The sequence below is a fragment of the Streptomyces sp. NPDC049687 genome (genome assembly GCF_044465285.1).
Lineage (GTDB): Bacteria > Actinomycetota > Actinomycetes > Streptomycetales > Streptomycetaceae > Streptomyces.
On sequence record NZ_JBITLN010000010.1, the window covers coordinates 286,818 to 343,748 of the forward strand.

The 56,931-nt window shown below is 71.4% G+C and carries 48 protein-coding genes (2 of these 48 running past the window's edge); 19 read left to right on the forward strand and 29 right to left on the reverse strand.

Translation table 11 applies throughout. The features are described from left to right. Together ACIBVL_RS29735 and nrdR are read right to left on the reverse strand one after the other, a co-directional pair. A protein-coding gene (locus tag ACIBVL_RS29735) for a vitamin B12-dependent ribonucleotide reductase (protein ID WP_399101714.1) crosses the window boundary here: on the reverse strand, positions 1-2,882 show its 5' portion. It extends 13 nt beyond the left edge of the window; only the first 2,882 of its 2,895 coding nucleotides appear in the window; its start codon is at positions 2,880-2,882; the stop codon falls past the left edge of the window. Positions 2,883-3,046: 164 nt separating this feature from the next. Continuing rightward, positions 3,047-3,616 (reverse strand): transcriptional regulator NrdR, encoded by a 570-nt coding sequence (gene nrdR / locus ACIBVL_RS29740; RefSeq protein WP_399101716.1) that lies wholly within the window; start codon positions 3,614-3,616, stop codon positions 3,047-3,049. A 586-nt stretch (positions 3,617-4,202) separates the two neighbouring features. Here nrdR and lexA point away from each other — a divergent pair. Beyond that, a complete protein-coding gene (lexA, locus tag ACIBVL_RS29745) occupies positions 4,203-4,982 on the forward strand; it encodes a transcriptional repressor LexA (protein ID WP_059198553.1) in 780 nt (259 codons plus the stop codon). A 161-nt stretch (positions 4,983-5,143) separates the two neighbouring features. Here the strand turns inward: lexA and ACIBVL_RS29750 are convergent, their stop codons facing one another. The 4 genes from ACIBVL_RS29750 to ACIBVL_RS29765 form a co-directional block, all read right to left on the reverse strand. Then, positions 5,144-7,120, reverse strand: coding sequence for an ATP-dependent DNA helicase (locus ACIBVL_RS29750; protein ID WP_399101718.1), 1,977 nt, complete (start codon positions 7,118-7,120; stop codon positions 5,144-5,146). 268 nt (positions 7,121-7,388) lie between these two features. Continuing rightward, positions 7,389-8,027 (reverse strand): GNAT family N-acetyltransferase, encoded by a 639-nt coding sequence (locus ACIBVL_RS29755; RefSeq protein WP_399101836.1) that lies wholly within the window; start codon positions 8,025-8,027, stop codon positions 7,389-7,391. Between the two features lie 86 nt (positions 8,028-8,113). Then, positions 8,114-10,021 (reverse strand): IucA/IucC family protein, encoded by a 1,908-nt coding sequence (locus tag ACIBVL_RS29760; RefSeq protein WP_399101838.1) that lies wholly within the window; start codon positions 10,019-10,021, stop codon positions 8,114-8,116. Between the two features lie 227 nt (positions 10,022-10,248). Further along, positions 10,249-12,018 carry a diaminobutyrate--2-oxoglutarate transaminase family protein gene (locus ACIBVL_RS29765; protein ID WP_399101840.1) on the reverse strand — a complete coding sequence of 590 codons (1,770 nt, stop codon included), beginning with the start codon at positions 12,016-12,018 and terminating at the stop codon, positions 10,249-10,251. Between the two features lie 423 nt (positions 12,019-12,441). Between ACIBVL_RS29765 and ACIBVL_RS29770 the strand changes: the two genes are divergently transcribed. Further along, positions 12,442-13,665: a trypsin-like serine peptidase gene (locus ACIBVL_RS29770; RefSeq protein WP_399101720.1), complete on the forward strand. Its 1,224-nt coding sequence runs from the start codon at positions 12,442-12,444 to the stop codon at positions 13,663-13,665. 192 nt (positions 13,666-13,857) lie between these two features. Here ACIBVL_RS29770 and hflX read toward each other — a convergent pair whose 3' ends face one another. The 6 genes from hflX to miaA all read right to left on the reverse strand — a co-directional run bounded on the left by hflX (position 13,858) and on the right by miaA (position 22,213). Beyond that, entirely contained in the window at positions 13,858-15,351 is a 1,494-nt protein-coding gene (gene hflX / locus ACIBVL_RS29775) for a GTPase HflX (protein WP_399101722.1), read from the reverse strand. A 139-nt stretch (positions 15,352-15,490) separates the two neighbouring features. Next, positions 15,491-17,014: a M1 family metallopeptidase gene (locus ACIBVL_RS29780; protein ID WP_399101724.1), complete on the reverse strand. Its 1,524-nt coding sequence runs from the start codon at positions 17,012-17,014 to the stop codon at positions 15,491-15,493. Between the two features lie 104 nt (positions 17,015-17,118). Next, positions 17,119-19,308, reverse strand: a complete 2,190-nt coding sequence (locus ACIBVL_RS29785; RefSeq protein WP_399101726.1) for a RelA/SpoT family protein — start codon at positions 19,306-19,308, stop codon at positions 17,119-17,121. Between the two features lie 298 nt (positions 19,309-19,606). After that, positions 19,607-20,476, reverse strand: coding sequence for a diaminopimelate epimerase (gene dapF, locus ACIBVL_RS29790; RefSeq protein WP_399101728.1), 870 nt, complete (start codon positions 20,474-20,476; stop codon positions 19,607-19,609). Between the two features lie 157 nt (positions 20,477-20,633). Continuing rightward, a complete protein-coding gene (locus ACIBVL_RS29795; protein WP_399101842.1) occupies positions 20,634-21,167 on the reverse strand; it encodes a hypothetical protein in 534 nt (177 codons plus the stop codon). Between the two features lie 107 nt (positions 21,168-21,274). Beyond that, on the reverse strand, positions 21,275-22,213 hold the full coding sequence (gene miaA, locus ACIBVL_RS29800; RefSeq protein ID WP_399101730.1) for a tRNA (adenosine(37)-N6)-dimethylallyltransferase MiaA: 939 nt from the start codon (positions 22,211-22,213) through the stop codon (positions 21,275-21,277). Positions 22,214-22,394: 181 nt separating this feature from the next. Between miaA and ACIBVL_RS29805 the strand changes: the two genes are divergently transcribed. Continuing rightward, the gene (locus tag ACIBVL_RS29805) at positions 22,395-22,781 is read left to right on the forward strand and encodes a hypothetical protein (RefSeq protein WP_399101732.1); all 387 of its coding nucleotides are present in this window, start codon (positions 22,395-22,397) and stop codon (positions 22,779-22,781) included. 24 nt (positions 22,782-22,805) lie between these two features. Continuing rightward, a complete protein-coding gene (locus tag ACIBVL_RS29810; protein WP_399101734.1) occupies positions 22,806-23,078 on the forward strand; it encodes an Rv0909 family putative TA system antitoxin in 273 nt (90 codons plus the stop codon). A gap of 83 nt (positions 23,079-23,161) precedes the next feature. Here ACIBVL_RS29810 and ACIBVL_RS29815 read toward each other — a convergent pair whose 3' ends face one another. The 8 genes from ACIBVL_RS29815 to ACIBVL_RS29850 all read right to left on the reverse strand — a co-directional run bounded on the left by ACIBVL_RS29815 (position 23,162) and on the right by ACIBVL_RS29850 (position 29,597). Next, complete coding sequence (locus ACIBVL_RS29815; RefSeq protein WP_399101736.1) at positions 23,162-23,878, reverse strand: class III extradiol dioxygenase subunit B-like domain-containing protein; 717 nt, start codon at positions 23,876-23,878, stop codon at positions 23,162-23,164. 171 nt (positions 23,879-24,049) lie between these two features. After that, on the reverse strand, positions 24,050-25,579 hold the full coding sequence (miaB, locus tag ACIBVL_RS29820) for a tRNA (N6-isopentenyl adenosine(37)-C2)-methylthiotransferase MiaB (protein ID WP_399101738.1): 1,530 nt from the start codon (positions 25,577-25,579) through the stop codon (positions 24,050-24,052). A gap of 79 nt (positions 25,580-25,658) precedes the next feature. Beyond that, positions 25,659-25,937, reverse strand: a complete 279-nt coding sequence (locus ACIBVL_RS29825) for a hypothetical protein (RefSeq protein WP_399101740.1) — start codon at positions 25,935-25,937, stop codon at positions 25,659-25,661. Positions 25,938-25,961: 24 nt separating this feature from the next. Continuing rightward, complete coding sequence (locus ACIBVL_RS29830) at positions 25,962-26,336, reverse strand: VOC family protein (RefSeq protein WP_399101741.1); 375 nt, start codon at positions 26,334-26,336, stop codon at positions 25,962-25,964. A 29-nt stretch (positions 26,337-26,365) separates the two neighbouring features. Continuing rightward, the gene (locus ACIBVL_RS29835) at positions 26,366-27,151 is read right to left on the reverse strand and encodes a PP2C family protein-serine/threonine phosphatase (RefSeq protein WP_399101743.1); all 786 of its coding nucleotides are present in this window, start codon (positions 27,149-27,151) and stop codon (positions 26,366-26,368) included. 76 nt (positions 27,152-27,227) lie between these two features. Next, positions 27,228-28,220, reverse strand: a complete 993-nt coding sequence (locus tag ACIBVL_RS29840; protein WP_399101745.1) for an aldo/keto reductase — start codon at positions 28,218-28,220, stop codon at positions 27,228-27,230. A 128-nt stretch (positions 28,221-28,348) separates the two neighbouring features. Further along, positions 28,349-29,236, reverse strand: a complete 888-nt coding sequence (locus ACIBVL_RS29845) for a hypothetical protein (protein WP_399101747.1) — start codon at positions 29,234-29,236, stop codon at positions 28,349-28,351. Between the two features lie 4 nt (positions 29,237-29,240). Further along, positions 29,241-29,597, reverse strand: coding sequence for a hypothetical protein (locus ACIBVL_RS29850; protein WP_399101749.1), 357 nt, complete (start codon positions 29,595-29,597; stop codon positions 29,241-29,243). Positions 29,598-29,636: 39 nt separating this feature from the next. Here ACIBVL_RS29850 and ACIBVL_RS29855 point away from each other — a divergent pair, with 39 nt between their 5' ends. Genes ACIBVL_RS29855 through ACIBVL_RS29865 form a run of 3 tightly spaced genes read left to right on the forward strand, consistent with a single transcriptional unit; the run spans position 29,637 to position 33,666 of the window. Then, a complete protein-coding gene (locus tag ACIBVL_RS29855) occupies positions 29,637-30,173 on the forward strand; it encodes a hypothetical protein (protein ID WP_399101751.1) in 537 nt (178 codons plus the stop codon). A gap of 26 nt (positions 30,174-30,199) precedes the next feature. After that, on the forward strand, positions 30,200-30,520 hold the full coding sequence (locus tag ACIBVL_RS29860; RefSeq protein WP_399101753.1) for a hypothetical protein: 321 nt from the start codon (positions 30,200-30,202) through the stop codon (positions 30,518-30,520). A gap of 5 nt (positions 30,521-30,525) precedes the next feature. Continuing rightward, a complete protein-coding gene (locus ACIBVL_RS29865) occupies positions 30,526-33,666 on the forward strand; it encodes a CHAT domain-containing protein (protein WP_399101755.1) in 3,141 nt (1,046 codons plus the stop codon). 24 nt (positions 33,667-33,690) lie between these two features. Here the strand turns inward: ACIBVL_RS29865 and rutA are convergent, their stop codons facing one another. Then, positions 33,691-34,773: a pyrimidine utilization protein A gene (gene rutA / locus ACIBVL_RS29870; RefSeq protein WP_399101757.1), complete on the reverse strand. Its 1,083-nt coding sequence runs from the start codon at positions 34,771-34,773 to the stop codon at positions 33,691-33,693. Between the two features lie 168 nt (positions 34,774-34,941). On the opposite strand from rutA, the gene ACIBVL_RS29875 reads away from it, so the two are divergent. Continuing rightward, a complete protein-coding gene (locus tag ACIBVL_RS29875) occupies positions 34,942-37,851 on the forward strand; it encodes a SpoIIE family protein phosphatase (protein WP_399101759.1) in 2,910 nt (969 codons plus the stop codon). A gap of 215 nt (positions 37,852-38,066) precedes the next feature. Here the strand turns inward: ACIBVL_RS29875 and ACIBVL_RS29880 are convergent, their stop codons facing one another. Next, the gene (locus ACIBVL_RS29880) at positions 38,067-38,483 is read right to left on the reverse strand and encodes a MazG nucleotide pyrophosphohydrolase domain-containing protein (RefSeq protein ID WP_399101761.1); all 417 of its coding nucleotides are present in this window, start codon (positions 38,481-38,483) and stop codon (positions 38,067-38,069) included. Between the two features lie 118 nt (positions 38,484-38,601). On the opposite strand from ACIBVL_RS29880, the gene ACIBVL_RS29885 reads away from it, so the two are divergent. After that, positions 38,602-39,600 (forward strand): TAXI family TRAP transporter solute-binding subunit, encoded by a 999-nt coding sequence (locus ACIBVL_RS29885; RefSeq protein WP_399101764.1) that lies wholly within the window; start codon positions 38,602-38,604, stop codon positions 39,598-39,600. Here ACIBVL_RS29885 and ACIBVL_RS29890 read toward each other — a convergent pair. Continuing rightward, positions 39,590-41,002, reverse strand: coding sequence for an ATP-binding protein (locus ACIBVL_RS29890; RefSeq protein ID WP_399101766.1), 1,413 nt, complete (start codon positions 41,000-41,002; stop codon positions 39,590-39,592). The genes ACIBVL_RS29885 and ACIBVL_RS29890 overlap by 11 nt on opposite strands. 9 nt (positions 41,003-41,011) lie before the next feature. Further along, positions 41,012-41,698, reverse strand: coding sequence for a response regulator transcription factor (locus ACIBVL_RS29895; RefSeq protein ID WP_399101768.1), 687 nt, complete (start codon positions 41,696-41,698; stop codon positions 41,012-41,014). Between the two features lie 290 nt (positions 41,699-41,988). Here ACIBVL_RS29895 and ACIBVL_RS29900 point away from each other — a divergent pair, with 290 nt between their 5' ends. From ACIBVL_RS29900 to ACIBVL_RS29935, 8 genes are all read left to right on the forward strand, one after another. Beyond that, the gene (locus tag ACIBVL_RS29900) at positions 41,989-42,765 is read left to right on the forward strand and encodes an amino acid ABC transporter ATP-binding protein (RefSeq protein ID WP_399101770.1); all 777 of its coding nucleotides are present in this window, start codon (positions 41,989-41,991) and stop codon (positions 42,763-42,765) included. Positions 42,766-42,848: 83 nt separating this feature from the next. Beyond that, entirely contained in the window at positions 42,849-43,709 is an 861-nt protein-coding gene (locus ACIBVL_RS29905) for a glutamate ABC transporter substrate-binding protein (RefSeq protein WP_399101772.1), read from the forward strand. Between the two features lie 111 nt (positions 43,710-43,820). Beyond that, entirely contained in the window at positions 43,821-44,486 is a 666-nt protein-coding gene (locus ACIBVL_RS29910) for an amino acid ABC transporter permease (protein WP_399101774.1), read from the forward strand. Beyond that, positions 44,483-45,394, forward strand: coding sequence for an amino acid ABC transporter permease (locus tag ACIBVL_RS29915; protein WP_399101776.1), 912 nt, complete (start codon positions 44,483-44,485; stop codon positions 45,392-45,394). Before ACIBVL_RS29910 ends, ACIBVL_RS29915 begins: the two co-directional genes overlap by 4 nt. Positions 45,395-45,568: 174 nt before the next feature. Further along, positions 45,569-47,182, forward strand: coding sequence for an FAD-dependent monooxygenase (locus tag ACIBVL_RS29920; RefSeq protein ID WP_399101844.1), 1,614 nt, complete (start codon positions 45,569-45,571; stop codon positions 47,180-47,182). Between the two features lie 118 nt (positions 47,183-47,300). After that, positions 47,301-47,372 carry a putative leader peptide gene (locus ACIBVL_RS29925; protein WP_309544753.1) on the forward strand — a complete coding sequence of 24 codons (72 nt, stop codon included), beginning with the start codon at positions 47,301-47,303 and terminating at the stop codon, positions 47,370-47,372. A 91-nt stretch (positions 47,373-47,463) separates the two neighbouring features. Then, entirely contained in the window at positions 47,464-47,991 is a 528-nt protein-coding gene (locus ACIBVL_RS29930) for a cysteine dioxygenase (RefSeq protein ID WP_399101778.1), read from the forward strand. Next, the gene (locus ACIBVL_RS29935) at positions 47,988-48,383 is read left to right on the forward strand and encodes a rhodanese-like domain-containing protein (protein ID WP_399101781.1); all 396 of its coding nucleotides are present in this window, start codon (positions 47,988-47,990) and stop codon (positions 48,381-48,383) included. The genes ACIBVL_RS29930 and ACIBVL_RS29935 overlap by 4 nt, the downstream gene beginning before the upstream one ends. 15 nt (positions 48,384-48,398) lie before the next feature. Here the strand turns inward: ACIBVL_RS29935 and ACIBVL_RS29940 are convergent, their stop codons facing one another. From ACIBVL_RS29940 to recA, 3 genes are all read right to left on the reverse strand, one after another. Then, a complete protein-coding gene (locus ACIBVL_RS29940) occupies positions 48,399-50,936 on the reverse strand; it encodes an FtsX-like permease family protein (protein ID WP_399101783.1) in 2,538 nt (845 codons plus the stop codon). A 429-nt stretch (positions 50,937-51,365) separates the two neighbouring features. After that, positions 51,366-52,190, reverse strand: coding sequence for a recombination regulator RecX (recX, locus tag ACIBVL_RS29945; RefSeq protein WP_399101786.1), 825 nt, complete (start codon positions 52,188-52,190; stop codon positions 51,366-51,368). A 3-nt stretch (positions 52,191-52,193) separates the two neighbouring features. Further along, positions 52,194-53,321 (reverse strand): recombinase RecA, encoded by a 1,128-nt coding sequence (gene recA / locus ACIBVL_RS29950; protein ID WP_399101787.1) that lies wholly within the window; start codon positions 53,319-53,321, stop codon positions 52,194-52,196. Between the two features lie 303 nt (positions 53,322-53,624). Between recA and ACIBVL_RS29955 the strand changes: the two genes are divergently transcribed. Then, entirely contained in the window at positions 53,625-54,422 is a 798-nt protein-coding gene (locus ACIBVL_RS29955; RefSeq protein WP_399101789.1) for a hypothetical protein, read from the forward strand. Between the two features lie 8 nt (positions 54,423-54,430). Here ACIBVL_RS29955 and ACIBVL_RS29960 read toward each other — a convergent pair whose 3' ends face one another. Together ACIBVL_RS29960 and ACIBVL_RS29965 are read right to left on the reverse strand one after the other, a co-directional pair. Beyond that, a complete protein-coding gene (locus tag ACIBVL_RS29960; protein ID WP_399101791.1) occupies positions 54,431-55,690 on the reverse strand; it encodes an AI-2E family transporter in 1,260 nt (419 codons plus the stop codon). A 59-nt stretch (positions 55,691-55,749) separates the two neighbouring features. Continuing rightward, entirely contained in the window at positions 55,750-55,944 is a 195-nt protein-coding gene (locus ACIBVL_RS29965) for a DUF3046 domain-containing protein (protein WP_399101793.1), read from the reverse strand. Between the two features lie 79 nt (positions 55,945-56,023). On the opposite strand from ACIBVL_RS29965, the gene ACIBVL_RS29970 reads away from it, so the two are divergent. Continuing rightward, positions 56,024-56,931: the 5' portion of a hypothetical protein gene (locus ACIBVL_RS29970; RefSeq protein ID WP_399101795.1), read on the forward strand. 37 nt of this gene lie beyond the right edge of the window; the window shows 908 of its 945 coding nt (coding positions 1-908); its start codon is at positions 56,024-56,026; the stop codon falls past the right edge of the window.

Below are 56,931 nucleotides of genomic sequence, written 5' to 3' on the forward strand. Positions count from 1 at the left end.
CTGGTCGAGCCGCAGCCCTCGCAGATGTAGCAGGAACCGGCCCGCTGCATCTTCGTACCGCAGGAGAAGCACAGCGGGGCGTCGGCCTGGATGCCCAGCTGCATCTCCACCAGCTCGGCGCTGGTGTGGGCCTGCTGCGGGGCGGGCTTGGCCACCTCGACGCCGGTCTTCGGGGCGGCGACGGCCTTGAGGTCCGTCGGTCGCGGGGCCGACTGTGCCAGGCCCTCGACGTCGACGTCCTCCTCGGTCGGCTCGTACGAACCGGTCTCCAGGTGGCGCTGGCGCTCCTCGGCAGAGTGGATGCCGAGCGCGGAGCGGGTCTCGAAGGGCAGGAAGTCGAGGGCCAGGCGGCGGAAGATGTAGTCGACGATCGACTGCGCCATCCGCACGTCCGGGTCGTCCGTCATGCCGGCCGGCTCGAAGCGCATGTTGGTGAACTTCGAGACGTACGTCTCCAGCGGAACGCCGTACTGGAGGCCGACGGAGACCGCGATCGAGAACGCGTCCATCATGCCCGCGAGGGTCGAACCCTGCTTCGACATCTTCAGGAAGACCTCGCCGAGACCGTCGTCCGGGTAGGAGTTGGCGGTCATGTAGCCCTCGGCGCCACCGACCGTGAACGAGGTCGTGATGCCGGGACGGCCCTTGGGGAGACGCTTGCGGACCGGACGGTACTCGACGACCTTCTCGACCGCGGTACGGATCGTGTCCTCGGCCTTCTCGGTGATCTCGGCCTTCTCCTTCTCCTTGGTCTTGGCGGAGAGGGGCTGGCCGACCTTGCAGTTGTCGCGGTAGATCGCGAGCGCCTTGACGCCGAGCTTCCAGGCCTCGAAGTAGATCTCCTCGACCTCCTCGACGGTCGCCGTCTCCGGCATGTTGACCGTCTTGGAGATGGCGCCGGAGATCCAGGGCTGGATCGCCGCCATCATGCGGACGTGGCCCATCGGGGAGATGGCGCGCTCGCCCATGGCGCAGTCGAACACCTCGTAGTGCTCGTGCTTGAGGCCGGGGGCGTCGATCACGTTGCCGTTGTCGGCGATGTGGGCGACGATCGCCTCGATCTGCTCCTCCTGGTAGCCCAGGCGGCGCAGGGCCTGCGGGACGGTGCCGTTGACGATCTGCATCGAACCGCCGCCGACCAGCTTCTTGAACTTGACCAGGGCGAGGTCGGGCTCGACACCGGTGGTGTCGCAGGACATCGCGAGGCCGATGGTGCCGGTCGGGGCGAGCACGGACGCCTGCGCGTTACGGAAACCGTTCTTCTCGCCGAGGCGCAGCACGTCCTGCCAGGCCTCGGTGGCGGCGGCCCAGACGGGAGTGTCCAGGTCGTCCATGCGGACGGCCGTGCCGTTGGCGTCGGCGTGCTGCTTCATGACGCGGTTGTGGGCGTCGGCGTTGCGGGCGTAGCCGTCGTACGGGCCGACGACCGAGGCCAGCTCGGCGGAGCGGCGGTAGGCCGTGCCGGTCATCAGGGAGGTGATGGCGCCGGCCAGGGCGCGGCCACCGTCTGAGTCGTACGCGTGGCCGGTGGCCATCAGCAGGGCGCCGAGGTTGGCGTAGCCGATGCCGAGCTGACGGAACGCGCGCGTGTTCTCACCGATCTTCTGGGTCGGGAAGTCGGCGAAGCAGATGGAGATGTCCATCGCGGTGATGACGAGCTCGACGACCTTCTGGAAGCGGTCTGCCTCGAAGGACTGGTTGCCCTTGCTGTCGTCCTTGAGGAACTTCATCAGGTTCAGCGAGGCGAGGTTGCAGGACGTGTTGTCCAGGTGCATGTACTCGCTGCACGGGTTCGACGCGGTGATCCGGCCCGACTCGGGGCAGGTGTGCCAGTTGTTGATGACACCGTCGTACTGGATGCCGGGGTCGGCGCAGGCCCAGGCGGCCTCGGCGATCTTGCGGAAGAGGTCCTTGGCGTCGACCTCCTCGATCACCTCGCCGGTCATGCGGGCGCGCAGGCCGAACTTGCCGCCCTGCTCGACGGCCTGCATGAACTCGTCGTTCACACGGACCGAGTTGTTGGCGTTCTGGTACTGGACGGATGTGATGTCGTCACCGCCCAGGTCCATGTCGAAGCCCGCGTCGCGCAGGACACGGATCTTCTCCTCTTCCTTGACCTTGGTCTCGATGAAGTCCTCGATGTCGGGGTGGTCCACGTCGAGGACGACCATCTTGGCGGCACGGCGGGTGGCGCCACCGGACTTGATGGTGCCGGCGGAGGCGTCGGCGCCACGCATGAAGGAGACCGGGCCGGAGGCGTTGCCGCCGGAGGACAGCAGTTCCTTGGAGGAACGGATGCGGGAGAGGTTCAGGCCGGCGCCGGAGCCGCCCTTGAAGATCATGCCCTCTTCCTTGTACCAGTCGAGGATCGACTCCATGGAGTCGTCGACGGCCAGGATGAAGCAGGCGGAGACCTGCTGGGGCTGCGGGGTGCCGACGTTGAACCAGACAGGGCTGTTGAAGCTGAAGATCTGGTGCAGCAGTGCGTAGGCCAGCTCGTGCTCGAAGATCTCGGCGTCGGCGGGCGAGGCGAAGTACTTGTGGTCCTCGCCGGCCTTCCGATAGGTCCTCACGATGCGGTCGATCAGCTGCTTGAGGCTGACCTCGCGCTGGGGGGTGCCGACGGCACCGCGGAAGTACTTGCTGGTGACGATGTTGACCGCGTTCACCGACCAGAAGTCGGGGAACTCGACGCCACGCTGCTCGAAGTTGACCGAGCCGTCGCGCCAGTTGGTCATGACGACGTCACGGCGCTCCCAGACCACCTCGTCGTACGGGTGTACGCCAGGGGTCGTGTGGATGCGCTCGATACGCAGGCCCTTGGTGATCCTGGCGCCCTTCGCTCGGGAACCTCGTGCCGGACCGCTCGCCGTCTCTGTCATGCCGCCTCCCTGTACAGGCAAAAACGCCCTGAAATGCCACGATGTTCCCGTGGCACGGTGTTGTGTCTGGTGCTGCGGACACCAATCTCCTGGCCCGCAACAAGTCTTGGTCCGCCGCCCACCTGACCGGATCCGGGGTCTCCGCCCGGTTCCGGTCCGCCGGCTCAGTCGGCGGCGTGGGCGGGCTGGGGAACCTGCGCGGTCCCGCCGCGCCCGCCGTCGTTCTCCCGGCCCCCCGCGACGGCGCCCGGGCCGTCTTCGCGGTCGTCGTCGTCCGCGGCGGGGGGTCCCTTCTGGTCCCTGAGTTCCGCGATCGCGGCCTCGAAGTCCTCGAGCGAATCGAACGCCCGGTAGACGGAGGCGAATCGCAGATAGGCGACGAGGTCGAGTTCCTGCAACGGGCCGAGTATGGCCAGCCCCACGTCATGGGTGGTCAGCTCGGCGCTTCCGGTGGCCCGTACCGCCTCCTCGACCCGTTGGCCGAGCTGGGCGAGAGCGTCCTCGGTGACAGGCCGACCCTGACAGGCCTTGCGCACGCCGTTGATGACCTTGGTGCGGCTGAACGGCTCGGTCACTCCGGACCGCTTCACCACCATGAGCGAGCACGTCTCCACGGTGGTGAAACGACGGGAGCAGTCAGGGCACTGACGGCGCCTGCGGATCGACGTGCCGTCGTCCGTCGTACGGCTGTCGACGACACGGCTGTCGGGGTGCCTGCAGAAGGGGCAGTGCATGGAACTCCCAACCCTCCTCACAGCAGACTCAATAGCCTCGCAGGCCTCATGGGCCCCTCGAAGCAGCCCCAAGCATAGGCGATCCATGAGCATCCGAAGACCCGGGGGACCACAACTTCTGGGCTGCTGATGACATCCAAGCACTAGATATAGGGCTTGGCTCATACACCCAGGCCATATCGCGTGTCGCAGTCGGACCTCTCACCCCATGCGATTCCGCGGTCACTTTCAGCGCTCGAAAACGCCCGCCCGCGCGCGTGTACAACCGTTTCGACAGGGCACTTACGGCGATATCGTGGGCGCCACAGGGAGGACCGGTGGGACTCTCGCACGGAATGGGCCCAGCACCCGGTTGGCCGGAAGCCGGATGGCAGACTGGAGCGGCACCCCGCAAGGGGCGGCGATCCCGGCGGTGAAGAGTACAACAACGAACCCTCGGGTCCGCCGGAAAGCGCGTCAGCCATACACCCAGAGACGTGGTCAAGTCAGGCGATCCACGCTTTTTCACTCGAACGTGTGTTTGGCGCAACCTTTCGAAAGCAACTACCGTTGTGCAGCAGGGAGACAATCGAGAGGGGCCGACGACGTGACCACCACCGCAGACAGTGCCACCATCACCGCCCAGGACCGCTCCCAGGGCCGACTCGAGCCGGTGCATGCGATGAACGAAGCCGTGAATCCCGAGGGGCACAAGCGCTCCCTGCCGGGTCGACCTCCAGGCATCCGGGCGGACAGCTCGGGGCTCACCGACCGGCAGCGGCGGGTGATCGAGGTCATCCGGGACTCCGTGCAGCGGCGAGGCTACCCGCCGTCGATGCGGGAGATCGGCCAGGCGGTCGGTCTGTCCAGCACTTCCTCGGTGGCGCATCAGTTGATGGCACTGGAGCGGAAGGGCTTCCTGCGCCGCGACCCGCACCGCCCGCGCGCGTACGAGGTAAGGGGCTCCGACCAGGCCGCCTCCGTTCAGCCCACGGACACCGCCGGCAAGCCCGCCGCCTCATACGTCCCCCTGGTGGGTCGTATCGCCGCCGGTGGGCCGATCCTCGCCGAGGAGTCCGTCGAGGACGTCTTTCCGCTGCCGAGGCAGCTTGTCGGCGACGGCGAGCTGTTCGTACTGAAGGTCGTCGGTGACTCGATGATCGAGGCCGCGATCTGCGACGGCGACTGGGTCACCGTCCGCCGCCAGCCCGTCGCCGAGAACGGCGACATCGTGGCCGCCATGCTCGACGGCGAGGCCACCGTGAAGCGCTTCAAGCGCGAGGACGGCCATGTGTGGCTCCTTCCGCACAACGCGGCGTACGAGCCGATCCCCGGTGACGACGCGACCATCCTCGGCAAGGTGGTGGCCGTACTGCGCCGCGTCTGAGCAGGGCGGGCGGGCTCACCTCCTCCGCCCCCTGACTGGGCCCCGGGATCCCTGCGCCGGTTCCGGGGCCCTGTGCTGCGCCCACGCCCTTCAGCGTCCGGGCGCCTCCTGCCCGCACCGGCCTCGTGGCCCGTCCCTGCCGCGGGACGGGCCACCCGCGCTCACTCGGCCTCGGCCTGCTGGGCCGCCACGTCGATCGCCGCGAGCGACTTGCGGACCTGATTGCGGTCCGTGGTGTACCAGAAGTCCGGCAGGGACGCCTTGAGGTAGCTCCCGTAGCGGGCCGTCGCCAGCCGCTGGTCCAGCACGGCTACCACGCCCCGGTCACCCGAGGCGCGGACCAGGCGGCCCGCGCCCTGTGCCATGAGCAGGGCCGCGTGGGTAGCGGCGACGGCCATGAAGCCATTGCCACCGGCGTCCTCCACCGCCTTCTGCCGGGCGCTCATCAGCGGGTCGTCCGGACGTGGGAACGGGATCTTGTCCATGACCACGAGCTGACAGCTGGGACCGGGCACGTCCACACCCTGCCAGAGCGACAGCGTCCCGAAGAGGCATGCCTTCGGGTCCGCCGCGAAGTTCTTGATCAGTTCACCGAGGGTCTCCTCGCCCTGGAGGAGGATCGGGAACTCGGGGATCCGCGTGCGCAGTTCCTCGGCGGCGAGCTGGGCGCCGCGCATCGAGGAGAAGAGGCCGAGGGTGCGTCCGCCGGCCGCCTGGATCAGTTCGGTGAGCTCGTCCAGCATGTCCGCGCGGTCGCCGTCCCGCGCGGGGCGCGACAGGTGCTTGGCGACGTACAGGATGCCCTGCTTGCGGTAGTCGAAGGGGGAGCCGACGTCGATCCCCTTCCACTGGGGGAGATCCTCGCCCTCCGTGCCCTCGGGAGCGAGTCCCAGGGAGGCGCCCACGCCGTTGAAGTCGCCGCCGAGCTTCAGCGTCGCCGAGGCCAGGGTGACGGAACGGTCGGCGAAGAGCTTCTCCCGCAGCAGGCCCGACACGGACATGGGGGCGACACGCAGGGAGGCACCGAAGCGGTCGTGTCGTTCGTACCAGACGACGTCGTACTCGGAGCCGTTCACGATCCGCTCCGCGACGTCGTGCACGCTCTCGACGGACGCGAGCGCCTGCTTGCGGACCGCGTCCTCGTCCTGGACGGACTTGTCGCGGGTCGCTCCGATCGCGGAGATCACCGTGCGTGCGGCGTCGCGCAGGGCCATGAGGGCGTAGCCGAGATCCTCCGGGATCTCCTCCAAGCGGCCCGGCAGCGCCAGTTCCATCAGCCGCTCGAAGCCCTCGGCGGCGGTCTGGAGCTGGTCGGCGGCCTTCTCATTGACCAGCTTGGCCGCGCGGCGCACCGCGCGGTTGACCTGGCCCGGGGTGAGCTCGCCCGTGGCGACACCGGTGACCCGTCCGACCAGTTCGTGCGCCTCGTCGACGATCAGCACCTCATGCTGCGGGAGGACGGGGGCGCCCTCGATGGCGTCGATGGCCAGCAGCGCGTGATTGGTGACGACGACATCGGACAGCTTGGCGCGCTCGCGGGCCATCTCGGCGAAGCACTCGGCCCCGTACGCGCACTTGCTGGCCCCCAGGCACTCCCGGGAGGAGACCGAGACCTGGCCCCAGGCCCGGTCGGACACGCCGGGCGTGAGGTCGTCGCGGTCACCGGACTCGGTCTCGTCGGCCCAGTCACGCAGTCGCAGCAGGTCCTGGCCGAGTTTGCTGGTGGGGGCGGCCGCCTCGAACTGGTCGAAGAGGCCCTCCTCCTCGTCCTGCGGGACGCCTTCGTGGAGACGGTGCAGGCACAGGTAGTTCGACCGGCCCTTAAGCATCGCGAACTCGGGGCGGCGGCGCAGCAACGGATGCAGCGCCTCGACCGTGCGCGGCAGGTCCCGCTCCACGAGCTGGCGCTGCAGCGCCAGGGTGGCCGTCGCGACCACGACTCGCTCCCCGTGAGCGAGCGCGGGCACCAGGTAACCGAGCGACTTACCGGTTCCGGTGCCGGCCTGGACCAGGAGGTGGGAGCCGTCGTCGATGGCCTCCGCGACGGCTTCGGCCATGGTCACCTGGCCGGGGCGCTCCGTACCGCCGACGGCGGCGACGGCAGCGTGGAGGAGTTCGGGAAGAGAGGGCTTCGTCATAGCGCGACCACCCTACGGCTCGGGACTGACAAACGGGTGATGGAGCAGGTGGTCGACGAGGGCAGCGGTGACGGAGTCAATTGCGGGGCTTCTCGGAATCGGGGCCGGCGGAGGGCCCGGTGGGACAACGACCGAAGGCTGGCAGGGTGAGGAGGTGTGGTGAGCGGGTGTCGTGGTGCGGCCGGAGAAATTTTCGAGGATTCGGGGACGGGCGGGAACCACTTCGGAATCCAGGGCGTTCCATCTGTGACGGCCCGACTGCGGAGCGTCACAGGAGACCGTGCGGGTTTCGGTCTCTGACCATGAGGGCGGCCCGCTTGGCGGGCAGGTCGACCTCGGCGGACAAACGGAAACCTGCGCTGAGGAAAGCGGCGATGGAGGCGGTGTTGCGAAGGTCGGGTTCAGCGATGACGCGCGGGCACGCGGGTCTCCTGTCGAGTACGAGGTCGGCCACGGCTCTCAGTAACAGGCCGCCCAGACCCCGCCCGCGGGCGGCGGGATCGCCGATGAGGACATGGATGCCGGTGTCGTGAGGTCGGGCCGGGTAGTGGCGGGCCAGGGGGTCGAGATCCGCCCGGTAGATCTCCCAGTAACTCATCGGCGTGCCGTCCAGCACACCGAGACAGGGAACGCTGTGGACGTCGTCGGCGAGTTGCCTGCGCAGATGCCGCTCCGTCACGGTCCGGGGACCCGCCAGTTCCCAGAACGCGGCGACCGCCGGCTCGTTCATCCAGCGGCCGATGCGGGGCAGGTCCCGCTCGATACGGACGGGGATGAGGTGGAAGAGACCCGCGGGTGTGACGGTGGGGCCCCATGCGCCGACGGGGTCGAGCGGTGAGCTCAGCGGCGCCTCGTCCCGGCCGAGAACGGTGGTCGTGGCTGGACCGGCGGCGGTGTGGGTGTCGATGGGGGACACGGCGAGGCTCCTCTCGGCAGGCGGAACGGGGCGGGTTCGTCAAGGACGTGGGAAGGGGAGTCGGGAATGCGGACGGTTCACGAGTGCAGGGGGTTGGCGATGGTGACATACACGGACTGGGTGTCCACGGGGCCGACGAGTTCGTCGAGGCCGTGCAGCCGGGTCAGCAGGTTGGCCTTGCAGCGCAGCAGGGGGGAGTCGAGCAGACGGGCGGGCAGCGAGCTGCGCAACCGGTCGGGGCCGGAGGCCGCGGCGGCGAGAAAGCCTCGGAAGGCGGCGAGCAACAGGTGTTCGTCGACGAGACGCTGCGAGCCGAAAGCCCCGATGAGTCCGAACACGTTGTTGATACCCAGGTAGTAGGCCAGGCGCTCGTCGGTGACCGCGTCGGAGACGAACGTGTCGCTGTGCTCTCCGATACCGGGCAGCCGGGCTTCGAGTTCCGTGCGACGGGAGTCGCGGAAGTAGTAGCCCTGGTTGTCGCGGTAGCGGCCGCCCACGGGCCAGCCGTCGTGGTCCAGGAGGAGAAGCGTGTTCTGCTGGTGTGCCTCCAGAGCGATGCCGGCTTCTCCGTCGAGCCACAGCACCGGACGCACGACCTGCTCCAGGTAGCGCAGGAACCACTCGGCGGCGACTGCCCCGCGCGAACGTCCTGTCCGTCCGGCGAGCCGCCTGACGACCTCGGCCAGCCGGGAGCTCTGGGCGGTGACGGTCGTGTCCGGCGCGCGCCCGGCTGCCTCGGCCGACGGAACGTCAGGGGCGGCGACAGCTCGGGCGTACGGCCGGGGTGCGACGAGGCCTGCGACGCAGGAGACGTCGTCCGTCGGGGTGAAGGGGTTGTGACGGATGACGACGTCCAGTCCCGGTACTGGACGGCCGTCAGCCCCGTCGACGGCGAGCCAGGCGGGGTCACGGACGATGTCGAAGCCCGGGTGAGCCGTCTGCCACTGCTTGGACAGGCCGGTCCGCAGCAGACGGTGCACCTCGACGCCGCGGTGGAGTTCCTTGCGGAGGTTCTCGCGGCGGGAGTTGGTGATGCGCAGGCCCAACGACAGTTTGAGCATCGCCGGGCTGCCGGAGCGGTGGACGGTGCGTACGGAGGAGGTGGGGTGCCACGGGGAGCCGTGCGCACCGAGTTCCCGGAGCAGTCCGGCGTCGAGCAGGGCGGCGACCTCGGGGCGGTGCCGGGCCTCGCGCAGCTGCCAGGGGTGCAGCGGCAGGGCGGTGTAGTCGTCGGGCAACGGCAGTCCGGCGCCGGCGAGGCGGGCCGTCAGTCGGTCGGCTGTGACCGGACGGCCGCTTTTCGTCCAGGCGGAGTCGGAGGCGAGCAGGGAGGGAGCGACAGCCAGCCAGTGCAGAGGGAAGGAACCGCGCGATTCGGGTGAGTACAGACGTGCTTCGGCGTCCGAGAGGCCTTCCCGGCTCTTCGGGGTCGGGTGCAGGGGATGGCCGAGGACGAGTGCCTGTTCGGCCGAGAGGAAGAGGTCGTGGCCGTCGGCGGGGCGTTCCCGGCGCTCGCAGATGAAGTCCGCGGTACGGCGGACTGAGTCGGCGACGCGGGCCACCAGGTCGATGCCCTCTCCGGCCGGGCCGTGGGCCCCGGGTGTCTCGCGGGCCAGCAGGGCGGCGACCGTGACCGCGTCCAGGGGCGGGGACTGCTCGGGGGCCCCGGCCAGGCTGGGGAGACCGAACCGGTGCCAGCCGGTCGGGGACCAGTAGAGGACGGGGGTGAGCAGGGCGGTGCCGCTGGCGGGCAGCGGCAGTCGGAGGGTGCCGTCTCCGGGGGCGGGCAGTCCCGCCTCGCGTACCCAGCAGCGCAGCAGGTTCTCCACGGTCGCCGCCTGGGCCGCCGTGCGCGGGTCGGGATGGTCCAGCAGGTCTGCGGGGGCATGGTGCGGCGGTGCGGCGATCGCGGTGTGGCGCTGTTGATGGGGGACGGAAGCGGTTGGTGTGCGGCGGGTTGTCGGTGTGAAGCGGGTCGACTGGATGGAGGAGGTGGACGCTTGTGTGGGGGAAACGGCGAAGGCGAGATCCGGAGAACCGGTGGGCTGTGGGGAGCTGTTCAAGATCGTTCCTTGAGAGGTGGGGCCGATGCGGTCGCCGACGCGACCGGCCGGTGCGGCGGTGGGGGCGCGAGAGTGTGCAGGGAGCGGGCGGTGTCGGCTCGGGCGGTCGCGGGACGCCGTTGGCCGAGCGGCTCGGTCGGCCGGGCGCGTCATCCCGCCCGTTCGGCGTGGTGCCGCCGCTCACGGGCGTGTCCAGGTGGCGGGTTCGGCCGGTCGTCGTCGCCGTCATGGCCCGTGCGGTCGGCGTGGCGGGCCGCCGCCTCGATCGCGTCGGCCAGTCGGTCGAGAACCGCGGCCGCCTGTTCGTCGGTGATCGTCAGAGGCGGAAGCAGTCGGACGACGCTCGCGTGGCGGCCTCCGAGTTCCACGATCAGGCCTCGGCGCAGGCACTCCCGCTGTACGGCGAGCGCCAGTTCGGGGGCGGCGGGGTGGGGCCCCCGAGCCGGGGCAGAGGACTCGGCCGGGCGGGGCAGGCCGTCGGCACCGTCAGGGACACGGAGGCCCTCGCGCACCACACGGCGGCCGGCGCCCCACGCATCACGGCCCCCGCCCAACGCCCCAAGGCCGTCATCCGAGACACCACGGCTGTCACTCGGCCCACTGCGGCGGTCGCCGAGCGCACCGAGGCCGTCGGCCGGACCACCGATCCAGTGGTCCACGCGGTGCGAGCCCAACCCTTCACCCGTCCCGCTGCCCATCGCCGTCTCCGCCCCCGTCCCTGTCCCTGTCCCTGTCCTGGCCCGCATCCCTCTCCCCGTTCCCGACCGCATCCCGGCCCCCGTCCCCGTCACGTCATGTCCGCACCCACTCCCCCGGTCCGGGCCATCCGCGCGCTCCCCCTCCGGATCGACCAGCTCGAGCCCGATCATCAGCCCGCGCCCGCGCACATCACCCATGCAGGGGAAGTGCTCGGCGAGGCCTCGGAGTTGGCCCAGCATGTGGGCTCCCAGGGTGGCCGCGCGTTCGGCGAGGCGGTTCTCGCGGACGTGGGCGAGGGTGGCCGTGCCGGCGGCCATGGCGAGCTGGTTGCCGCGGAAGGTGCCCGCGTGGGCGCCGGGTTCCCAGACGTCGAGGTCGTCGCGGTAGACGATGACGGCCAGGGGCAGGCTGCCGCCGATGGCCTTGGACAGGACCATCACATCGGGGGTGACCCCGCTGTGCTCCACCGCCCAGAAGGCACCGGTGCGGCCGACGCCCGTCTGGACCTCGTCGGCGATGAGGGGGATGGAGCGGTCGGCGGTGATCCGACGCATGCGGCGCATCCAGACGTCCGGCGCGGGGATCACCCCGCCCTCGCCCTGGACGGGTTCGAGGATCATCCCGGCGGGCCGCCGGACACCGGACTTGGGGTCGTCGAGGACGGATTCGGTCCAGCGGGCGGCGAGTTCGGCACCGCGCTCACCGCCGATGCCGAACGGACAGCGGTAGTCCTGCGGATAGGGCAGTCGAGCGACCCGGACGTCGAAGGCGCCGCCGGAGGCTTCGAGGGATCCGGTGGTCATGCCGTGGTAGGCGCCGGTGAAGGCCAGGACGCCGGTGCGGCCGGTGGCGGCGCGGACCAGCTTGAGCGCGGCCTCCACGGCGTCCGTCCCGGCGGGCCCGCAGAACTGCACGCGCGCGCGGTCGGCGAGCCCGGGCGGCAGCGTGCGGAACAGTTCGGTGGTGAAGGCGTCCTTGACGGGGGTGGCGAGGTCGAGGACGTGCAGGGGCGCACCCGAGTCGAGGACCTTGCGGATGGCCTCCAGGACGACGGGATGGTTGTGGCCGAGTGCCAGGGTGCCGGCGCCGGAGAGACAGTCGAGATAGCGGCGGCCGTCGGCGCCCTCGATGGTCAGCCCCCGGGCCCGTACCGGCACGATGGGCAGGGCACGCGCATAGGTGCGTGCCGCCGACTCACGTGCCGACTGGCGCCGCAGGATCCCCTCGTGGGCGGGCCGCGCGCCGACCGCCCTCCCGACGGTGGCGGTCCCGGCAGAGGGAGCTCCGCCAGGCGTCCCGGTGGGGGAAGTCCCGGCGGGTGGCCCCGAGGGGGCCTCCTCGGGCACTGGCTCGGTCACGGCCACGGCTCCCTGTCCTCCCGCAGTTCAGAGGGCCGGGCGCGGGCAGCAGACCCCCCACCACTACCAACCCCGGACGGCTCTCCTGGTTACGGGTCGCCTCAAGATCCTTGCCTCGACGGAACCGGGGCCCTCCCGTCCGGAGTCCCCCACAGCGAACGCATATCGTGTGGGGGCATCGCAGGGCCGTGAGAGCCGCTTGAACTCGGCGTGAGATCACGCTGAGTTCCGCCGCGCGGAAACGGCCGCAGCTACAAGTTCGTTGACAGCAGGGGGAGTCACATCATGCGATCGATACGGCCGTCGTCCACCGCTCTCCGAGGGAGGAACGCGCGCCGCAGAACCTCCCCCGTGTTCGGAGCCGTCGCGCTCGCCTCGGTGCTCGCGCTCACCGCGACCGCCTGTGAGTCGGGTGACACCAACGCGAGCAGCCAGACCAGCGCGTCGGCCACGGCCGGCGGCGACGGAAAGATAACGATCCCGGACGACATCAAGGACCGGCTCAAGGAGCACGGGATCGATCTCGACAAGTGGAAGAACGGCGCCTGGAAGAACTGGGACAAGGACGACTGGCTGCGTGAGGCGCAGGACTACGTCAACCCGATCATCAAGGGTCTGTGGGACCCGGACCGGATGCGGGAGGCCGACGACCCCGACCGGGGCGTCGACGACAACGACCTCTCCGGCGACCAGGGCGTGACCGACCCGACGCCCGAGCCCGTGGACGCGAAGGCGGTACCGACGACGTACCACGCCAACGCCCCCGAGGCGGGCAAGGTGTTCTTCGACTCCCCCGAGGGCACGATGGTCTGCTCGGCGACGGTCGTGGAGGACCCGGCCCACCCCGGCAAGTCCAACCTGGTGTGGACGGCGGGCCACTGTGTGCACGCGGGCAAGGGCGGCGGCTGGTACCGCAACATCGCGTTCGTGCCGTCGTACAACGACCAGGGCATGTCGGACCAGCAGTTGCAGACGGCCACCCGGGAGCAGGTCGCTCCGTACGGCGTCTGGTGGGCCGACTGGTCGAAGACCTCGGACCAGTGGATCGCGCAGGGCGGCCAGACGGGCGGTGACGGGGCGCCGTACGACTTCGCCGTGATGCATGTGACGCCGGAGGAGGGCGGTTCCGGCAAGTCGCTGGAGGAAACGGTCGGTTCGGCGCTTCCGGTGGACTTCAACGCTCCGGCGGTTCCGAAGGTGAGCAGCATCACCGCGACGGGCTATCCGGCGGCGGCGCCGTTCGACGGGGCGGAGCTCTATCAGTGCCAGGACAAGCCGGGGCGGCTGTCGTTCAGCGAGTCGGCCCCGACGATGTACCGCATCGGCTGCACGATGACCGGTGGTTCGTCCGGCGGTGGCTGGGTGGCGGCGGGGTCGGACGGCAAGCCGGCGCTGGTGTCCAACACCTCGGTGGGACCGGTGCGTTCGGGCTGGCTCGCGGGGCCGCGACTGGGTGAGGTGGCCAAGGGTGTGTACGACTCGGTGAGCGACAAGTTCGCCGGTCGGTAGCGTCGGCGGCGGTGTGTTGCACGGGGAACCTTCACCGTCCCACCGCCGTTCGTCCCGGAATCGCCTGGCGGTGCGTAGACCGCCAGGCAGGCTCATGACGTTGCGTGCACGACGGCCGGTGAGCCGTACACGCCGAGGGCCCGTTCCCCGGGGTGACCGGGGAGCGGGCCCTCACGCTGTTCCGAAGGCTGCTCAGGCCACCGGTGCCGGAACATACGGTGCGAGGTCCGCGGCCAGCTCCTCGTGCACCCGCACCTTGAGCAGCGTGCCCTCCGCCGTGTGCTCCGCGGAGATCACCTCGCCCTCGGTGTGGGCGCGGGCGACCAGCTTGCCGTGGGTGTACGGCACGAGCGCCTCGATCTCGACCGAGGGCCGCGGCAGCTCGTCGTCGATGAGCGCGAGCAGCTCCTTGATGCCCTTGCCGTTACGGGCCGAGACGGCGATGGAGCGCTTCTCGATCCGCATCAGCCGCTGAAGGGTCAGCGGGTCGGCCGCGTCCGCCTTGTTGATCACGACGATCTCGGGCACCTCGATGGCGCCGACGTCCCGGATCACCTCGCGCACGGCGGCCAGCTGCTCCTCCGGGTTCGGGTGCGAGCCGTCCACCACGTGCAGGATCAGGTCGGACTCGCCGACCTCCTCCATGGTGGAGCGGAACGCCTCGACCAGGTGGTGCGGCAGGTGCCGGACGAAGCCGACGGTGTCAGCCAGCGTGTACAGGCGACCGCTCGGGGTCTCGGCCCGGCGCACGGTCGGGTCGAGGGTCGCGAACAGCGCGTTCTCGACCAGGACGCCCGCGCCGGTGAGGCGGTTGAGCAGCGAGGACTTGCCGGCGTTGGTGTAGCCCGCGATGGCGACGGACGGCACCTTGTGTCGCTTGCGCTCCTGGCGCTTGATCTCGCGGCCGGTCTTCATGTCCGCGATCTCCCGGCGCATCTTCGCCATCTTCTCGCGGATCCGACGCCGGTCCGTCTCGATCTTGGTCTCACCGGGACCACGGGTGGCGAGGCCGCCGCCCTTGCCGCCGCCCATCTGACGGGACAGCGACTGACCCCAGCCTCGGAGCCTCGGCAGCATGTACTGCATCTGCGCGAGCGCGACCTGTGCCTTGCCCTCTCGGGACTTGGCGTGCTGGGCGAAGATGTCGAGGATCAGGGCCGTACGGTCGATGACCTTGACCTTGACGACGTCCTCGAGGTGGATCAGCTGGCCCGGGCTCAGCTCACCGTCGCAGATGACGGTGTCCGCGCCCGATTCGAGGACGATGTCGCGCAGCTCTTCGGCCTTGCCGGAGCCGATGTAGGTGGCCGCGTCGGGCTTGTCACGGCGCTGGATCACGCCGTCGAGCACGAGCGCGCCCGCGGTCTCGGCGAGGGCGGCGAGCTCAGCGAGGGAGTTCTCCGCGTCCTGCACGGTCCCCGAGGTCCAGACGCCGACGAGCACGACCCGCTCCAGGCGGAGCTGGCGGTACTCGACCTCGGTGACGTCCTCGAGCTCGGTGGAAAGGCCCGCGACGCGGCGCAGGGCCGCACGCTCGGAGCGGTCGAACTGGTCGCCGTCCCGCTCTCCGTCGATCTCGTGGCTCCAGGCGACGTCCTCTTCCATCAGGGCATCGGCCCGAAGACCTTCGGGGTAGGCGTGCGCGAAGCGCTTGGTGTCCTGGGAAGAGGAAGAAGAGGAGGTCATTGGGTCCTTACGTCGTTGGGGATGCCGATTCGGCGGCCTTCATGAGGAACAACGCACGAGTACCCCGGGAGATTCCCGTGTGTCCCGTGCCCCGCCGACCCCACGATGGTCGCACGGTACGGCCCGTCTCGTCACCGCCTTATTTCGCGGCCTTGGGGGCCGCGGAGGCCTTCGGCCCCTTCGCTGAGGCCGGGGCCGACGCCTTCCAGTCCGGGTGGCCGGGCATCGGCGGCGTCTTCTCGCCGTAGAGCCAGTCCTGGAAGAAGGCGCCGAGGTCGCGGCCGGAGACCTCCTCGGCGAGGCGCCGGAAGTCGGCCGTCGTGGCGGTGGAGTCCCGGTGGTCACGCACCCAGTCCCGCTCCAGCCGATCGAAGTCCTGCTCGCCGATCTCCTGGCGCAGGGCGTACAGGACGAGGGCGGCCCCGTCGTAGACGTTGGGGCGGAAGATGCTGATCTTCTGGCCGGGCTCGGGCGGCTTGGGGAGCGCAGGGGGGCCGCCCGCGGCGCGCCAGCGGTCGGACGCGCCGTACGCCGCCTTCATGCGCGTCTCCAGCGTGCGGCCGCCCTTGTCCTGAGCGTAGAGGGCCTCGTACCAGGTGGCATGCCCCTCGTTGAGCCAGAGGTCGGACCAGGTGTGCGGGCTGACGCTGTCGCCGAACCACTGGTGGGACAGCTCGTGCACCATGATCGACTCGGTGTACCACCCGGGGTGGCCCGGTGTGGTGAAGAGGTCCTTCTCGAAGAGGGAGAGGGTCTGTGTCTCGAGTTCGAAGCCGGTGGAGGCGTCGGCCATGAGCAGGCCGTACGTCTCGAAGGGGTAGGGGCCGACCTTGCCCTCCATCCAGGCGATCTGGTCGGGGGTCTTCTTCAGCCACGGTTCGAGGGCGTCACGGTCCTTGCTGGGCACGACGTCCCGGACCGGCAGGCCGTGCGGTCCCTCGCGGTGCAGGACGGTGGAGCGGCCGATGGACACCTGGGTGAGCTCGGTGGCCATGGGGTGCTGGGTGCGGTACGTCCATGTGGTGGTCCGGCCGGCCCGTCCGGCGCCGGTCGGCAGCCCGTTGGCGACGGCCGTGTAGCCGTCGGGGGCGGTGATCCGGATGGTGAACATCGCCTTGTCGGAGGGGTGGTCGTTGCAGGGGAACACCAGGTGCGCGACGTCGGCCTGGTTGGCCATTGCGAGACCGTCCGCGGTGCGCACCCAGCCGCCTTCCTGGTCGCCGCTGCTCACGGGATCGCTGGTGTGGCGCACGGTGACGCGCGTCCGGATGCCCGGCGTCAGCGGGTCCCGCGGGGTGACCACCAGGTCGTCGCCGGCGCTTTCGAAGGTGGCGGGCCTGCCGTCGACCTCGACCGAGTCCACCGCGCCGTGGGCGAAGTCGAGGTTGATCCGCTCCAGGGTGGTGGTGGTCCAGGCGTCGATGGTGGTGACCGCCTGGAGCGGCTTGCTGTTGGACCCTGAGTACGTGAAGGAGAGGTCGTACGCCGCCACGTCGTAGCCGGGGTTGCCCAGGTAGGGGAAGAGGCGGTCGCCGACGCCCAGCGGTGCCGCGGGGGCCCCCGCGGCGACGAGGCAGACGGAGACGGCCGAGGCGAGCAGCGCGGACTTCAGAGGGCGGGAGGCGGCGGCAGGGGGGCGGTGGGCCCGGGCGGTGAGCAGCATGCACCACGGCTACCAGCGCATACCTGCCGTACGGCGGCGACGCGCGCCCGGCCCACCCGAACGGGTTGCGCACGCGCGCGTGTCGGCAACCGGCGCCGGGATGCTCAGGAGGCCGACGCGTGGTGCTGGGCCCGGCTCACGTCGTACACGCCGGGGACGTTGCGCATGGCGCGCATCAGGGTGGGGAGGTGGCCCGCGTCGGGGAGCTGCACGGTGTACGTGTGGCGTACGCGCTGCTGGCTAGGGGGTTCGACGGTCGCGGCGACGATCTCGGCGCCCTCCAGGGCCATGGCCTCCGTGAGGTCGGCGAGCAGATGGGGACGGCCGAACGATTCGGCGACCAGGGTGACCCGGCACTCGGTGGTGTCCCCCCAGCGCACGTCGACCGCCGCACGCCCCGCGTCCGCCATGCGCGCCACCGCGGCGCACTCCACGCGGTGCACGGTCACCACTCCCCCGCGCACGGCGAATCCGTTGATCTCGTCGGCCGGTACGGGGGTGCAGCATCCGGCGAGCCGGACGGTCGCGTCGGGCCGGCCGACGACGGTGATCGCGGCGCCGGGGCCGGATGCCGGGGCGTCGGCGACGGGCTCGGAAGGCGGGGCGTCGTTCACGAGCCGCGCGCCGACCTCCACCGGTTCCTCCGCGGCTCCCTGGCCGGCCCCCTCGAGGGGCTCCTCGGGTTCCGCAGGCGCCGGGTGCGTCGCCAGCCACCGCTGGATGGCGATCCGGGCGGCGGGGGTGTGGGCGTGCTCCAGCCACTCCCTGGAGGGCTCCGAGGCCGGGTCCTGGCCCATGAGGAGCTGGACGGTGTCGCCGTCCCGCAGAACCGTGCTCAGGGTCGCCAGCCGGCCGTTCACGCGGGCCCCGATGCAGGCGTGCGCGTCCTCGCCGTACTGCGCGTACGCCGCGTCCACGCAGGTGGCGCCCTCGGGCAGGCCGAGGGTGCCGCCGTCGGGGCGGAAGACGGTGATCTCGCGGTCCTGGGCGAGGTCCTCGCGCAGGGTGGACCAGAAGGTGTCGGGGTCGGGTGCCGCCTCCTGCCAGTCGAGGAGGCGGGAGAGCCAGCCGGGCCGGGTGGGGTCGATGCGCTCCCCGTCGGCCGTGGCCCCCTCCCGTGTCGGCTCCTCCGCAGGCGCCGCGTAGGGATTGCCGAGGGCGACGACGCCGGCTTCGGCGACCTTGTGCATCTGGTGGGTGCGGATGAGGACTTCGGCGACCTGGCCGTCCTCGCGGGCGACGGCGGTGTGCAGCGACTGGTACAGGTTGAACTTGGGGACGGCGATGAAGTCCTTGAACTCCGAGACGACCGGCGTCATACAGGTGTGCAGTTCGCCGAGGACGGCGTAACAGTCGGCGTCCTCGTTGACGAGGACCAGCAGGCGGCCGAAGTCGCAGCCCCGCAGCCGGCCGCGCTTGCGGGAGACGCGGTGTACGGAGACGAAGTGCCGTGGCCGGATGAGGACTTCGGCCTGGATGCCGGCGTCGCGCAGCACCGCGCGCATCGCGTCGGCGAACTCGGCGAGGGGGTCGTCCGCGCGGGAGGCGTTCTCGACGATCAGCTCGCGCGTGTGCGCGTACTCCTCGGGGTGCAGGATCGCGAAGACGAGATCTTCCAGCTCGGTCTTGAGGGCCTGGACGCCGAGGCGTTCGGCGAGCGGGATGAGGACGTCACGGGTGACCTTGGCGATGCGCTCCTGTTTCTCGGGACGCATCACGCCGAGGGTGCGCATGTTGTGCAGCCGGTCGGCGAGTTTGATCGACATCACGCGGACGTCGCTGCCGGTGGCGACCAGCATCTTGCGGAAGGTCTCGGGCTCGGCGGCGGCGCCGTAGTCGACCTTCTCCAGCTTCGTGACGCCGTCGACGAGATAGCGCACCTCCTCGCCGAACTGCTCCCGCACCTGGTCGAGCGTCACATCGGTGTCCTCGACGGTGTCGTGCAGCAGAGAGGCCGTCAGGGTGGTGGTCTCGGCGCCGAGTTCGGCGAGGATCAGGGTCACGGCGAGCGGGTGGGTGATGTACGGCTCGCCGCTCTTGCGCATCTGGCCGCGGTGCGAGGACTCGGCGAGTACGTAGGCGCGGCGCAGGGGTTCGAGGTCGGCGTCGGGGTGGTGGGCACGGTGGGCCTCGACCACATGACCGATGGCGTCGGGCAGCCGGCCGCGGGCGGCGGGGCCGAGCAGCGCGGCCCGGCCCAGGCGACGCAGGTCGATCCGGGGACGGCTGCGCCTGCGGGGCGTGGCCGGTACTACCGGGCCTGGGGTCGCAGGGTTCGTGGCCTCCGCACTCATGGGCACCTCCGGCTGCGTTGACCGGCGGACGGGGTGTCCCAGGGCGGACACGGCTCAGGGGACACACAACGTCCCCCGTCCGGGCCGGTGCTTGATGCTACCGAGCCCACCACGTGCGACTGACCGCCTCTCGCCGAGCGTGAAACGGATCACCCATTCGAGCGAGGCTTTGGAGGTTTACGGTTTTGCGCCACCAGAACGTTGGCGGGTCGCCCTTTCGAATCCATGACCGGGCCTCTGGGGTGCCCCTATGCGCTCCCAGGCCGTCCCGGCCTCCGATGCCAAGTCGCCGCGAACCTCATCGGGCGGCGGTTTCCAGCCACTCCGGATCGATCTCCCCTGTGGCGACGATCACTGCTGGTCCGGTCATCTCGATCTCGCCGTCGGGCCGCTCGGTGATCACCAGGCGTCCGCCGGGGACGTCCACGGTGTACGTGACCGGTGTCCCGGTGACGGCCGGGTCGGCGCCGTCCCTGCGGGCGGCGGCCACGGCGACGGCGCACGCGCCCGTGCCGCACGAGCGGGTCTCGCCGGCACCGCGCTCGTGCACCCGCAGGGCGACGTGGCCCGGGCCGCGGTCGACGACGAACTCGACGTTGACCCCGTCCGGGTAGGCGGAGGCGGGGCTGACGGGCGGCGGGGTGAACAGGTCGCCCGCGTGCGCGAGGTGGTCGACGAAGGCGACGGCGTGCGGGTTGCCCATGTTCACGTTCCGCGCGGGCCAGCTGCGGTCGCCCACGCTCACCGTCACGTCCCCCTCGGGGAGGCGCGCCCTGCCCATGCCGACGGTGACGTCCCCGTCCTTGGCGATGTGCACGCCCTTGACTCCCCCGCGCGTGGCGACGGCGAGGTCGCCCTCGGTGATCAGTCCGGCGTGCTGGAGGTAGCGCGCGAACACCCGGACGCCGTTGCCGCACATCTCCGCGATCGAGCCGTCGCCGTTGCGGTAGTCCATGAACCATTCCGCCTCGGCCGCCATGTCCTGCGCCTCGGGGTGCGCGGCGGAACGCACGACATGCAGCAGCCCGTCACCGCCGATGCCCGCGCGGCGGTCGCACAGGGCGGCGACGGCGGACGGGGGCAGGTCGACTGCGTTGTCCGGGTCCGGGACGATCACGAAGTCGTTCTCGGTCCCGTGCCCCTTGAGGAAGGCGATCCGCGTGCTCATTCCTCGATCGTAAGGGGTGGGTACGACACACCTCGCACGCGCGCGTACGTGCGGCCCGGAGCGGCACCCGGCACCCGCGCGCCGGCACGGCCGAGTGCACCCGGCACCCGCGCGCAGGCACGGCCCGGCGCACCCCGCACAAGCGCCCAGGGACGCCTCAGCGCAGCCGGGCCACGCGCCAGACGGCGAGGACGACCACCACGGCGACCACGACGACGTACGCCAGGACGACCCGCCAGTCGGGTCGACGGCCGGAGCCGCGGGCGGGAAGTCCGGGCCACGTGTAACCCACGCGACGTGCGGCCGTCATGCCCCAGCCGGCCGCGCAGGAGCAGATCAGCAGCCCCAGCATGGCGATCACGGCCCCACTGTCGCCGAAGTCGAAGGCGAGGGGGAACGCGAACATCAGGGAGCCGGTCGCGGACAGGGCGACGATGGGCGCGAGCTGCCAGATCCGCAGCCGGCGCTGCGGACGCAGCTCGACCTCGACCTCGGGCCCGCCCGTGAACATCTCCTCGGGCTCGGGACCGTCGTCGGTCACGCCACCGCCCTGGGTGTCGTCCGCCACGTCGTCCACCACCTCGGGGAGCGCACGCCCCTCGTCGGGACGCCCCTCCTCGAGCTCCGGTTCCCCCCGCTCGGGGGTGAGGTCCTCGGTGCCTTGTGCGGTGTCACGAGGGCCGGCCTCCATCGCCACGCGCCCTCCCAAGTCGGACTCCACTGGTCGATCGAAGCTCGATGATGGCACGGCGTCGCAGGCCCGGATGGCGGCCTGGGCGTCCCGATGCCATGACGTGATCAGGCTGTAACCGGTCGTTCGACCAACGCGAGCGCGAGCTTCGGAAGTTCTGTGAGATCCGCCGCAGCCCCACTCAACCAGTGCACCCGCGGATCGCGCCTGAACCATGAATCCTGACGGCGCGCGAAGCGCTTGGTGGCACGGACCGTCTCGGCGCGCGCCTCGGCCTCGGTGCACTCGCCGGCCAGGGCGGCGAGAACCTGCTGGTAGCCGAGCGCGCGCGACGCCGTACGCCCCTCGCGCAGGCCTTGCGCCTCCAGCGCGCGGACCTCCGCCACGAGCCCCGCGTCCCACATCCGGTCGACGCGGCGTGCGATGCGCTCGTCGAGCTCGGGGCGCGCCACGTCGACACCGATCTGGACGGTGTCGTAGACCGAGTCGTGGCCCGGCAGGTTGGCCGTGAAGGGCCTGCCGGTGATCTCGATGACCTCCAGGGCGCGGACGATACGGCGGCCGTTGCTGGGCAGGATCGCCAGCGCGGCCTCGGGGTCGGCGGCGGCCAGACGGGCGTGCAGCGCGCCGGAGCCGCGCAGGGTGAGCTCGTCCTCGAGCCGGGCGCGGACCCCGGGGTCGGTGCCGGGGAACTCGAGGTTGTCGACGGCACCGCGGACGTACAGCCCGGAGCCGCCGACGAGAATCGGCCAGCGGCCCTCGGCGAGCAGCGCGTCGATCCGGGCCCGGGCCAGCTTCTGGTACTCGGCGACGGAGGCGGTGACGGTGACGTCCCAGATGTCCAGGAGGTGGTGCGGGACTCCGCCACGCTCCTCGGGCGTCAGCTTGGCGGTGCCGATGTCCATCCCTCGGTAGAGCTGCATGGAGTCGGCGTTGACGACCTCGCCGCCGAGTCGCTGGGCCAGGAAGACGCCCAGATCGGACTTTCCGGCCGCGGTCGGTCCGACGACGGCGATGACGCGGGGGGTGGGGGCTGCGCTGCTCACCGCAACAGTCTCCCAAACCTCGTGGCCTGCCCTCGAACGAGTTACGTGACGGCGCCGGTCCGAGGTCGTTGCCCGTTGCGAGTTCCCGTCACCCGTTCGCGGGGGCGGTGATCCCCGTGGCGCGAACGGACGCACCGGGCAGCGCGGGATGTCGCCCGCACGAGTACCGTATGGAGTTGATATGGGCGTTTTGGCGCGGCTTTTCCGGAGGTCGAAGGCCACGGAGGCGAAGACCTCGGAGTCGCAGGCCACCGAGGAGGCGGCTACGCAGGAGGCTGCTACGGACACGGCCACGGAGGAGGCCCCGGAGGCCGTCGGCGCGCAGGCGCCGCCCTCCCCGGAGGCGTCGGCCGGTTCGCGGGAGGACGGTGGCGAGGCCGAGCGGGCCAAGCAGACCGCGGCGGCGACGGAGCCGGGCGGGGCCCGGCAGACCGGGCACTCGGAGACGGTGACGGAAGCGGCGGCCGGCGCTGCGGCGGTCTCCGGCCCGGACGGCGTGGAGATCCCCCGGCAGCAGTCCGCCGAGGAGGTGGCCGACAGCGAGGCCGGCGAGGGCGCCCGCACGTAACGCACCCGCGAGGGAAGGTGACCCATGGGTCTCTTGGACAATCTGAAGGCCAGGCTCGGCCCGGCCAAGGGCAAGGTCTCGCACCTCGCCCATGAGCACGGAGACAAGATCACGCACGGTCTCGACAAGGCGGCCAAGGTCGTCGACGAGAAGACCAAGGGCAAGTACAGCGACAGGATCCACACGGGCACCGACAAGGCCAGGGGTGCCATGGACCGGCTCGCGCACAAGGACGAGCCGCCGGCGGGCGGCGGCGACACGTTCACGCCGCCGACCACACCCCCGCCGACCTCCTGAGCCCCCCTCACGCCGGCGCGGTGATCGGCGGACGGCCGTGCGGCGGGAACGCGCGCGGCCGTCCGCCGTTTCCCGTCCTGCGGCTACGACCAGGTCGCGACGACGTATCCGACGCCGTACGGCGCGTCCTCGTACAGCAGCGCGCCCTGCAACCCGGCGTCCTCGGCGGCGCCCGCGAGCACCTGCCAGGGGGCCCGGCCCGCGGCCTTGAGCCGGCGGGCCAGCTCGACGTCCAGTCTGCTGAGCGCCTCCACGTCCGCCGCGCCCAGCGCCCGCGCGACCTCCGCGTCGAAGGGCGCGGCACGCTCGTCGAGGTAGCCGGGCGCCTTCAGGGTCCGGCAGGCGCTGGCGTCGCCCATCACCAGCAGCGCGACGCGGCCCGGCCGTGCGCCGATCTCCCTGCCGACGTCGAGGCACCGCTCGGCCGCGAGAGGTTCGCCCACGCCGAGGCCCTCGACCGGGGCGGCCGACCAGCCGGTCCGCTCCAGCAGCCAGGCGGCGACGGCGAGGGCGGATGGCAGTTCGCGCCCGGGCGGGGTCTCCACGCCGGCCCGGCCCAGCCGTACGGCGAGGTCCACGCCGAAGCCGTGGAACGAGCCCCGCGCGCCCTCCGGGTGCGGGCCGCGCCCGGCCTTCTCGGCGGGCCCGACCACGACGAGCCGGTCCGGCCGTGCGGCCGCCAGCACGGCCAGCGCGTCGGAGCAGGCGGCACGCGCCACGTCCAGCTCGGGTGCGGCGCCCGCGGCGACCTCGGGGACGAGGAGCGGCGGGCAGGGGCAGACAGCGGCGGCGACAAGCATGATCGGCAGGGTAACCCCGTACGGCACCGGAGCGGCGTGGCGCCCGGACGGCGGCCGCCCGAGGCCGCGACACCGACACCGACACCGGCACCGGCGGCGAGTCCGCCAAGTCCGGGAGCCCGGCGGCCGACGTGGCCGAGGCTGCGGGGTCGGGTAGCGCCCCGGCCGAGATCAGTCGCAGCCGCAGCCGCTCCCGGCAGCCGCCGGCAGCGGCTCCGGGGCCCCGATCTTCGGCAGACCGAGCATGACGCCCGTCGGCTTCGCCGCCTTCTCGGCGGTGCGCTTCTCCCAGGCGTCCCCCGCGCGGGTGCGGCGTACGTCGAGGACGGTGCCCTCGGCGAGGAGGTGGTGCGGGGCGGCGTAGGTGATCTCGACGGTGACGACGTCGCCCGGGCGCACCTCCTGCTCCGGCTTGGTGAAGTGGACCAGGCGGTTGTCGGGGGCGCGGCCGGAGAGGCGGTGGGTGGCGCCGTCCTTGCGGCCCTCGCCCTCGGCGACCATCAGCTCCAGGGTGCGGCCGACCTGCTTCTTGTTCTCCTCCCAGGAGATCTCCTCCTGGAGGGCTACGAGACGCTCGTAGCGCGCCTGGACGACCTCCTTGGGGATCTGGTTCTCCATGGTCGCGGCCGGGGTGCCGGGGCGCTTGGAGTACTGGAAGGTGAACGCCTGGGCGAAGCGGGCCTCGCGGACGACGTGCAGGGTCTGCTCGAAGTCCTCCTCGGTCTCCCCGGGGAAGCCCACGATGATGTCGGTGGTGATCGCCGCGTGCGGGATGGCGGCGCGGACCTTCTCGATGATCCCGAGGTAGCGCTCCTGCCGGTAGGAGCGGCGCATCGCCTTCAGGACGGTGTCCGAGCCGGACTGCAGGGGCATGTGCAGCTGCGGCATGACGTTCGGGGTCTCCGCCATGGCCGCGATCACGTCGTCGGTGAAGTCGCGGGGGTGGGGGGAGGTGAAGCGGACGCGCTCCAGGCCCTCGATCTGCCCGCAGGCGCGCAGCAGCTTGCTGAAGGCCTCGCGGTCGCCGATGTCGGAGCCGTAGGCGTTGACGTTCTGGCCGAGCAGCGTGATCTCGCTGACGCCTTCGCCGACCAGGGCCTCGATCTCGGCGAGGATGTCGCCGGTGCGGCGGTCCTTCTCCTTGCCGCGCAGGGCCGGGACGATGCAGAAGGTGCAGGTGTTGTTGCAGCCGACGGAGATCGACACCCAGGCCGCGTACGCGCTCTCGCGCCGGGTCGGCAGGGTGGAGGGGAAGGCCTCCAGGGACTCGGCGATCTCGACCTGGGCCTCTTCCTGCACGCGAGCGCGTTCCAGCAGGATCGGGAGCTTGCCGATGTTGTGGGTGCCGAAGACGACGTCCACCCAGGGCGCCTTCTTCACGATGGTGTCGCGGTCCTTCTGCGCCAGACAGCCACCGACCGCGATCTGCATCCCCGGCCGCGCGGCCTTCCTGGGCGCGAGGCGGCCGAGGTTGCCGTAGAGCCGGTTGTCGGCGTTCTCCCGCACCGCGCAGGTGTTGAAGACGACGACGTCCGCGTCGCCGTCAGACCCCTCGGGGGCGCGCACGTACCCGGCCTCTTCGAGCAGCCCGGACAATCGCTCGGAGTCATGAACGTTCATCTGGCACCCATAGGTGCGGATTTCGTAGCTCTTGGGTGCTTGAACGTCCACTACGAGGCTCCGGTCGCTGCTGCTGGTCATGGCTCAAGGGTAGGCGGTCCCCGGAGGCCGTCGGCGCGGTCTGTCCACGGCCCTCTCCTCGCGGGCCGGTGTGAGGCGGTCAGGTCTCCATCACGGCGGCGCAGTCGGGGCAGACCGCGGACGCGTGCTCCGTGGGGTACCAGGGACCTTCGGGGTGTCCGGAGGGCTGACGGCGGGCCCGCTCCATGGCGAAGGTGTCCTTGCCGCAGAGGGTGCGCGGACCGATCACGTCGGGCGTCCCGGGGGCGGCGGGTGCCGCGTGGACCGTGCGGACGTGCCGTTCCGGGCCGCCCGTCGCTCCCGGTGAGGAGTGGGCGGCCGCCGGCCTGTCGAGTTCGTAGACGACGATCTCGCTCATGTCTCCACCGTAGGCGGTCGTCGCCTACGCGGGCTCCTGGAGGACGGAGAGCACATTGCCCGCCGGGTCGGTGAACCACGCGATCAGCGGGCCACCGCCGCGGAAGATGCCCTTGTCGTCGGCCTCGAGATGGTCGTAGCGCTCGAAGCGCACGCCCCGCCTGCTCAGCTCGTCGACCGCCTCCTCGATGTCGTCGACCGGGAAGTTGAGAATCGTGAACGTCGCCGGAGTGTGGTCGGGCTTGGGGTAGACCAGGATGTCCCGGTCTCCCGCGATGTGCAGGGTCAGCAGGCCGTTGTCCTCCGACACCCGCAGCCCGAGCGTCTCGCCGTAGAACGTCCTGGCCGCGTCGATGTCGTTCACCGAGAAACCGCTGAACGCCTTGGTCGTACCGAACATGATCGCCTCCCAGGAATGGGGTTTCCCTACTAGGACCCGGGCGAGGCCGGAGACTCATCTGCCGGCCCGTCGTCCGCGACGCGCACGACGGCCAGCGTGATGTTGTCGGGACCGCCGGCGGCTATGGCGGCCTTCCACAGTTCGAAGGCCGCCCGGAGGTCGTCGTGCTCCCGCATCGCCTCGTCGAGCACGTCGGTCGTCACGGGATCGGTCAGGCCGTCGGTGCAGACGAGGTAGCGGTCGCCGGGGGTCAGGGGCAGGGCCGACACATGGGGGTCGACGGCGCGGTAGCCGGGACTCCCGCCCAGGCACTGGGTGACGAGGGACGTGGTGCGCCGGCCGGGTGCGAGCGGCGGGCTGTCGTCGACGCTGACCTGGCGCAGCCCGTCCCGGGAGGCCGCGTAGACCCGGCTGTCGCCCACGTTGAACACCAGCAGCGAGTCGGACCGCACGACGACTCCGGCGATCGTCGTCCCCATGGCGGTGAGCTCGCTGTCCTCGTCGCCGCCGGCGGCCTCGTACACGGCGCGGTTGCAGGCGTTCAGGGCGGCGCGTACGGCACCCTCCTCGCCCAGGGCGGGACCTACCGACGCGATCCGGCGCACGACCAGCGCGCTGGCCACGTCACCCCCGGGATGCCCGCCGAGCCCGTCGGCGACGGCGACCACCAGAGGGGTTCCGGACGGAAAGACCAGACTCTGCGGGTTCTCGGTCACGGTGGCGCACAGTGTCCACGGTCCTACGACGAGGCTGTCCTCGTTGCGCTCTCGGACCAGCCCGGGATGGCTGAGCGCGCTGACGGCGACATACGGCACGAAGGATCACCGCCGGCTGCGATCGCTGCTGCCGGTCATGCCTCAAGGGTAGGCGGCCCGCCGCGGCCGTGCCGTATCAGTCGGTGGTGAAGGACAGCAGCAGGGAGGCGGGGTAGCGGCTGCCCGCGGAGCCCTTGGGGAGGATCTCCGTGATGCGGCGCAGGTCGGCTTCGGTGAGGTCCACGTCGGCCGCGCCGGCGTTCTCCGCGACGCGCTCCGCGCTGCGGGTGCCGGGAATGGGGACGATGTCCTCGCCTTGGTGGAGCAGCCAGGCCAGGGCGAGCTGGGCGACGGTGATGCCCTTGGCGGCGGCGAGCTGCTCGAGCTGTCCGGTGGCGTTCCGGTTGTAGGTGTAGTTGTCGCCCTGCCAGCGCTCGTCCCAGCTGCGCATGTCGTCCGCGGGATACTCGGCGGCGGGCCTGACGACGCCGGTCAGGAAGCCGCGGCCCAGCGGGGAGTAGGGCACCAGGCCGATGCCCAGTTCCCGCAGGACGGGAAGGATCTTCTCCTCCAGCTCCCGCTCGAAGATCGAGTACTCGTACTGCAGGGCGGTGACCGGGGTGACGGCGTGGGCACGGCGGATGTACTGCGGGCCGACGTTGCTCAGGCCGAAGTACCTCACCTTGCCCTCCGCGATCAGCTCGCCGACGGTGCCGGCGACGTCCTCGACCGGCACGTCGGGGTCGGAGATGTGCTGGTAGAAGAGGTCGATGTGGTCGGTCCGCAGGTGGCGGAGGCTGTTCTCGGCGACCTTGCGGATGTTGTCCGGGCGGCTGTCGACGCCGCGGGCGAGCTGCTCGGTGGTCATGTCGAAGCCGAACTTGGTGGCCAGGACCACCTCGTCGCGGAAGCCCCTGACGCCCTCGCCGAGCAGGATCTCGTTGCTGCCCGTGCCGGCTCCGTACAGCTCGGCGGTGTCGAAGAAGTCGATCCCGAGCTCGTGGGCGCGGCGGATGGTGGCGATGCCCTCGGAGTCGTCCGAAGGGCCGTAGGCCATGGTCATTCCCATGGTGCCGAGGCCGAGTGCGGAGACGCGCAGGCCCTGTGAGCCGAGAGTGCGGTGCTGCATGGGTTCTCTCCTGGGTGGGTGGCCGGTCCGGGCCTCCGGGAGGGATCCGGAGAGGTACCGAACCAAACTGTTTGGTTTGAACTTTAGGCGCACCGGACCCCCGGAACCAAACCAAACAGTTCGGCGGCTCAGGAACCCTTGCGCAGCAGGGCCGTGATCCGCCGCCCCAGCTCCCGGGTCAGCGGCGCGTCCTGCGGGCACAGGCCGAGCGCCGCCCCCAGCCGGGCGCCGTGCAGATCGACCGTGGACTCCGCGAGCTCGGCGAGTTCATGGGTGCCCGTGCGGCCCCGCCGCCAGGCCGCGACCAGGGTGCCGGCACCGACCGGCGCGGCCGGCCACCACACCAGGCCGAGCAGGAGGTAGAGGAGGCCCCAGCCCGCGGTGGTGACCGCGGCGTCCAGCGCCGAGCGGCCGGCGCGCAGTTCGACACGCACCTCCTCCGGCACGGTGAGCCACAGCCGGGGCCAGGCCGAGGTGAGGTCGAGGCCGTACTCGGTGTGGACGCGGCGGTCGGTGGCCGCGATGCGGTCGCCGATCCAGGTGGGCCGGGTCGGTGGCGCCGGCGCGATCCGGTTGCGCCGGGCGGCGAGTTCGTCGATCAGCACCCGGTCCGGGTCGGGGCGCTCGACCTGTTCGGCGTACAACTCCTGCAACCGCTGCCAGCGGGCCGCTCTGCGATGCACCAGCGCACGGCGCAACGGATGCAGCGGGCGCGGCCAGCGGCCCAGCCAGAGGGCGCGGACCGGCACGGCGAGCGCCTGGGCGAGCAGTCCGGCGCCCGCGGCGGCCAGCAGGGCCCCCAGCACCGCGAGCAGCACGGCCGTACCGCCGGTGTCCCGGACGTCCCGGCTGTGCGCGGCAGCCCGGGACAGCAGGTGGTCCGGGTCGAGCGCGTGGGCGTGGCCGAGCGTCCCGCCGACCACGGCGACACCCGTGAACAGCAGGCCGGGCAGGACGAGCGCCGTCAGCCACTTCTCGGCGAGCCGCCTGCCCAGCTCGCCGAGGAACGCCGACATCACGTCAGTCTCCGTCCACGAGGGACAGGCGTACGGCGTCGACATCGCAGCGCGGGACGCCGACGCCGGGCGCACGCACCCAGCGGCGGGCGCACCGGCCCGCCGGGCAGACGTAGACCTCCGCCTCGGTGTGACCCCCGTCGTCGTCCCAGGGCCAGGGCTCGCGGGTGCCGTCGGCGAGGAACAGCAGACCCAGGTCGTCGAGCAGGGTGTCCAGTTCGGGCTGCGGGCTGCGGCCGCGCCGGGCCCGTTCGACGAGCCGGTCCACGTCCGCGCCGCGGCCCTCGTCGGCCGCCGCGCTGCGCAACGCCCGCAGCACGCCGCACAGTTGCGCGATTTCGGCTTGAACGGATGGGGCCATGGCCTGCCTTCTTCGATCGGTAGCGGATACAGTCGGATTATGGCTTTGCCGTTGGCCAGAACTCCCAAAGAGTCCCATCTCTACATCGAGTTGCACGCCTGCGAGTGCGGCGAGGCCGACGTGGAGCATCGCAGCCACTCCACCGGGCAGGGCGACGGCTACTGGATCAGTCACTACGACCTGACCTGCCCGGGCTGCGGCGCCGACCGGGAGTTCGCCTTCCGGGTGCCGGACTGGCCGTCGAGCACGGGCGGGTACGGAGGCAGTGAGCCGTCCGAGATCATCGATGCCGGACAGTGGCTGATCATCGCCGACCTGACCGCGAGCGCCGTGCCCGTCACACCGTCCCGGGCCGCGAAGGAACGGGCCGAGCAGCGGCGGACGCTGGAGATGGCGGTCGACGCGATGACGGAGATCCTGAAGTTCGTCCCCGGCAGGGAGCCGGCGGTGCCGGACAGCGCCTTCTGGACCCCGGAGGGCCGCGCCCAGCGGGACCGGGAACCCGGCCGCTTCCACCGCGACCGGCTGGAGGTCGTGCTGGACAGCTACCGGCGTGCCCTGGCGCGGTTCTCATGACGTTCCCGATAGGCCGCAATTCCGGGATGCGTGACCGGCTGCTGCGCGACCTGCGGGAGCGGCTGCGCCGGTACCGGGAGACCGGCGACCCCCAGGCGGTGCTCGCCCGGGACGCCCGCTGGGAGGCGATCGCCCTCACCGGACCGCACACCGGCGTGGACGTGGAGGCGTACGTGGCTGCGGCCGAGGTGCGCTGGCTCGCCTACCGGATCGCCGGCAAGGACCGCGACCCGCAGACGCGCGACGAGGACCTGCACGCGGCGCTCACCTTGTACGGCGCGGTGCTGCGGGCCCCGGACGGCGGCCCGGGTCTGGTGCCCCCGCCGGTGCGGATGCTGCTGGAGTAGACGGGATGACCGAGGCAGGCCCCAATGACCGGCGCACGGAGCCGGACGACGACGATGACCGCCCGCTCACCCAGGAGGACATCAACCGCGCGATGGACCGCGTCATCGCCATGTTCGGGGAACCGCAGTACGCCGACGCGGAGGCGGAATACGAGGCGATCCGCGCGCAGTTCGACGGCGCGTGCCGGAGTCTGCGCGGGCGCGGCGCGGAACTGCGGATCAGCCACGGCGAATTGAACGATGCCTTTCTGCGCCATCCCGCCCAACGGCTCCTGTCCCGGACGATCGGAGAGACCCCCCACCTGCGGCACCTCGACGCCCGCGCGGCCTACGTCCACATCGGGCGGGAATGGGTGCGCGACGCCGACCCCGGGGAGGTCGCGGTCGGCCTGGCCGTACTGCGCTCGATGCTGAGCCAACAGCCGGAGGCCTCGGCGCACACGACGGAAATCTTTTCCGACCTCGTCGCCGACCTGCTGGCCCGGGGACGGTCGGAGCACGACACGCGGATCCTCACCGAGGGACTGAGGCTGGCCAGGGAGGCGGCCTTCCTCGCGCTGCCCACGTCCTCGCTGCTTCCCCTGGCGCAGCGCCAACGGGGCGAGTGCGCCTCGGCGTTGTACGAGCTGACCTGGGACACCGGGGACCTGACGGAGGCCGTCGCCGCGCTGCGGGCCGCCGTCGAGGCCAGCCCCCACCGGACCGGCGAGCGGTCCCCCGGTGAGCCGTTCCCGAGTTTCCTCTACGGGTCCGGGGCGGAGGACCCACGGTACACCACCGGCCGGCTGCGGGCGGGGCATCTCGCGCTGCTGGCCCGCTGCACGCTGGACCGGTACGCGCTCACCGCCGCGGAGGAGGATCTGCACGACACGGTCGCCGCGCTGCGCGAGGCGCTGGCCATCGCACCGCCCGACGATCCCGACCGGCCCCACCACCAACTGCTGCTGGCACGGGCGCTGACCGCGCGGCCCACCGGCCCCGATCCGGCCGAGCTGGAGGAGGCCGTCCGGCTGGCCACCGCCGGCCGGACCGGCGACGGCGGCGCGGAGTGGGGGCGGTTGCTGGTGATGCGGTTCCGGCAGGACGGTGACGTACGGCAGTTGCGGCGCGCCGTCGACGCCCTGGAGCCGGGCACGGGAGTGGCACGGGACGCGCGGCTCGCGCAGGTGCTGACCCTGCTGTACGAACGGGCGCGCGACAGTGCGCTGCTGGAGCGGGCGATCTCCCTGCACCGGGCCGTGCTGGCCGCCACGCCGGAGACCGACCGGGCCCGCCCGGAACGGCTGGCGGCCTGCGCCGAGGCGCAGGTGCTGCACGCCGAGCGGCACTCCGATCCGGCGGCTCTGCGGGAGGCCGTACGGTGCTACCGGGCCGCTCTGCGCCGGCCGTCGCCGATCCCTGGCGAGGTGGTGGCACTGCGCACCGGGCTGGCGCTGGCCCTGCACCGGCTGGGCCTCGCGGTGGCGGACGCCGCCGAGGCGCGGGCCGAGGCCGTGCTGATCGGCCGGGCGGTGGCCGCGGAGTTCCCCGTGGGGCACCCGGGCCGGGCCGCCGCGCTGGCGCCGCTGCTGCCCGTGCTGGCGTCCGCGCTGACCTCCCGGGCCCGTAGCAGCGGCGCCGAGCTGGGGCGGGCCGTCGAGGCCGGCCGGGAGTTCGTCGACCGGCTGCCCGAGGCGGACCCGACCCGGCCGTTGCGCCTGATGGAACTGGGGGTGGCACTGGGCGAACGGTTCCACCGGGAGGGCGCGGAGGCCGACCGGCGGGACGCCGGTGCGGCGTTCGCCCAGGCCGCCCGCTCCGCCGTGCTGCCGGCGGTGGCCCGGTGTCTGGCCGCCCGTGAGTGGGCCGCGCTCCGGGCCGGCGCGGGCGACTGGAGCGGCGCGGCGGAGGCGTACCGGCTCGCGGTCGGCCTGCTGCCCGGCGTCGCGGTGCGCGAACTGCGCCGGGACGACCAGGAGTTCCATCTGACCTCGTTCGCCCGTCTGGCCTCCGACGCGGCGGCCGCCGTACTGCGCGCGAACGGCACCCCCGAGGACGCCGTCGACCTGCTGGAACGCGGACGGGGCATTCTGCTGGGCCAGGCCCTGGACGGGGATGCCGGTGCGGGCGAGGGGGACGACGGCAGTGGGCGGCCGGCCGGTCCGGTGGTCATGGTCAACGGCAGTGTGCACGGCTGTGCCGCGCTGGTGGTCCGGCCGGACGGGGTCGTGCGGATCCCGCTGCCGGATCTCACCGTGCAGGAGATCGCCGACCGCAGCGAGGCGTTCACGGTGGCGGTGGAGCTCACCCGGGGCGCTCTGCATGCCCCGGAGCACCAGGTGGCCGCCAACCGGTTCGTGACCCGCACCCTGGGCTGGCTCTGGGACGTCGTCGCCGAGCCGGTGCTGGCCGAGGTCCGTTCGGAGCGGCTGTGGTGGCTGCCCACCGGGGCGCTGAGCTTCCTGCCGCTGCACGCCGCCGGCCACCACCACGACGGCAGCGGCCGTACGGTGATGGACCGCACCATGTCCTCGTACACGCCGACGCTGCGGATGCTGCAGCGGTCCCGGGCCGGGGCGAGCCGGGTCGCGCTGCCGGCCGAGCCGCTGGTGGTGTCGTTGCCCGAGACGCCGGGGGCGGCCCCGCTGCCCGGTGTGACGACCGAGACCGAGGAACTGCTGCGGCTGCGGCCGAAGGCCCGGAGACTGCACGGATCCGCGGCCGGCCGGGAGGCCACCCTGGCCGCCCTGTCGAACGGCGGCTGGGTCCACTTCGCCGGCCATGCGTTGAGCGATCCGGTCGAGCCGTCCGCCAGCCATCTGCTCCTGGCGGACGGCCCCCTGTCGGTGCGGGACATCGTGCGGCTGCGCATCGAGAACGCGCAGCTGGCCTACCTGTCCGCCTGCTCCACCGCCCGCGGCGCGGCGCAGCTCGCCGACGAGGCGATCCACATCGGCTCGGCCTTCCAACTCGCCGGCTATCCGCACGTGGTGGCGACCCTCTGGCCGATCGCCGACCAGGCCGCGGCGGCCATCGCGGGCACGGTCTACCGATCCCTCGGGGACGGCCCGGCCGCCGCCGTCCACGCGGCCACCCGGCAACTGCGCGATGTCTGCAAGGGGCGCAGCCCACTGCTGTGGGCTTCCCACATCCACCTCGGGGCGTAGACCGGCACCGGGTCCCCCGCCGTCTCACACCGCGGCGACCCGCTCCGCCCTGGACCTCATCAGCGGCTGAATGCGCGTGCCGAAGTTCTCCAGCCCCTCCAGGAAGTCGTCGAAGACCAGCATGATCCCCTTGGTGCCGGGCACCCCGGCGACCTCGTCGAGCATCCCGGCGACGGTCTCGTAGGAGCCCACGAGCGTGCCCATGTTGAAGTTCACGGCGCCTTCGGGGAGCACGATGGTGCGGGCGGTGGAGGAGTCGTCGGCGGTGGTGTCCGTGGCCGACTCCCCCGTCATGTACGCCAGCGCCGCGTGGTCGGCGTGGTCGTGGTAGTCCTGCCACTTGGCGCGGGCGGCCTCGTCGGTCTCGTCGGCGATGACCATGAACAAGGAGAGCGCGCCGACGTCACGGCCCGTCTCCCGCACGGCGTCCACCAGCGCGGCCGTGGTGTCCGCGACCGCGAGCGGGGTGTTGACTCCGCTGCCCAGGACGAAGCTGTAGTCGGCGTGCTCGGCGGCGAACCGCATGCCGGTGCCGCTCTGTCCGGCGGCGACGACGTCGATGTGCCCGTCCGCCGGCCGCGGTGACAGCACGCAGTCGTCCATCTCGTAGAACTCGCCCTTGAAGTTGCTGACTCCCTCGCTCCACAGCTCCTTCAGGACGGTCACGTACTCGACGGCCCGGGCGTACCGGTTGCCGAAGTGCTCGTCGCCGGGCCACAGGCCCATCTGCCCGTACTCGCCGGGCGCCCAGCCGGTGACGATGTTGACGCCGAACCGTCCGGGGGCGATGGAGTCGACCGTGACGGCCATGCGCGCGACGATGGCCGGCGGCAGGGCGAGGATCGGGGTGGAGGCGTACAGCCTGATCCGCTCCGTCACCGCGGCCAGGCCCGCCATCAGCGTGAACGACTCCAGGCAGTGGTCCCAGAACTCCGTCTCGCCGCCGAAGCCCTTGAGCTTGATCATCGACAGCGCGAAGTCGAGTCCGTACTTCTCGGCCTTCTGCACGACGGCCTTGTTCAGCTCGAAGGTCGGCAGGTACTGCGGGGAGCTCTTGGAGATGAGCCAGCCGTTGTTGCCGATGGGGATGAAGACACCGATGTCCATGCCGCTCCTCATGATCGGAACCTGCCCGTGCGACGGCACGGTACACGGACCGGATGGGATCAACTCGCTTCGCTTTCCTGGCCGTTGAAGCGTGAAACTGGCAGGAAACCGCCGGTGAGAATGTGTGAAACAGGTTTCGTACGAGAACGGGAACGATAGGTTCCCTGCATGAACGCACGGCTCGCTCTGCTCGGCACGGTGGCCCCCGGCGCGACGGAGAGTGAGGTCTTCCGGCTTGCCCTGCAGCACACGGTGGGCGAGCTGGGCGCGCTCGGCGCGGCCATGCACCTGCGCGGCCCGATGTCCGCGTTGCGTCTGGTGTCGTCCGTCGGCCTGCCTCCCGCCCTCACCCGGTCCTGGGAGATCGTCGACCAGGAAGGACCGCTGGCCCCGGCCCGCGCCCTGCACCAGGGCAGCGGTGTGTGGATGCCCCTGGAGTCCGGTGGACCGCCCGACCCCGAGCCGACGTGGCCCGGTACCGGCCTCGCCGCCCTGCCGGTGTTCAGCGGGAAGCGCAGCATAGGTGCGCTGACCGTGCTGGCCGATGAGCGCGGTGAACCCACTCCCGAGCACTGGGAGTTCCTGCGGGCCGTCGTCGCCTGGACCGAGGACCGCATGGCCCAGGCACCGCCCCCGGCCGGGCCCGCGCACACGGAGCTGAGCGGGGAGCGGCTGCGGCAGGCCCTCAAGGAGGTCCGGGTCGGCTCGTGGGACTGGGACATCCACAGCGGCGACCTGATCTGGGACGAGGCCGCGCTGGAGCTGTACGGCACTCGGCCGGCCGACTTCACCGGCAAGATCGACAACTGGATGAGGATCGTCCACCCCGACGACCTGGCACCCACCCTGGCGGCGGCGCAGCGGGCGATCCTCGACCACTCCGTCTACGAGGCCGAGTACCGCGTACGGCGTCTGGACGGCACGTACGGCTGGACGCAGGCGCGCGGCAGGGCCACGTACGACGAGCAGGGCGAACCCCTCCGGATGATCGGGGTGGGCTGGGAGAGCAACGAGTCCCGGACCGCGCGGGACGCGCTCGGCCGGGCCCTGCGGCACATGAGCGACGGCTTCCTGGCGGTGGACGACGGGTGGCGGATCACCTTCGCCAACCTGGAGGCGGAACGGTTCCTGGGCTTCTCGGAGGAGGAGTTGTTCGGCCGTCTGCTCTGGGACCTGCCCGCCACCCGGCAGGTCCCGGGCCTGGAGGACCGGTGCCGTGAGGCCGCGGCCGAGGAGAAGCCCGCGAGCTTCGACGTGCGGTTGGAGTCGGGCTGCCGGTACCACCTGCGGCTGGTGCCGGGCCCCGACGGGCGCACCCTCTACTTCACCGATGTCACCGAGAGACGGCGGCTCGCGGAGGAGCGGCAGGCGGACGAGCGCGCCGCGGCCGAACGGTCGGCACGCATAGCGGAGCTGACCGCGGAGCTCGCCAAGGCCACCACCTCGCAGGACGTGGTGGACGCGGTCGCCCGCCGGGTGCTGCCGCCGTTCGCCGCCGCCGGGGTGCTGGTCCAGGTGATCGAGGACGAGCGGCTGCACTCCGTCGGAGCCGTCGGCTACCCGGACGACTTCCTGGAGCTCATCGACGGCCGGCGCCGGATGCCCGGCGATCCGGCCTGGGACGCGATCGCGTCCGGCACCCCCCTCTTCCTGTCCTCGCCCCCGGAACTCGCCGCGGCCTACCCGCGGCTGGCCCGTCTCCCGGAACGCTCCGGCAAACAGGCATGGGCGTTCCTGCCACTGACGGCGTCCGGACACACGTTCGGGGTATGTGTGGTGGCTTTCGACCGCCGCCGGATGCTCACCGCCGAGGAGCGGGCCCTGCTGACCACGATCAGCGCCCTCGTCGCCCAGTCCCTGGAACGGGCCCGCCTCTACGACGCCGAGTACACCCGGTCCCGCGAACTCCAGCGCAGTCTGCTCCCCCAGGCCCTGCCCGACCTGCCCACGTGCACGGCCGCCGCCCGCTATCTGCCGGCCGGGCGTGGCGCCGACGTGGGCGGCGACTGGTACGACATCATCCCGCTCTCCGGCGGACAGGTCGCGCTCGTCGTCGGCGACGTCATGGGCCACGGCCTGCCGGAGGCGGCCACCATGGGCCGGCTGCGCACCGCCGTCCACACCCTGGCCGACCTCGAACTGCCGCCCGGCGAGATCATGGGGCACCTCAACGACATCGTCGGCGGCATGGGCGAGGGGTCGTACGCCACCTGTCTGTACGCGCTCTACGACTCCACCACCCGGGTCTGTTCCCTGGTCCGCGCCGGACATCCGCCGCCCGCGCTGGTGCGCCCCGACGGCACCGTGCACTTCCCGGAACCGGACGCCGACCCGCCGCTGGGCGCGGCGGAACCGCCGTTCGAGACGGTCGAGCTGGAGGTGCCGGAGGGCAGCATGCTCGTGCTGTACACCGACGGCCTGGTCGAGTCGGCGAAGCGGGAGATCGACGAGGGCATGGCGGAGCTGGCCCGGATGCTGCGGACGGCCCATGAGGACGGCTCCGCGGCGGACCTCGAGGGCCTGTGCGACACGCTGACGACCGGCCTGCTGCCCACCGATCAGCAGGCGGCCGACGACGCGGCGTTCCTCGTCGCCCGTCTGCACTCCCTGCCCGCCGACCGGATGGCCTCCTGGGCGCTGCCCGAGGACCCCAGAGCGGCCGGCCAGGCCCGCCGGCACATCCGCGAGCAACTCGCCCTCTGGGGCCTCGGCTACCTGGCCCCCACTACGGAACTCCTGGTCAGCGAGCTCGTGGGCAATGTCGTCCGCCATGCCAGGGGCCCGGTCCGGCTGCGTCTGCTGTACAGCGCCGAGCTGATCTGCGAGGTCTACGACGGCAGCCAGACCATGCCCCGCATCCGCCGTGCCACGGAGACCGACGAGGGCGGCCGGGGCCTGCAGCTGATCACGGCGCTCTCGGGGCGCTGGGGGGCGCGCTACACCCCGGCCGGCAAGTGCATCTGGACCGAGCAGCCGATTCCCGGCCCGGACGGCGAGCGGGACCAGCCGGCCGCCGCGCAGGAACTGATGTTCCTGAACGCGGCGGGCTTCGACGAGGACTGGGACGCGCTCCTGTGAAGGCGGCGGAAGGACTCGGGGGTCGATGAGACCGGCGCGGACGGTGCAGCGGGCGAGGTCCGGGCGGTCGCGCATTCCCGGCGTGTGCAGGAGGCCGGCGCGGTGCCGTTCGACGGTCTTGGTGCTTGCCCGGGGTGCGGCGGCCCTCGCCGGCCGTGTCCTTGGCCTCACCCGGGGCCGGGCCCCGGTCGGCTTCCCCGGCGGCCGACAGAGCGTCAGGCCGCGCCGCCGCGTCCGGGTATCCACCCCTGGCGGCGCAGCACCGCCGACACGTCCGGCGCCTCGTAGTGGTCGCCCTTGAGCACCTTGCCGTCGGCGCGGCGGGCGACCTGGCCGTCGGGGCCCAGCTTGGTCATGTTGGACCGGTGGATCTCGGCGATCACCGCGTCGAGGTCGATCCCATGCACCAGCGCCGTGCCGTACGCGACGTAGACGACGTCGGCCAACTCGTGCGCCAGCCGGTCCAGCGGGCCGCTCACCGACACCTCGGCGACTTCCGCGGCCTCCTCGGCCAGCAGCTCGCCACGGTGTGCGGCGAGGCGGGGCGAGACCTCCGTCGGCGTACTGCGGGCGTCGAGCCCGAAGGCACGGTGGAACTCACGGACCAGGTCGGCAGGCGAGGAAGAGCTCATGCACCGACTGTAACGACGCCCACTGACACGCCACCCGAGACCGCCCGCCCCTCCCTCACGACCCTCCCCGGTGAGCGCCGCCTGGTCAGCACCGGGTGCCGGCTGGCAGGATCGCCGCATGTCCAAGGTGTTCCCCCGTATCGGCAGGCGCCGGGCCCTGCAGGGCGCGGCGGCCGGTGTCGTCGTCCTCGGGCTGCTGCTGTGGTGGCTGCTGCCGCTGGGCGAGGACCCGCCGAGCGGGTCGATCACCTTCAGCACGGGGACCACACGGGGCGTCTACCAGCAGTACGGCACGATGCTGCGCGACGAACTCACCAAGGACATGCCACGCCTGAAGGTACGGCTGACCACCAGCAACGGATCGCAGGAGAACGTCGAGCGGGTGGCGACGGGCGAGGCCGACTTCACCATCGCCGCGGCGGACGCGGTTCAGACCTACGAGTCCCGGCACAAGGGGTCGGCGGCCCGGCTGCGCGGAGTGGCCCGGCTCTACGACGACTACGTCCAGCTGGTGGTGCCGCGTGACTCGGACATCCGTTCCATAGCCGACCTGCGGGGGAAGACGGTGGCGACGGGGCTGTCCGGCTCCGGTGTGCGGCTGATCGCCGAGCGGATCCTCAAGACGGCGGGCCTGGATCCGGCCAAGGACATAAAGGCGGTCCCGGTGGGTATCAACACCGGCCCGCAGCAGCTGAAGTCCGGGAAGATCGACGCGTTCTTCTGGTCCGGCGGCGTGCCGACGGCCGGCCTGGCGGAACTGGCGAACACCTTCACCTTCCGGTTCGTGCCGATCGGGGCCGACCTGGTCGCCAAGATGCACGACCAGGACAGCTCCACCGGCTACTACCGCGCCGCGAACATGCCCGAGTCGGCGTATCCCATCATCCAGAACGGCGAGACGGTGCCGACGATCGCGGTGTCCAACCTGCTGCTCACCCGCACGGACATGAGTCCGCGGCTCACCGAGTGGATCACCCGGACGGTGATCAAGAGTCGCGACCACATCGGCGGCCGGGTCCACTCGGCACAGCTCGTCGACCTGCGCACCGCCATCTACACGGACCCCCTGCCGCTCCACCAGGGCGCCAAGCGCTACTACAGCTCGGTCAAGCCGTAGGACGTGACCTCGGCACCGCCACCGTCACCTTCAGCCCGCCGCGCTCGTGGTGGGCGTACGACAGGGTGCCGCCGCCCGCGGCGAGCAGGGTGCGGGTGATGGACAGGCCGAGGCCGGAACCCTTGATGTTCTGGTGCCGGCCACTGCGCCAGAAGCGGTCGCCCACGCGCGTGAGTTCCTCGTCGGTGAGGCCGGGACCGTTGTCGGTGACGACCACGGTGGACGTCTTGCCGTCGGCCGCGACCCTCACCTCGACACTCTCACCCTCCGGCGTGAACTTCACCGCGTTGTCGATCACCGCGTCCAGGGCGCTGGAGAGCGTGACCGGGTCGGCCCAGGCCGTGGTGGGCGGGCAGTCGCCCACCAGCCGGACGCCCTTGGCCTCGGCCGTGGGCGCCCAGGCGGCGACGCGCTCGGCGGTCAGCGCGCCGATGTCGGTGACCCTCAGGTCGGCCTCGGTGTGCTCGGCCAGGGCCAGGTCGAGCAGGTCGTCCAGGACCTGGGCCAGGCGTTTGCCCTCGCTCTGGACGGAGGCGATCTCCTCGTTGCCCTCCGGGAGCTCGTAGGCGAGCAGTTCGATGCGCAGCAGCAGGGCCGCGAGCGGGTTGCGCAACTGGTGCGAGGCGTCGGCGACGAAGGCGCGCTGCTGCTCCAGCACGTCCTCGACGTTGTCCGCCATCTCGTTGAACGACCGGGCGAGACGCCTGAGTTCCGGCGGTCCGCTCGCGACCGCGACCCTGGACTTCAGCCGGCCGCTCGCGATCGCGTGCGTGGTGATGTCCAGGACGCGTACGGGCTTGAGGACCCACCCGGTCAGCCGCAACGCGGCGCCGATGGCCAGCAGCATCGCGGCGACCTCGCCCGCGCCGATCACCAGCCAGCCGTGCAGGATCCGCGATCGCATCGGACCGGTGGGTGAGTCGGTGACGACGACCGCGACCACGTCACCGTCCCGGATGACCGGTGAGGCCACGACGAGGTGACGGCTCTGCCAGGGCCACACCTGCCGCGGATCGTGGCTGCGACGGCTGAGCAGCGCCTCCGCGAACGCCTCCCGCACCTCGCCCGTTCGGGGGAGGAAGAAGTCCTCGGGGGCCGCCGCCAGGGGGGCATCGGTGGGGTAGAAGACACCGGCACGAATGCCGTAGACGTCGTAGTAGCTCTTGATCTCACGGCGTAGGGTCGCCCGCCGTTCGGCCACGGACGCGGAGATGGAGCCGTCCGTGCTCGCCGGCGCGGTGACGAACTGGGCGAGTGCCGCGAACCGCGCGGTGTCGTCGATCCGGTCGACGACCACCTTCTGCTGTTGTGCCCCGGCCACGCTGACGGCCAGCGGCATCCCCAGGGCGAGCAGCACAGCCGCCATCAGCACGATGAGCAGCGGCAGAAGACGTGTGCGCAACGGTCCCCGCTACGCCGTCGGCGCGACGAGCCGGTACCCGACGCCGCGCACGGTCTCGATCAGGGCGGGCATGCGCAGCTTGGCGCGCAGGGAGGCCACATGCACCTCCAGGGTGCGCCCTGTCCCCTCCCAACTGGTGCGCCAGACCTCGCTGATGATCTGCTCCCGGCGGAAGACGACACCGGGGCGCTGTGCGAGCAGTGCCAGCAGATCGAACTCCTTGCGGGTCAGTTGGACAACCGAACCGTCGACCGTGACGCGTCGCGTGGGCAGCTCGATCTGCACGGGGCCCAGGCGCAGCGCCTCCTCCCCGCCCGCCGCCGCGTCCTCGTGGACGGTGCGCCGGCTGACGGCGTGGATACGGGCGAGCAGCTCTCCGGTGTCGTACGGCTTCACCACGTAGTCGTCGGCGCCCAGGTTGAGGCCGTGGATGCGGGAGCGTACGTCGGAGCGGGCCGTCACCATGATCACCGGGGTGGCGGTGCGCTTGCGGATCTTCCCGCAGACCTCGTAGCCGTCCTGGTCGGGCAGGCCCAGGTCGAGCAGCACGACCCCGAAGCCGGGGCCCTCGGGGACCAGCGCCTGGAGCGCCTCCTCGCCGTTGCGGGCGTGTGTGACGTCGAAACCGTGCCGCTTGAGGACCGCGGACAGTGCGGCAGCGACATGGTTGTCGTCCTCGACGAGGAGCAGTCTCATCCCGGCCCCCTCCGATTCATCGGCCGTGTTGGTCTGTTCATGTACAAGAAAGCGGGCGCACGCGCGTGTGCATCATCGCAGTCACGCCGATGGACGAGGACGCAGTCAAGCGGGTTCCGGTTGCGTGCGGCTTCCGTTACCCGGCCGATACGCACGCAGGTCGCAAGTGCTACGACTCGTGTCCGATTGCTATCGGATCGTGATGCTCAGATTCCCCTCAGATGTAATGACGCTGGTCGCGGCCGGTCACTACTGTCCTCCGAAACCGAGGAGGACGGAGCCTGAGAGCGATGACCGAAGTATCGGTGGCCAAGGAAGACGCGGCCCCGCACGGCGAACTCGTCGTCCTGAAGAGTGTCAACAAGCACTTCGGCGCGTTGCACGTGCTCCAGGACATCGATCTGACGATCGCCCGCGGTGAGGTGGTCGTGGTCATCGGGCCCTCCGGGTCCGGAAAGTCGACCCTGTGCCGCACCATCAACCGTTTGGAGACGATCGACGCGGGCACCATCACGATCGACGGGAAGCCGCTGCCCCAGGAGGGCAAGGCGCTGGCCCGGCTGCGTGCCGACGTCGGCATGGTCTTCCAGTCGTTCAACCTGTTCGCGCACAAGACAGTGCTCGAGAACGTGATGCTCGGCCAGATCAAGGTCCGCAGGACCGACAAGAAGCAGGCCGAGGAGAAGGCACGGGCCCTCCTCGACCGGGTCGGTGTGGGCACTCAGGCCGACAAGTACCCCGCCCAGCTCTCGGGCGGCCAGCAGCAGCGTGTCGCCATCGCCCGGGCACTGGCGATGAACCCGAAGGTGATGCTCTTCGACGAGCCGACCTCGGCCCTCGACCCCGAGATGATCAACGAGGTCCTCGAGGTCATGCAGCAGCTCGCCCGGGACGGCATGACGATGATCGTCGTCACCCATGAGATGGGCTTCGCACGATCGGCTGCAAACCGCGTGGTGTTCATGGCGGACGGGCGCATCGTCGAAGAGGCTGCGCCCGACCAGTTCTTCAGCAATCCGCGCAGTGACCGTGCCAAGGACTTCCTGTCGAAGATCCTTCACCACTGACCACACCGCTGATGCGGCACCGCCCGCGTCACCGACGGGAACCGCACCGCCCTCAGTCCTTCATCTCTCGTAAGGAAGTCGACATGAAGCTTCGCAAGGTCACCGCCGCCTCGGCCGTCGTGCTCGCGCTCGCCCTGTCCGCCACCGCCTGCGGCGGCGACAACAAGGACGAGGGCAGCAGCAGCTCCAGCGGTGGCAGCGGCGGCGGCAAGATCAAGATCGGCATCAAGTACGACCAGCCCGGCCTCGGCCTGAAGAAGCCCGACGGATCCTTCGCCGGCTTCGACGTGGACGTCGCCACCTACGTCGCCAAGCAGCTCGGCTACGAGCCGGACAAGATCGAGTTCGTCGAGACCAAGAGCGCCGACCGCGAGAACGCCCTCGCCCGCGGTGACGTGAAGTTCATCGCGGCCACCTACTCGATCACCGACGAGCGCAAGCAGAAGGTCGACTTCGCCGGCCCGTACCTGCTCGCCCACCAGGACCTGCTGATCAAGTCGGACTCGGACATCTCCAAGGGCACGGACCTCAACGGCAAGAAGCTGTGTTCCGTGACCGGTTCGACCTCCGCGCAGAACGTCCAGAAGTCGATCGCCCCGAAGGCGAACCTGAAGGAGTACAGCACCTACTCGGAGTGCATCGCCGGCCTCCAGAGCGGCGCCGTGGACGCCGTGACCACCGACGACTCGATCCTCGCCGGCTTCGCCGCGCAGGACCAGTACAAGGGCAAGTTCAAGCTCGCGGGCCTCAAGCTCAGCAACGAGAACTACGGCATCGGCGTCAAGAAGGGCGACACCGCGACCCTGGACAAGATCAACAAGGCGCTGGAGCAGATGGTCAGCGACGGCTCCTGGCAGAAGGCGGTCGACGCCAACTTCGGCCCGGCGGACTACAAGAGCGAGCCCGCCCCCAAGATCGGCGTCATCGTCCCGAACGCCTCGTAGGCACAGCACAGCCCAGCGGGGTTTCCTGCGGCACGCCGCCGTCGTCGCGATCACGGCGGCGGCGCGCCCCGTCCTCCTCCATACGCCACCCACCCGGAAGCGCGGGAGATCGTGTTCGACTTTCTTGAAGGTTACGACGTCCTCGAGGCGTTCTGGATGACGGTGAAGCTCACCGCCCTCTCCGCCGTGGGCTCCCTGGTCTGGGGCACCCTGCTGGCCGCGATGCGGGTCAGCCCGGTTCCGCTGATGCGCGGCTTCGGCACCGCCTACGTCAACATCGTCCGGAACATCCCCCTGACGGTCATCATCCTCTTCTGCTCGCTCGGCCTGGCCGACGTCTTCGGTGTCACCATGGGCTCCGAGGACTTCAAGATCCAGGGCTTCCGGCTGGCCGTGCTCGGTCTGGTCGCCTACACCGCCGCCTTCGTCTGTGAGGCGCTGCGCTCCGGCATCAACACGGTGCCGCTCGGACAGGCGGAGGCGGCCCGGGCCATCGGGCTGAACTTCGGCCAGACCCTGCGGCTCATCGTGTTGCCGCAGGCCTTCCGCGCGGTCATCGGCCCGCTGGCCAACGTCCTGATCGCGCTCACCAAGAACACCACGGTGGCGGCCGCCATCGGCGTCGCCGAGGCCGCCTACCTGATGAAGACGATGATCGAGAACGAAGCGCAGACGCTGGCCATCGGCGCGGTCTTCGCCTTCGGGTTCGTGGTACTGACCCTGCCGACCGGCCTCATCCTGGGCTGGCTGGGCAAGCGACTGGCGGTGAAGCGATGAGCTCGGTCCTCTACGACACACCCGGCCCCCGCGCCAGGCTGCGCAACGTCCTCCTCTCGGTGCTCTTCTGCGTCCTGCTCGTCCTGCTCCTGTGGTGGGTGTGGCAGAAGATGGACGCGAAGGACCTCCTCACGTCCGCCCAGTGGAAGCCGTTCACCGAGTCGCAGGCCTGGACGACCTACCTGCTCCCCGGTCTCGCCGACACCCTGAAGGCCGCGTCGCTCTCCATGGTGATCGCCCTTCCGCTCGGCGCGGTCTTCGGCATCGCCCGGCTGTCCGAGCACCGGTGGGTACGAGGCGTGTCCGGCGCTGTGGTGGAGTTCTTCCGGGCCATCCCGGTCCTGCTGCTGATGCTGTTCGCCAACGAGTTCTACGCCCGCTCCACGGACGTCACCAGCGAGGACCGGCCCCTCTACGCGGTCATCACCGGCCTCGTGCTCTACAACTCGGCCGTCCTCGCCGAGATCGTCCGGGCAGGCATCCTGGCCCTCCCCAAGGGGCAGACGGAGGCGGCGTACGCCATCGGTCTGCGCAAGGGGCAGACGATGAGCAGCATCCTGCTCCCGCAGGCGGTCACCGCCATGCTCCCCGCGATCGTCAGCCAGCTGGTGGTCATCGTGAAGGACACCGCACTCGGCGGTGTGATGATCGGATTCACCGAGCTGCTCAACTCGCGGGGCACGCTCGCGGCGTTCTACGCCAACCCGATCCCGAGCTTCATCGTGGTCGCGGCCATGTTCGTCGTGCTGAACTTCCTCCTGACCAGCTTCGCGAGCTGGCTGGAGCGCCGTCTGCGGCGCAGCAAGCGCAGTACGGGCGCGGTGCTCGGCGTCGAGGACGTGGACGAACTCAACGCGGCCGAGGTCGGCGGCTCCTACGGCGCCGGTGCCGGCGGCGGCGGAATGTGACGCATACTCAAGGGATGTGACCCGACGAAAGGCAGTGGCGCGCGCCACTGCCTTTCGTCGCTTGACGCAAACAACGACAATGGGTTGCATACGTTCTGTGATCGTGCACCCTGCTCCAACCTGTTGTTCACTCTCCTCCCCGAGGACACCGTCGAAGGCAGGGAGCGCCACGCCGTGGACCCGGTGATCATCGTCGGAGCGGGGCCGGTGGGGCTCACGCTCGCCCTGGCGCTGGCGCGTCAGGAGGTGCCGTCGGTCGTCCTCGACGAGGGACCGGGCAAGGACGAGCCACGGCTCGCGCGCACCGTCGTGCTGCGCGAGGACACCGCCGCCCTCATGGAACGGCTCACCGGTGTGCCCCTGGACAAGGCCGGTATCCGATGGGCCGGCTTCCGGGCGATGCGGCGCAGGCAGGTGACACGCGAGATCACGTTCGACGACGCCGCCGACCCCGCTCCCCTGCACATCGCCCAGCACGTGCTGACCGGCGCCCTGCGCACCGCCCTCACCGGCCGGCGGCTCGTGAAGCTCGCCGTGGACAGCCGCCTGGACACGATCGAGCAGGAACCTTCCGGTGTCACCGCCCACACCCGCGGCCCCAAGGGCACCTGGTGGCGCGGCAGCTATCTGATCGGCTGCGACGGCCCCCGCTCCACGGTCCGCAAACTCCTCGACATCCGCTTCCCCGGCCGTACGGCGGTCGAGCGACACGCCGTGGCGGCGCTGCGCGTGGAACTTCCGTTCGACGGCGAGGCGTTGCTCCATCGGACACCGCCGTGGCGGATGTCCGGTCCCTCCGCCGGGGAAGTCACCGGACGCCCGCTGCCGGACGGCGTCTGGCGCCTGGACTGGCTGCTCCCGCCCGGCAAGGACCTGGTCACACCCGAGCTGCTGCTGGCCCGCGTCCGCGAGACCCTCGCGGGCTGGAGCGACGGTCCGATGCCGGAGTACGACCTGCTCGACACCGGTGTGCACACGGTGCACCACCGGCTGGCCCGCCGCTGGCGCGTGGGCCGGGTCCTGCTCGCCGGGGACTCCGCGCACCTGCTCGGCACGCTCGGCACCCAGGGCCTGGACGAGGGGCTGCGGGACGCCGACAACCTCGCCTGGAAACTGGCCCTGGCCTGGCACCACGGACCGCACGAGGCGCTGCTCGACAGCTACCAGACCGAACGGCGCGCGGTGGTCGCCGCCCGGCTGCGCGCGGCCGACCAGGTGCTGCCGCTGCTGCGCGGCGGTGGCGGCATAAGGGCATACGTCCCCGGCGCGGCCCGCGGACACGACGTGCTGCTCACCGACGGTCACCTGGGGCGCGGCCAGTTGGGCACGCCGGGCACGTACGCCGACTCACCGCTCGCGCCCCGGCATCTGGAGGCGGAGGTGCCGGTGGACACGCCACCGGGCGCGCCGGTGGAGGACGTGCGGGTGACCGCCGAGGACGGCTCCTTCGTACGGCTGCGGGACCGGCTCGGCCGGGGCGCGCTGCTCGTCGTCCTGATCGCGCCGGGGACGGGCGTGTGGGAACGCCGGCACTGGGTGAGCGCCGGGATCATGCCCCGGCTCGCCGCCGCCGTGACGGCCCTGCCGAGCCCGGCCGAACTGCTGGTGGCCGAGAGCTACCCGGGGGCGGCCGCCCACACCGTGCTGCTGGTCCGGCCCGACGGGCACCTGGTCACCGCGTTGAACGGGGTGCGTCCTGCCGACCTGTACGCGGCGGCGGAGGCGGCGGTGGGCGGGAAGGCGGCCGAGGGAGCGGAGGAGGCCACCGCCGGCTCGGCGGCGAAGTGACCTCGTCGCACGACAAGCACACCATCGTACGGACCGTCACCGTGCCGTCCGGGCGGTTTACGGCGAGTTGACCGGTCAGCACCGGCGTGGTGTACTCCGGATCGTGACCGACACCGATGTGCGCCTGTGGCGGAGGGTCCATATGGATCTCGTCCGCTATGCGGGCTGCGTGTGTCGACCGTCCTGCTGAACTCGCCTCCCCTTCTCACCGGCGTGCGCCGCCGATGCGCTTCGCGCTCGTGTGCCGCCGCGCTCCCGCGAATGTTCCCTGGACGGTATCCGTGTCTGTCTCTCCTTCCGTGTCCACCGCCGTCGCCGCCCCGACCCAGGCGGACCTCCTCGACTTCGCCCGGCGTACGGCCGCCGACGCCGATCTGATCGCCTCCCTCCCCCTCGACCCCGAGGGCCGCACCTGGGTGCGCCTGGAAGGGCCGGGCGGCAGCGAGGCCTGGCTGATCGGCTGGCCGCCCCGCACCGGCACCGGCTGGCACGACCACGCCGACTCGGTGGGCGCCTTCCTCACCGCGCGGGGCCTGCTGAAGGAGCACTCGCTCGCCACGCGGCTGCCCGCCGACGGCTGGAAGACCCTGGAACTTGCGGACGACGTCGACCGGGAGCGCACGCTGCCGGCCGGCCGCGGCCGCGCCTTCGGGCGCCACCACGTCCATGAGGTCCTCAACGAGTCCACCGAGGACCACGCGATCTCGGTCCACGCCTACTACCCGCCGCTGCCACTCATCCGCCGCTTCAGCCGCACCGGACAGATCCTGCGCCTGGAGCACGTCGAGCGCCCGGAGGACTGGCAGTGAGCGGTGAGCCGCCCCTGGGCATAGACGAGTTGCTCGACCGGGTGCGTGCGGGGTACGCGCGCGTGGAGGCACACGAGGCGTACGAGGCCGCCCGCGCGGGTGAGGCGCTGCTCGTGGACATCCGGTACGCGGCCCTGCGCGAGCGGGACGGTCTGATCCCGGGTGCCCTGGTCATCGAGCGCAACGAACTGGAGTGGCGGCTCGACCCCCAGGGCAGCCATCGCGTCCCCGAGGCCACGAGCCACGACCTCAGGGCCGTCGTGATCTGCAACGAGGGCTACGCGTCGAGCCTGGCGGCCGCCTCCCTGCACCGGTTGGGCCTGCACCGGGCAACCGATCTGGTCGGCGGGTTCCAGGCCTGGAAGGCGGCCGGGCTGCCGGTGACGTCGTAGTCGCCGCGCTCGTCTTCACTCCTTGGCGGTGGCCACCGTCACCGCGCGGACCCGCAGGGCCACCCGGCCGGGCAGGGCAGTGGCGACCAGGGCGAGGAGTCCGGCTCCGGCGACCACGACGGCGTACACCAGCGGGCTGACCGCCGGTGCGGCGCGGCCCGTCATGCCGACGCTGAACGCGGTGAGGACCGCCAGCGCCACGGCACTGCCGAGGGTGGTGGCGAGGAGGAGCACCGACAGGGCCTCGGTGCGCAGCATGCGCAGCACCTGGCGTCGGGTCGCCCCCGCGAGGCGCAGCAGCGCGAACTCCCGGATGCGTTCGGAGACCGACATGGCGAGCGTGTTGACCACGGCGATGGCCGTGAAGGCGAGGACGAGTCCCATCGCGAGCAGGTTGACCTCCGCGTTCGTCTGCTGCCGCTCGGCCTGCAGCGAGTCGGCGGCGGCCGGGGAGATCACCGCGAGTCCCGGGAACTCACGGAGGGTAGTCGCGAGTTGTGTCTGTGTACGGTCCGTGCTGACGAGGAGGGAGGAGGAGAGCGGGTTGTCGACGTGGCGGGCCAGGAGATCGTGCGCGAAGGTGAGGTCTCCGAAGCCGAGGCCCCTGGCGTAGACGGCGGCGACGGTGAATGCGGCGGGCGTGCCGTCGCCGAGCGTGAGTTCCAGTGTGCTGCCGGGCGTCAGGTGGAGCTGCTCCGCGGCCAGTTCGCTGACGGCGACGGTGTTCTCGGTGAGCCTGCCGAGGGAGCCCGCGGTGACGTCCGGATCCCAGGTGCGGGCGAGGCCGGCCGGGGTGACGCCCTGTGCCGGGTACTTGTCGAGGCCGACCCGGACGGTGGTGCGGACGACTTCGGTGACGACGTCGGGTCCGGTACGGAGTTGTCGTGCCGCCTGCGCCGGGACGCCCGGCCCCTGGGAGGCGACGACCCAGTCGGCGCGGACGCCCTCACGGGCCTGGGCGCGGGCCGCGTCGCCGAGGGTGGGCTGCACGAACAGCACCGTGCAGGTCATACCGATGAGCAGGGTGAGAGGGGTGACGACAGAGGCCATCCGGACGGCGTTGCCCCGAAGGTTGGCGGTGGCGAGCCTGCCGCCGTGGCCGGTCAGCCGCAGCGGGCCGGCGAGGAGCAGAGCGGCCGCCCGGACCAGAAGGGGCCCCAGCAGGGCGACCGAGGTGGACAGGACCACTACGGCGAGGAAGGTCACAGGCGTTGACGCGGGCTCGGTCCGCAGCACGCTGAGCACGGCGACGAGCACGGCACCCCCGGCGAGCAGCAGCATTCCGGTGAGGAGACGACCCCAGGCGGGTCGGGCGCGTTCGGTCCGGGCCTCGGCGAGCGCCTCGGCCGGGTGGATCCGGGCGACGCGGCGGGAGGCGATCCGTGCGGCGGCCCAGGCGCCGACCAGGGTCGCGGCGACGGCGGCGAACGGCGGGAAGACGCCGACGGTGTGCTGGAGCGTGGCGGGCACGGCGCCCAGGGCGACGAACCTGCCGTGCAGCCAGTCGCCCAGCGGGATCCCCAGGCAGGCCCCGGCCGCGCCGGCGGCCGCTCCGACGATCAGGGCCTCCCGCCCGAGGAGCCTGCGGATCTGTCCGGAGGTGGCGGCGACGGCGCGCAGCAGGGCGAGTTCGCGGTGACGCTGCTGGACGGAGAGCGCGAAGGTCCCGACGACCACGAGGACCGCGACCAGCAGTGAGGTGCCGCCCATCGCACCCCCCATGCTGACGAGCTTGGTTCGAGCCGCGGCGGCGTCCAGGAACTCGACCGGGCCGCGGGCGTCCCCGGTGCTGACCTGGGCTCCGGTGCCGTGCAGTGCCGTGGCCACGGCCTGCCTCAGCTGCTCCGGGTCGGTGCCCGCCTTGGGAAGCACACCGAACGCGGTGACCTGGCCGGGGTGCGCGGCCAGCCGGCGGGCCTCGGCGGCGTCGAAGAAGAGGGAGATCTGATGGCGTACGGCCGTGACGGGAGCGGCGACACCGGAGACACGGTAAGTACGCGGGGCCTGTGTCGACTGGACGGTGAGACGGTCGCCGGGCACGAGATGGGCGCGCTCGGCGAGGTCGCGGTCGACGACGATGTCGGTGGCGTCCTCGGGGGCGGTGCCCGCGGTGAGTCGGTACGGCGTCAGCGCGGCGGAGTCCCAGGCGTGCCCGTAGGCGGGCCTGCCGCCGGGGCCCCGGGTGCCGTCGGGGATCAACGGCTCGGCGAGGAAGGTGAGTTCGGGGATGACACGGGCGGCGCCCGGTAGGCCGGCGATCGTGTTTCCGAGACGGGCCGGGAGCCAGGCGCGCTCGGCGAGGGGTTTGGCCTTGTGTTTGACTTTGGTCTTGCCCTTCTTGTGCTTGACGGTTGTCCGGTGCACGTTCTGGTCGGCGGAGACCACGACCGGGGCAGCCGCGTAGCGTTCGGTGCGGATGGTGCCGCGCAGCCCGGTCTCGAGCAGGGTGCCGCACGCGGTGATCAGGGCGGCCGCGCACATCAGGGCGAGGAAGGCACCGAGGAATCCCGCCTTGCGGGCGCGGACGGTCTTCAGGGCGTAGCGCAGCATCATGACGGCCGGGTCTCTCTTCTGTTATACGCGGAGGTGGGGTGGCCGGGAGCGGACTGCTCCACGGCCCGGTCCCCTCGAGGCATCCCCTGACGGCGGGGCCGGGCGAGCACCTTGAGCCCGGCGAGACCGCCCGGTTCGGCGGGCGTCGCGGGGGCGGGGGCCGTCTGCGGTGGCCCGGGGCACCGGGTTCCTGGGGTGTGCGGGGCATGCGTACACGGTCGCCTGTGCACCGACACCAGTGCACTGCGGTGACCCGGCGTCCTCAGCCGGGGGTTGTCCCCACCCCGGGAACGGGAAGCCGGCGCTCCTCATCGACCGGGCCCTGCCCGGGACACGACGGGCCCCCGCGTATCCACCGTGTCGAGAACCCAGCGGGCGCCCCTCGTCCTCACCGGACCCGGCACCCCGGGTCCGCGGAGGACCCAGGGCTCAGAACCCGTCCCCCGTAAGGAACTCCGTGTCCTCGCCCTCCTCCTCGAGCGCCTGCCGGACCACCCGCAGGGCCATGCCCTCGGGGTAGCCCTTGCGCGCGAGCATGCCCGCGAGACGGCGGAGCCGTTTGTCGCGGTCGAGACCACGGGTCGAGCGCAGCTTGCGGGCGACGAGCTCGCGCGCGGTCTCCTCCTCGCGCTCGGAGTCCAGTTGGGCGACGGCCTCCTCGATCAGCGCGGAGTCGACCCCCTTCGTCCGCAGCTCCTGCGCGAGCGCGCGCCGGGCCAGTCCCCGGCCGTGGTGCCGGGACTCCACCCACGCGCCCGCGAAGGCGCTGTCGTTGATCAGCCCGACCTCCTCGAACCGCGAGAGCACCTCCTCGGCGACGTCGTCCGGGATCTCCCGCTTGCGCAGGGCGTCGGCGAGCTGTTTGCGCGTGCGCGGGGTCCCGGTGAGCAGGCGCAGGCAGATCGCCCGTGCCCGCTCAGCCGGGTCCCCCGGAGGCTCCCCCTGCTCGGCCCTCGACGAGGAGAAAGCGCCTCCGTCCTCGGTGGACGGCTCTCCGAAGCCGCGGCGACGACGCCCGCGTCCTGCGCGCGGGCCGCCCTCGCCACCGCGCGGGCCGTCCTTTCCGCCACGCCCGGCCCGGCCGCCTAGGTGCGGGCCGTCACCTCCCGCGCCGCCACCGCCGTCACCGTCGTACGAGCCGCCGGCCGCCCGGTCGTCGCCTCCCCCGGCGGAGCCGCCGTGATCCCCGCTCCCCGGCCCCCAGAGGGCGCCGTGGTGGGCGTCGTGCCCGGCCCAGTCCGTTCGTCGTGTCACGGATCAGCTCTTGGCAGTCGCGGCCTTGGTCTTGGCGGTCCTGGCAGCGGGAGCCGCGACCGTCTTGGCGTCGTCCACGGGCGTGCCCGCAACGGCCGCTGCGTCCGCAGACGGCTCCGCGACGGGCTCCTCCGGGCGCACGCCGACGCCCAGCTTCTCCTTGATCTTCTTCTCGATCTCGTTGGCGAGGTCGGGGTTGTCCTTCAGGAAGTTACGGGCGTTCTCCTTGCCCTGGCCGAGCTGGTCGCCCTCGTACGTGTACCAGGCGCCGGCCTTGCGGACGAAGCCGTGCTCCACGCCCATGTCGATCAGGCCGCCCTCGCGGCTGATGCCCTGGCCGTAGAGGATGTCGAACTCGGCCTGCTTGAAGGGCGGCGCGACCTTGTTCTTGACGACCTTGCAGCGGGTGCGGTTGCCGACCGCCTCCGTGCCGTCCTTCAGGGTCTCGATGCGGCGGATGTCGATACGCACCGAGGCGTAGAACTTCAGCGCGCGGCCACCGGTCGTGGTCTCCGGGGAGCCGAACATCACGCCGATCTTCTCGCGGAGCTGGTTGATGAAGATCGCGGTGGTCTTGGACTGGTTGAGCGCGCTGGTGATCTTCCGCAGGGCCTGGCTCATCAGACGGGCCTGCAGACCGACGTGGCTGTCGCCCATCTCGCCTTCGATCTCCGCACGCGGGACGAGCGCGGCGACGGAGTCGATGACGATCAGGTCGAGGGCACCGGAGCGGACCAGCATGTCCACGATCTCCAGGGCCTGCTCGCCGTTGTCGGGCTGGGAGAGGATGAGGTTGTCGATGTCGACGCCGAGCTTGCGCGCGTACTCGGGGTCGAGGGCGTGCTCCGCGTCCACGAAGGCGACCTGGCCGCCCGCCTTCTGGGCGTTGGCCACGGCGTGCAGGGTCAGCGTGGTCTTACCGGAGGATTCCGGTCCGTAGATCTCCACGACACGGCCGCGCGGCAGACCGCCGACGCCGAGGGCCACGTCGAGCGCGGTCGACCCGGTCGGGATGACCTCGATGGGCTCCCTCGAGCGCTCGCCCATGCGCATGACCGCGCCCTTGCCGAATTGCCGTTCAATCTGTGCGAGTGCGGCATCCAGGGCCTTCTCGCGGTCGGTTCCTGCCATGGGTTCCACCCGATTTGCTTGAGTCGATCGCTTCACGTCAAAGACGCTAACGCCTGCCACTGACAATGCGCCCCGACGCCGGTCCGGCCTGTGGATAACTCGGGCACTTCCCCACCCAAACCGGGACGTAACCTCCGTCGCAAGCTCCGCCGGAGCCTCCATAAGAATAGATGTTCGATTTTGGTGTCAAGCGCACCACGCGGCCCGCACCAGACCCCGCGCACCCCGCTGCTTCCCGGGACGTACCACGGGTGTCTCCTGCCGGACGACGACGGCGGGCGGGGCCGCCGAGAGGATCGGTGCATGGACGACCAGAAACCGGACGAGAGGAAAGACGCCGATGCCGCCGCCCATGCCGGACCTCCGGGCCGGCTCGCCCACCGTCTCTGCGCGGCGACCGCTCTCCTGCTGATCCTCTCCGGCCTCGTCCACCTCGTGGTGTTCGCCGTCGACGGCGGTCCGTGGAACGGGCCCGTCTCCTGGCGCAAGCCGGTGACCTTCGGGCTCTCCTTCGGGGTGACGCTCCTCGCCGTCGTCCAGGTCACGTCCTGTCTGCGCGTCCGAGCGCGGCTGCGCGCCGCGCTGCTCGGGGTGTTCGCCGCCGACTGTGTCGTGGAGGTCGCGGGCATCACCCTCCAGGCGTGGCGAGGTGTGCCCTCGCACCTGGACATGGAGACGCCCTTCGACACGGCGGTCTCCATGACGCTGGCGGTCGGCGGTGGCGTCCTGGTGGTCCTGCTCACCGTGTTCGCCGTGGCGTCCTTCCGGCACCGGCCGACGGGCCCGGCCGGGATGGCGCTCGCCGTCCGCTCCGGTTTCGCGATCCTCCTGGTCGCGCTGGCCTCGGGTGCGGCGATGATCGCGCGCGGCGTCGTCCTCACCCGGGCCGGCCAGCAGGAGGCGGCGTACCACTCGACGGCCTCCCTCAAGCCCCTGCACGGGGTGAGTCTGCACGCCGTCCTGGTACTGCCCGCGCTGGCCTGGCTGCTGTCCCGCACGTCCTGGAGCGAGTCGGCACGCCGGCGGATCGTGGCCACGGCGGTTGGCTGTTACGTGGTGGCGGTCGCGGCAGCCGCCGCGTGGGCGGTCGTCACGTACTGACCCGCCCCTCAGTCCGGCCGGTCCCCCGACCGGCTCGCCCGCTGCTGCCGCGCCCTCGACCACAGGCGCCGCGCGCGCGTGAACGGGCTCGGGCCCTCCCCGCGGCCGCGGTGGCCGTGGACACGAGGGTCGTCGGTGACGTCGTAGCGCTTCACGTACGCGCCCAGGAACGCCTGGAGGGTGGCGACGGCCGGGATGGAGACCAGGGCGCCGACGGCTCCGAGGAGGGCGGTGCCGGCGATGACCGAACCGAAGGCGACCGCGGGATGGATGTCGACGGTCTTCGAGGTCAGCTTCGGCTGGAGCATGTAGTTCTCGAACTGCTGGTAGACCACGACGAAGACCAGCACCCACACCGCGTACAACGGGGAGACGGTGAAGGCGATCAGCATGGGCAGGGCGCCCGCGAGATAGGTGCCGATGGTGGGGATGAACTGCGAGACCACGCCCACCCACACGGCGAGCACGGGCGCGTACGGAATGCCGAGCGCCTGCAGCAGTACGTAGTGCGCGGCTCCCGAGATCAGTGCCATCAGCCCGCGCGAGTACAGGTACCCGCCGGTCTTGTCGACGGCGATCTCCCAGGCACGCAGCACCTCGGTCTGCTTGGCCGGCGGCAGCACGGAACACAGGGCGCGGCGCAGACGCGGTCCGTCGGCGGCGAAGTAGAACGAGAACAGCGCGATCGTCAGCAACTGGAAGAGGCCGCCCAGGACCTGCGTGGAGACGTCCAGGACGCCGGCGGCGCTGTTCTGCGCGTACTTCTTCAGCCAGTCCGAGTGGAGCAGTCCCTCCTGGATGTCCACGCGGCGGAGCTCGGTGTGGAACGTCGTGTTGACCCAGTTGATCACGGAGTCGAGGTAGTCCGGGAAGCCCTCGATCATCTTGATGATCTGCCCCGCGAGCATCGATCCGAGCAGCGTGAAGAAGCCGGCGGCCACGATCAGCAGACCGAAGAAGACCAGGAAGGTGGCGAGCCCCCTGCGCACCCCGTGCGTGGCCATCCGGCTCACGGCGGGTTCCACGGCGAGGGCCAGGAAGAACGCGATGAGGATGTTGATCAGCAGTCCGAGGAGCTGGTGGAAGGCCCAGGTGCCCAGCTGGAACACCGCGACGAGGGCGAGCGCGAGCACCATCGCGCGCGGGAGCCAGCGCGGCATGCGCCCGCCCTCGGCGGCGCCGCCGTCGGCCGGGGGCCGGTTCGGCGGCGTAGTGCCGGGCGGGGATGCCTGCCGGGGGGCCTGCCCGGTCTCGTCAGTGGGTGCCACGGCTCAAGTCTCGCCTACGCCACCGACATCCGGGACCCCCGGGTGATCTTCCCTTCGGATCAGCGCATCTCCTGCGGGACGTTCATCACCGCGCAGACCACCCGCCACACGTCCTTGGCCTCCCAGCCGTCGGCCAGCGCCTGGTGCACGGTGCGCCCGCCGAGTTCCGTCATCACGTGATCGCGCGCGAAGGTGTCGGCGTACCCCGCGCCGAAGTGCTCGTCCATCCGCTGCCAGAAGACCGTCAACCGCATGCCACCAGTATCCCGCGCCCGGGGGTGGCCCCCGCCGTGACCGCATGCCGAGACCGCTTTCCGCCCTACGGTCTGACCCATGGCCGAAACCGGAGCATCCCCACTCCCCCCGACGCCCTTGGCGCGCTCCCCGCTCTTCCGCGCCGAGCACTTCGTCTGGCTCACCGCGCGCGTGCTGGAACAGCGCCTCTTCGCATACGACTTCCTGCACGGCGAGGCCGACCCCGTCGAGACCGCGCTCGAGGCCTACCGCAACGCGGACGGCGGATACGGCCACGCCCTGGAACCCGATCTGCGCGGCCCCGTGAGCCAGCCGCTGCACACCGCGCACGCGCTGCGCGTCCTGGACCTCATCGGCCGCCTCGGCGGACAGCGGGTGGAGCGGGTGTGCCGCTACCTCACCTCCGTCTCCACCGCCGACGGCGCCCTCCCCGCGATCGATCCCGGCCAGCGCGGATACCCCGCCGCTCCCTTCGTCCCGATCGTGGACGACCCGCCCAGCGACCTGCTGGCCACGGGCCCGGTGGTGGGACTGCTGCACCGCAACGACGTCTGGCACGCCTGGCTCTTCCGGGCCACGGACTTCTGCTGGCAGGCGGTGGACTCGCTGGAGCGGTCCCACCCCTACGAGATCGAGGCCGCCGTCGCCTTCCTGGACTTCGCCCCCGACCGCCCGCGAGCGGAGGCGGCCGCCGACCGCCTGGGCCGTCTGGTGCGTGCCCAGCGCCTCGCCGCGCTGGACCCGGACCACCTCGACGCGTACCCGGTCGCGCCCGGCTACGCCCCCGGCGAGCACCACTTCCCGTACGACTTCGCGCGTACTCCGCACTCCCTCGCGCGCGCGTGGTTCACGGACGACGAGATGGCACGTTCCCTGGACTTCCTCGCGGGCGAGCAGCAGGAGGACGGCGGCTGGCCGATCCGCTGGCGCCACTGGGCCCCGGCGCCCGCCCTGGAGGCACGCCCCTGGGTGACGATCAAGGCCCT

What these genes read in the sequence shown, in the direction of transcription:
- nrdR (WP_399101716.1), bottom strand. Translation starts at nt 3,616, where the DNA reads ATGCACTGCCCCTTCTGCAGGCACCCCGACAGCCGTGTCGTCGACAGC.
- ACIBVL_RS29750 (WP_399101718.1), bottom strand. Translation starts at nt 7,120, where the DNA reads ATGACGAAGCCCTCTCTTCCCGAACTCCTCCACGCTGCCGTCGCCGCC.
- ACIBVL_RS29770 (WP_399101720.1), top strand. Translation starts at nt 12,442, where the DNA reads ATGCGATCGATACGGCCGTCGTCCACCGCTCTCCGAGGGAGGAACGCG.
- hflX (WP_399101722.1), bottom strand. Translation starts at nt 15,351, where the DNA reads ATGACCTCCTCTTCTTCCTCTTCCCAGGACACCAAGCGCTTCGCGCAC.
- ACIBVL_RS29780 (WP_399101724.1), bottom strand. Translation starts at nt 17,014, where the DNA reads ATGCTGCTCACCGCCCGGGCCCACCGCCCCCCTGCCGCCGCCTCCCGC.
- ACIBVL_RS29785 (WP_399101726.1), bottom strand. Translation starts at nt 19,308, where the DNA reads ATGAGTGCGGAGGCCACGAACCCTGCGACCCCAGGCCCGGTAGTACCG.
- dapF (WP_399101728.1), bottom strand. Translation starts at nt 20,476, where the DNA reads ATGAGCACGCGGATCGCCTTCCTCAAGGGGCACGGGACCGAGAACGAC.
- ACIBVL_RS29795 (WP_399101842.1), bottom strand. Translation starts at nt 21,167, where the DNA reads ATGGAGGCCGGCCCTCGTGACACCGCACAAGGCACCGAGGACCTCACC.
- ACIBVL_RS29805 (WP_399101732.1), top strand. Translation starts at nt 22,395, where the DNA reads ATGGGCGTTTTGGCGCGGCTTTTCCGGAGGTCGAAGGCCACGGAGGCG.
- ACIBVL_RS29810 (WP_399101734.1), top strand. Translation starts at nt 22,806, where the DNA reads ATGGGTCTCTTGGACAATCTGAAGGCCAGGCTCGGCCCGGCCAAGGGC.
- ACIBVL_RS29815 (WP_399101736.1), bottom strand. Translation starts at nt 23,878, where the DNA reads ATGCTTGTCGCCGCCGCTGTCTGCCCCTGCCCGCCGCTCCTCGTCCCC.
- miaB (WP_399101738.1), bottom strand. Translation starts at nt 25,579, where the DNA reads ATGACCAGCAGCAGCGACCGGAGCCTCGTAGTGGACGTTCAAGCACCC.
- ACIBVL_RS29825 (WP_399101740.1), bottom strand. Translation starts at nt 25,937, where the DNA reads ATGAGCGAGATCGTCGTCTACGAACTCGACAGGCCGGCGGCCGCCCAC.
- ACIBVL_RS29830 (WP_399101741.1), bottom strand. Translation starts at nt 26,336, where the DNA reads ATGTTCGGTACGACCAAGGCGTTCAGCGGTTTCTCGGTGAACGACATC.
- ACIBVL_RS29840 (WP_399101745.1), bottom strand. Translation starts at nt 28,220, where the DNA reads ATGCAGCACCGCACTCTCGGCTCACAGGGCCTGCGCGTCTCCGCACTC.
- ACIBVL_RS29845 (WP_399101747.1), bottom strand. Translation starts at nt 29,236, where the DNA reads ATGTCGGCGTTCCTCGGCGAGCTGGGCAGGCGGCTCGCCGAGAAGTGG.
- ACIBVL_RS29850 (WP_399101749.1), bottom strand. Translation starts at nt 29,597, where the DNA reads ATGGCCCCATCCGTTCAAGCCGAAATCGCGCAACTGTGCGGCGTGCTG.
- ACIBVL_RS29855 (WP_399101751.1), top strand. Translation starts at nt 29,637, where the DNA reads ATGGCTTTGCCGTTGGCCAGAACTCCCAAAGAGTCCCATCTCTACATC.
- ACIBVL_RS29860 (WP_399101753.1), top strand. Translation starts at nt 30,200, where the DNA reads ATGCGTGACCGGCTGCTGCGCGACCTGCGGGAGCGGCTGCGCCGGTAC.
- ACIBVL_RS29865 (WP_399101755.1), top strand. Translation starts at nt 30,526, where the DNA reads ATGACCGAGGCAGGCCCCAATGACCGGCGCACGGAGCCGGACGACGAC.
- rutA (WP_399101757.1), bottom strand. Translation starts at nt 34,773, where the DNA reads ATGGACATCGGTGTCTTCATCCCCATCGGCAACAACGGCTGGCTCATC.
- ACIBVL_RS29875 (WP_399101759.1), top strand. Translation starts at nt 34,942, where the DNA reads ATGAACGCACGGCTCGCTCTGCTCGGCACGGTGGCCCCCGGCGCGACG.
- ACIBVL_RS29880 (WP_399101761.1), bottom strand. Translation starts at nt 38,483, where the DNA reads ATGAGCTCTTCCTCGCCTGCCGACCTGGTCCGTGAGTTCCACCGTGCC.
- ACIBVL_RS29885 (WP_399101764.1), top strand. Translation starts at nt 38,602, where the DNA reads ATGTCCAAGGTGTTCCCCCGTATCGGCAGGCGCCGGGCCCTGCAGGGC.
- ACIBVL_RS29895 (WP_399101768.1), bottom strand. Translation starts at nt 41,698, where the DNA reads ATGAGACTGCTCCTCGTCGAGGACGACAACCATGTCGCTGCCGCACTG.
- ACIBVL_RS29900 (WP_399101770.1), top strand. Translation starts at nt 41,989, where the DNA reads ATGACCGAAGTATCGGTGGCCAAGGAAGACGCGGCCCCGCACGGCGAA.
- ACIBVL_RS29905 (WP_399101772.1), top strand. Translation starts at nt 42,849, where the DNA reads ATGAAGCTTCGCAAGGTCACCGCCGCCTCGGCCGTCGTGCTCGCGCTC.
- ACIBVL_RS29915 (WP_399101776.1), top strand. Translation starts at nt 44,483, where the DNA reads ATGAGCTCGGTCCTCTACGACACACCCGGCCCCCGCGCCAGGCTGCGC.
- ACIBVL_RS29940 (WP_399101783.1), bottom strand. Translation starts at nt 50,936, where the DNA reads ATGATGCTGCGCTACGCCCTGAAGACCGTCCGCGCCCGCAAGGCGGGA.
- recA (WP_399101787.1), bottom strand. Translation starts at nt 53,321, where the DNA reads ATGGCAGGAACCGACCGCGAGAAGGCCCTGGATGCCGCACTCGCACAG.
- ACIBVL_RS29955 (WP_399101789.1), top strand. Translation starts at nt 53,625, where the DNA reads ATGGACGACCAGAAACCGGACGAGAGGAAAGACGCCGATGCCGCCGCC.
- ACIBVL_RS29965 (WP_399101793.1), bottom strand. Translation starts at nt 55,944, where the DNA reads ATGCGGTTGACGGTCTTCTGGCAGCGGATGGACGAGCACTTCGGCGCG.